Source organism: Micromonospora sp. H33 (genome assembly GCF_052068455.1).
Classification (GTDB): domain Bacteria; phylum Actinomycetota; class Actinomycetes; order Mycobacteriales; family Micromonosporaceae; genus Micromonospora.
Genome location: NZ_JBQHDE010000006.1, coordinates 225,519 through 283,189, shown reverse-complemented (window position 1 = coordinate 283,189; position 57,671 = coordinate 225,519). Strand labels below are relative to the sequence as shown.

Here is a 57,671-nt window from a genome sequence, read left to right as displayed (position 1 = left end):
GTGCTGCGCACCTTCACCGACCGGTCCCGGCGGGAGGGCGGCCTGCACTGGCTCGCCGCCGGGGTGATCGGCGGGCTGCTGCTGATGACCTACCAGGGCTACGTCATGTTCGCCGCCGTCGGGCTGGTGGTGCTGGTCGTGGGGTCGTTCTGGCGCAGCCGACACCGGTGGCGCTACCTCGGCCACCTCGTCGGCGTCGGGGCGACCGCGTTCGTGGTGGCGGCGTGGTACCTGATCCCGTACCTGCGGGGCACCCTGACCATCGGCGGCAGCCGGGTGAACGACTACTTCATCTCCCCGGCCATCGTCGAGGACCCGCTGGGCGTCTGGTACCTGAAGGCACCGCTGTCCGCGCCGCTGCACGTGCTCCAGATCTGCGGCCTGGTCGGGCTGGCCTGGTACTGGCGCAAGCGATGGTGGGCCCGGCCGCTGCTGCTCGTGCTGCTCGGGGCGTACGCCTACCGCTGGGCGTTCGTGCTGATCTTCATGCACAACGGCCACACGCTGTACCTGCACTACACCACCCGCCTGCTCGGGCTGGTGCTCGCCTCGGGCGGGATCCTCGCGCTGGTCGAGGCGGGCCGGGCGCTCGCGGCGCGGCTGCGGGTCGTCGGCTCGCTGCGCCGGGTGGCGCTGGTCGGCACGGCCGGGCTCCTGGTGCTGGCCGGGCTGTCCGGCGCGGGCACCTGGATGCCCTCGCCGCCGGGGCTGGACTCGGTGAAGCGACCGGAGGGCCCGCAGAACTACAACCTGGCCGTCTACACCCACGCCGAGCCGCTGCCGGACGGCTCCCGGCAGCGGTACCCGGCACCCGACGAGGTCACGGTGACCTGGTTCCCCGCCGAACCCATCCGGCGGGTGGTGCACGAGACGCTGGGCCCGGACGCGCTGCCGGTGACGCTCAGCTACGACGAGCGGATGTACGCGTACCAGCCGTGGCCCGGCTACATGGCCGTGGAGCGGCTGGCCTCGAACACCTGGACGCACTGGGACGACCGACGCGCGGAGGTGGTACGGCTGTCCGGGATCACCGATCCGGCCGAGTTCACGCGGGCCACCAAGGACACCCGGTTCGGGGAGATCGACGTCTTCGTGCTGCGGCGCCGGCCGGCCGGCTGGCACTTCGGGAGCATCGTGTTCAACCCGAAGCAGTTCGATCCGGCCGTGTGGCGCATCGACGACACCGTGCCGAACGGCGTGGTCGTGGCCGTCCGCAAGCCGGGAACCTGAGCGCGCGGCCGGGCGCGCCCGCCGCGCCCGGCCGGCTCCCGCCGGGCGGTGCCCTACCGGTCGACGCGCCCGCCGCGCCCGGCCGGCTCCCGCCGGGCGGTGCCCTACCGGTCGACGCGCCCGCCGCGCCCGGCCGGCTCCCGCCGGGCGGTGCCCTACCGGTCGACGCGCCCGCCGCGCCCGGCCGGCTCCCGCCGGGCGGTGCCCTACCGGTCGACGCGCCCGCCGCGCCCGGCCGGCTCCCGCCGGGCGGTGCCCTACCGGTCGACGCGCCCGCCGAGGAACAGCTCGTCGAAGCCGTGCCGGGTCACCGTCCAGTCCCACGTCGCCAGGGCGTGGTCGGCGGCCGCCGAGCCGACCTTCCGCCACGCCGCCTCGGTGGCGGTCGTGGCGAGGATCCGGGCGGCGGCCTCCTTCGGCGTCCGGACCACCCAGTCCTCCGGGAACAGGCCGCGCGCCCCCCGGTCGAAGAACGGCCAGTCCCGCACGACCGGGACCGCGCCACTGGCCGCGCCCTCCACCAGGGCACAGTGGAAGCTTTCCCGCACCGAGCTGCTGAGGATCACGCCGATCCCGCTCAGCACCGAGGGCACGTCGCCGGTGTGCCCCAGCTCCTCCACCGCACCGGCGGCGCGCAGCTCGGCCAGGGCCGGCGCCAGCTCCCCGTGGTAGCGCGCCGCCGCGGCGCTCACCGACGGGTCGATCGGCGAGCCGACCAGCAGCAGGCGGTAGCGCGGGTCGACGGCGCGCAGCTCGCGCAGCACCTCGACCGCCCAGCCCGGGTCCTTGGCGACCGCGCCGATGCCGACCAGGCCGAGGGTGAACCGCGCCGAGTCGGTCTTGGGTCGCCGGAACGGCCGCAGGTCCATGGCGTTGGTGAGCACGTGGGTACGCGGCGGGTTGGGCCCGGACAGCGCCGGGATCACCGAGCGGGCCAGCTCGCGCAAGTGCTCGGAGACGAAGACCAGGTCGTCGACCCGGGCGAAGTTCACCAGGTGCGGCCACAGGCTGTACAGCTCGAAGCTGTGCAGCCGGACGACGATCCGGGTGGTGCCCGGGTCGATCATCGTGAACAGCACCGCCGTCGACACGCTCCAGTCGACGAAGACCGTGTCCGCCCAGTCCAGGTGCGGGCGCAGCCACCGCTCGACCTCGTCGCCGTACGCGGTGCCGCCGGCCAGCAGCTGCTCGATCATGCGGCCGGTCTGGCTGTTCATCGGCCGGCGGTCGGGGTCGGCGGCGACGTCCAGGAAGCGCACCTCGACATCGGGCATCGCCGCGTACCGGTCACGGATCTCGCGGAGGAAGTTGTCGTTGGCGCAGGTGGCGAAGAGCAGCCGCAGCGGGCGATCGGTGGGCGGTGCCGCGGGCGGCGTCGACCGGCGCGCCGCGGTGAGCGCGGCGGCGGCCCGGCTGCCGTGCAGCGGGGCCAGGAAACCGGCAGCGTCCTCGGCCATCGGCGAGGTCAGCCGGTCGAAGTGCAGCACCCGGTGGAAGCCGAGCGGCATGGTGCGCGCGAGCTGGCGGGCGGCCGGCCCGGAACGGCCCTCGCCGTACCAGGCGTCGGCCACCTCGAAACCGGCCCGCCACGTCTCGGCGAACCGGCGCGGCACCAGCCCGGCGCCCAGCTCGGCCCGGGCCAGCGTGTCGAGCAGCCGGGCCTGCCGCACCCGGGAGGCGACCCGCCGCTGCACGGCCGTGGCCGAGGAGTGGGCGGCCGGCACCCGGCCCGCGTCGACCAGGCCCGCGTGCACGCGTTCCGCGGCCGCGACCCGCGCCTTCTCGGGCAGGCCGGGGCCCGCCAGCAGCCCCCGCCACAGCCGCTCCGCCGCGCGGTGCCGCAACACGCGGGGCGCGGTCATCCCGGTCAGGGTGCGGGTGACGGCGGTCCGGACGAGCCGGCGGGGGGACAGGCGGCGCGTGGTCATGGGAGCCCTCCGATCGTCGACCGCCGCGCGGGCAGGTCGCCGGCTACCGTACGCCGGCCGCTCCGGCACCGGTAGCCGCCGGCGGCCGGCCCGGTCAGCCCGCGCGCTCCGCGAGCACCTCGACGACGCGGTGGGCGGCCCGCCCGTCGCCGTACGGGGTGCCGCGAGGGGCCTCGGGCGCCGGCCGGGTGGCCACGTCCGCCCACCGCGGCCCCAGGTCGGCCGGGGTCGGGACGAGGACGTTCCAGCCGCTCTCCAGGGTCTCCACCCACTCGGTCTCCGGCCGCAGCGTGGTGCACGGGCGGCCGAGCAGGTACGCCTCCTTCTGGAGGCCGCCGGAGTCGGTCACCACGCCGACCGAGCCCAGGACGGCGGAGACCAGACCGGCGTACGGCAGCGGCTGGCCGACGTGCACCGCGCCCTGGGCGAGCTTGACGCCGTACTCCTCGGCGCGGGCGACCAGCCGCGGGTGGGCGAGCAGCGCGACCGGCACGCTCAGCCCGGCCAGCGCCTCCACCAGCGCGGTGAGCCGGCGCGGGTCGTCGGTGTTGTCCGGCCGGTGCAGGGTGGCGACCAGGTACGGCGCGCGCGGGTCGATCCCCTCCGGGAGGGTGGGCGCGAGGTGCTCGCCCCGCTGGATTGCGTCGCGGATGTTCAGGCAGACGTCGACCATGACGTCGCCGACCAGGACCGACCGGCGGGCGAGGCCCTCGGTGGCGAGGTGCCGCATGGCCTCCTCGGTGGGGGCCAGCAGCAGGTCGGCGGCGTGGTCGGTGAGGATGCGGTTGTGCTCCTCCGGCATCCGCCGGTTGAACGACCGGAGCCCGGCCTCCAGGTGCGCCACCTTGATGTGCTGCTTCACGGCCGACAGGGCGCCGGCGAGCGTCGAGTTGGTGTCGCCGTAGACCAGCACCCAGTCCGGGGCGGCCTCGGCGAAGACCGGGTCGAGCGCGGCCAGGATGTTGCCCGTCTGCACGCCGTGGCTGCCCGAGCCGATCCCGAGGTGCACGTCGGGGTCGGGAATGCCGAGCCCGGAGAAGAACACGTCGGAGAGGTTCGCGTCGTAGTGCTGGCCGGTGTGCACGATCACGTGTTCGTGGGCGGTCCCGGCGAACGCCGCGGCGATGGGGGCGAGCTTCACCAGCTGCGGGCGGGCGCCGACGACGCTGACAACCTTCACGAGGGTCTACTCCTGGCGTGCGGTGACATGGACTGTCCGGATAACTGCCGGTTGTAGCATGACTGACCGGTCAGTGACCGACTGCGGGGGGCCGCCCCGGGCACCCGGGGACCCCGGGCCACGATACGTCACGGGGCGGCGGCATCGACGGCTCCGACCCGCCGGGCCGCCCTCTGGCGCTCCTCCGCAGGTCAGGGCGGGCTCCCGCACTGCGGGCTGACGCGGCCCGGCTTGCCGTAGACTCGCCGACGTTCGCGAGCGACGTGCAGGCAGGGACGGAGATCAACGGGATGGGATCGGGCGACGCTTCCGGAGCGCGGAGCAGCCGAGGGCGCGTGGTCATGCTGGTCGACAACGGCGTCAACGGTGACTCCCGGGTCCAGAAGGCCGCCCGGTCGGCCGCCGACGCCGGGTGGGACGTCGTCCTGCTGGGCCGGTCCCCGGGTGGCCTGCCGCAGACCTGGCGGCTGGGCGGTGCCGAGGTGCGCCTGCTGGCCATGCCCGCCCCGCTCGCCCGCCGCCGGCACGAGTTCCGTCGCGCCTGGCTGCGCTGGCCGCTGGCGTACCCGCCGAGCGGGATCGCCGCGCACCGGCAGCAGAGCGTCAAGGCCTGGCGGGCGGACCTGGCGGTACGGGCGGCGAAGCTCGCGCTGGCCGACCCGGCGACGCCCCGGCTCGGCCTGCGCCGGCGGGCCCTGCGGGCCGAGCAGGTCGCCGCGCGGGTGGCCGGCAAGTGGGTGTCGGCGCGCTACTGGATGCTCACCCAGGCCCGCCGCCGGCGGCGCTTCCGCAATCCGTGGGACCGGGCGTACACGATGTTCTGGCAGGCCGTGAAGGGCGACGGCGCCTGGCGGCGGCTGGAGCCGGGCCTGTGGGACTACGAGCTGGCGTACGGACCGGTGGTCGACGAGCTGCGGCCCGATCTGATCCACGCCAACGACTTCCGGATGCTCGGCGTGGCCGCCCGCGCCAAGATCCGCGCTGCCGCGGCCGGACGGGACGTCAAGGTGGTGTGGGACGCCCACGAGTTCCTGCCCGGGCTCAAGCCGTGGCAGGACAACGCCCGCTGGCTGCCCGCCCACAAGGCGCACGAGCGGGAGTACGCGCCGTACGCCGACGCGGTGGTGACGGTCTCCGACGGTCTCGCCGAGCTGCTCCAGCGGGAGCACGGGCTGGCGCAGACGCCGGACGTCGTGCTCAACGCCCCGGCGGCCGGCTCGGAGGACCTCGACCCGGACGCCCCGGCGCCGGACCTGCGCGCCCTCTGCGGTGTCGGCCCGGACGTGCCGCTGCTCGTCTACAGCGGTGCCGCCGCCCGGCAGCGCGGCCTGGACATCATGGTCGACGCGCTCCCGCAGTTGCCCGGGGTCCACGTCGCGCTGGTGGTCAACAAGCCGGAGGGCCCGTACGTGTCGGGGGTGCTGGCCCGCGCCGCGAAGCTCGGCGTCGCCGACCGGGTGCACGCCCTGCCGTACGTGGCGCACTGGCAGGTGGTGCCCTTCCTGGCCGGGGCGGACGCCGGGGTCATCCCGATCCACCACTGGCCCAACCACGAGATCGCGCTGATCACCAAGTTCTTCGAGTACTCGCACGCCCGGCTGCCGATGATCGTCAGCGACGTGAAGACGATGGCGGGCACCGTCCGCTCCACCGGCCAGGGCGAGGTGTTCCGGGCCGAGGACGTGGCCGACTACGTCCGCGCGGTCACCGCGGTGCTGGCCGACCCGGAGCGCTACCGGGCCGCGTACGACCGGCCGGGTCTGCTCCAGAGCTGGACGTGGGAGGCGCAGGCCGAGGTGCTGGACTCGGTCTACCGCCGGCTGCTGCCGGGTCGCCCGCCCGCGCCGGGCCGTGCCGGCGAGCCCGCCCCGGGCGACCCGCGGCCCGCGCTCGGGGTCGGCACGTGACCGCGCCCGACGTCACGGTCGTCACCGCGGTCTACAACACGATGCCGTACCTCACCCGGTGCCTGACCTCCCTGGTGGAGCAGACGATCGGGCGGGACCGGCTGGAGGTCATCGCGGTCGACGACGGCTCCACCGACGGCAGCGGCCGGGAGCTGGACCGGTTCGCCCGGCTCTACCCGGGCACCGTGAAGGTGGTGCACCAGCCCAACTCCGGTGGCCCGGCCGGGCCGAGCAACCGCGCGCTGGAGCTGGCCACCGGCCGGTACGTCTTCTTCATCGGCTCCGACGACTACCTCGGCCCGGAGGCGCTGGAGCGGCTCGTCGCCGCCGCCGACCGGTGGGACTCCGACGTGGTGCTGGGGCGCCTGGTCGGCGTGAACAGCCGCTACATCCACCAGGCGATCTACGCCGAGACCGCCGCCGACGTCAACCTGTTCGACTCGCCCCTGCCCTGGTCCCTGTCGAACACCAAGCTGTTCCGCCGGGAGCTGATCGAGCGGTACGGGCTGCGCTACCCGGAGGACATGCCGGTCGGCAGCGACCAGCCGTTCACCATCGAGGCCTGCGTCCGGGCCCGCCGGATCTCGGTCCTGGCCGACTACGACTACTACTTCGCGGTCCGCCGGCTCAACGCGCGCAACATTACCTACAAGAGCCGCCACCTGGAGCGGCTGCGCTGCGCCGAGGACCTGGTCACGTTCGTGGCCAAGCTGATCGAGGCCGGCCCGGCGCGGGACGCGGTGCTGCTGCGCCACTTCACCTGGGAGATCGCCAAGCTGCTGGAGAACGACTTCCTGCGGCTGGAGCGCGACGTCCAGGACCGGGTGGTCGCGGGCGTCCGGGCCCTCGCCGAGGGGTACCTGACCGACCGCATCCGGGACCGCCTGCCGATCGAGGCGCGGGTCCGCCTGGCCGCCGCCCGGTACGGCGACACCGACCACCTGCTCGCGGTGATCCGGCAGGACGCCGAGCTGGGCATCCCGCCCGCGGTGGTCGACGGCGACCGCTGGTACGCGGGCTACCCGGGCTTCCGGGACCCGCAGCTGCGGATCCCCGACGCCTGGTACGAGATCACCGACGCCGCCGCCGACTGGATCGCCCGGCTGGACACCGTCTCGGCGGCCTTCGAGGGCACCCGGGCGCTGCTGGTCACGGCGCGCAGCCCGCGCCCCGACCTGCCGGAGCTGGCGTCGGCCGTCCGGCTCGGCGCCGGCGACGTGACCGGCGCGACCGTCTCGGTCGTCCCCGACGCCACGGGCACGACCGTCCGGGCGCGTATTCCGTTGGACCGGTTGCTGGACGGTGCCGGCCCCGGCGGTGAGCTGCGCACCGTCCAGGCACACGTGGACGCGTTCGGCACCACCGGCGTCGCCGCGCTGCGCGGGGCCCGGCGCCCGGTGCCGCAGCGGGCGGTGCTGCGTCGCGGTGCCCGGCTGCACGTCCTGACCACCACCACCAACCACAAGGGCCAGCTCGTCATCGCCGTAGCACCCGTCACGCCGCGCCGGTTGATGGCCCGCCTGCGGCGCAGGCTTCCACTAGGAGGAAAGTAGTAGTCATGAACATCTGCGTCGTCGCCCTCGGGAAGATCGGGCTGCCGCTGGCCGTGCAGTTCGCGTCGAAGGGGCACCGCGTCATCGGTGCCGACGTGTCCGAGCGGGTCGTGAGCCTCGTCAACGACGGTGCGGTGCCGTTCCCCGGCGAGGCGGACCTGGACGTCAAGCTCAAGGAGGTGGTCGCCGCCGGTCTGCTGTCGGCCACCACCGACACCGCCGCGGCGGTCGCCGAGTCCGAGGCCGTCGTGGTGGTCGTGCCGCTGTTCGTCGACGCGGAGGGCGTACCGGACTTCGGCTGGATGGACGACGCGACCCGGTCCATCGCGCGCGGCCTCAAGCCGGGCACCCTGGTCAGCTACGAGACCACCCTGCCGGTCGGCACCACCCGCAACCGGTGGGCGCCGATGCTGGAGGAGGGCTCCGGCCTGACCGCCGGCAAGGACTTCCACCTGGTCTTCAGCCCGGAGCGGGTGCTCACCGGCCGGGTCTTCGCCGACCTGCGCCGCTACCCGAAGCTGGTCGGCGGCGTCGACGAGGCCTCGGCCGCGCACGGCGTCGAGTTCTACCAGGCCGTGCTCGACTTCGACGAGCGCCCCGACCTGGCCAAGCCGAACGGCGTCTGGGACCTGGGCTCCGCCGAGGCCTCCGAGCTGGCCAAGCTCGCCGAGACCACGTACCGGGACGTCAACATCGGCCTGGCGAACCAGTTCGCCCGGTTCGCCGACAGCGTCGGTGTCGACGTCCTCAAGGTCATCGACGCCTGCAACACCCAGCCGTACAGCCACATCCACCAGCCGGGCATCGCCGTCGGCGGGCACTGCATCCCGATCTACCCGCGGATGTACCTGTGGAACGACCCGGCCGCCACGGTGGTCCGCTCCGCCCGCGAGGCGAACGCGGCGATGCCGCAGTACGCCGTGGACCTGCTGGCCGCCGCGTACGGCGACCTGACCGGCGTCGAGGTGCTGGTGCTCGGCGCCAGCTACCGGGGCGGCGTCAAGGAAACCGCGTTCTCCGGTGTCTTCCCGACCGTCGAGGCGCTGCGCGCCCGGGGCGCCAAGCCGTACGTGTCGGACCCGATGTACACCTCGGAGGAGCTGGCCGCACACGGCCTGCCGCCGTACGAGGGCCAGCCGGTCACCGCCGCGGTGATCCAGGCCGACCACGCCGAGTACCGCAACCTGGCCGCGAGCGACCTGCCGTCGGTCCGCGTACTGGTCGACGGCCGGCGCGTCACCGACCCGGCCCGCTGGGCGGACGTGCGCCGCGTGGTCATCGGCGGCTGACCCGTCCCTGCCGCACGGAAACGGGCCCCGACCGCACGGTCGGGGCCCGTTCGCGTACGCGTCGCTCAGCCCTCGGCGAGACCGGCCGGCGGGTTGTCCACGTCGCGGGAGACCACCTCGCCCTTGGCGTTGACCCAGCCCTTCGGGCGGGCCGGGTTCCCGGCCACCAGCTGGTACGGCTTGACGTCCTTGGTCACCACGGACCCGGCGGCGATCATGGCGTACTCGCCGACCTCGATGCCGCAGATCAGGGTGGCGTTGGCGCCGATGGAGGCGCCCCGGCGGACCAGCGTCGGGGTGATCGTCCAGTCCGGGTTCTGGGCGCGGGGCCGGAAGTCGTTGGTGAAGACCGCGCAGGGGCCGACGAAGACCTCGTCCTCGAGGGTCACGCCCTGGTACACCGAGACGTTGTTCTGGATCTTCACGAGGTCGCCGACCGTCACCCCGGCGTCGACGTACACGTTGCGGCCGATGACGCAGCCCGCGCCCACCCGGGCGGTGGACCGGATGTGGGCCAGGTGCCAGACCTTCGTGCCGTCACCGACCTGGGCGCCGGACTCGACGTCGGCGCTGGGGTGGACGAAGACCGGCGGCCGGTCGTTGGTGTCAGTCATGTCAACTCGCATCGCTCTCGGGGCGCCGCATCGCGCCACGTCGGGGATCGCCCGGCGCCGCCAGCCACGGCCTTCCGGGACGTCGTCGCCCGCTCCGCCCGGAACGTCACGATCCCGGCGGACGGACTCGGCGTAGCATAGTCGCCCGCGCAGCGACCCGGCCGCTCAGCCGACCAGCGCCGCCACCGCGTCGGCGACCGGGACGTCCGCCGGCAGCGCCGCCGCGGCGACCACCGCGGTGACCGGCAGCGGCCCGTACAGGTGCGGGAAGAGCTGGCCGCCACGGGACGGTTCCCAGCGCAGCCGTCCGACCAGCCGGTCCGGGTCGACGGTCAGCAGGGTGAGGCCGGTGGCGCCGGTGAAGTGCCGCCGGGCGGTCTCGACCACCTGGTCCGGCCCGGACAGGTGGACGAACCCGTCCTGGTGGTCCAGGGCGGTGCCGGTGAAGTGTCCGGCGGCGAGCGCGTCGTCCCATTCCGTGGTGGCCAGCAGCTTGTAGATCACACCGGCAGCCTAAGGCTGTCCGCGGACGGCCCTCCCGCTCGACGCCGCCGTCTGTCACCATTCGTGGTCGGCGACGGAGACGATTGGGGGCCCGGGTGCGCATCCTGCTGGTCGAGGACGACCGCCGGGTGGCTGCCGCGCTCTCCGCCGCGCTCACCCGGCGGGGGTACGAGGTGGAGCACGCCGCGACGGTCGCCGCCGCGCTCTCCGCCGCCCCCTGCGACCTGGTGCTGCTCGACCTCACCCTGCCCGACGGGGACGGCACCGACCTGTGCCGGGAGCTGCGCCGGCGCAGCAGCCAGCTCGGGATCATCGCGGTGACCGCCCGGGGCGAGGAGCGGGACCGGGTGCTCGGGCTGCGCCTCGGCGCCGACGACTACGTGGTCAAGCCGTTCTCGATGGTGGAGCTTCAGGCCCGGATCGAGGCGGTGCTGCGCCGCGCCGCGCACGCGGCCCCGGAGCGGAACCTGATCGAGGTGGGGCCGGTCCGCATCGACGTGGCGGCCCGGACGGTCCGCGTCGACGGCCGGGAGGTGGCGCTGACCCGCAAGGAGTTCGACGTGCTGCTCTCCCTGGCCCGGCAGCCCGGGGCGGCGGTGCCCCGCGACCGGATCCTGCTGGACGCCTGGGGCACCACGTGGGCCGACCGGCACACCGTCGAGGTGCACGTGGGTTCGCTGCGCGGCAAGCTGGGCGATCCGCGCCTGGTGGAGACCGTACGCGGGGTCGGCTACCGGCTGCGCGGCGAGTGAGGCGCGGTGCGACGCCGTCTGGTGATCAGCTACCTGCTGCTGATGGTGCTGGTCCTGATCGCCCTGGAGACGCCGCTGGCGGCGACCCTGGCGAGCCGGGAGACCGAGCGGGTCCGCGCGGACCGGCTCGCCGACGCCACCCGTTTCGCCTCGCTGGCCGGGCCGGCGCTGCGCGGCGGTATCCCCGGTCCGCTCGACAACGAGCTGGACAGCTACGACGAGCTGTACGGCATCGGCGCGGCCGTCGTGGACCGCGACCGCCGTACGATCGTGGCGTCGGCGAGCTGGCGCCCGGCGCCGGGCACCCGGGCGGCCCTCGACGTGGCGCTCTCCGGCCAGCAGGCCAGCGGGCCGGAGTCGGTGTGGCCGTGGACGGACGGCCCGATCGTCGTCGCGGTGCCGATCAACGACGGCGGTGAGGTGCTCGGCGCGGTGGTCACCACCACCTCCGCCGTTTCGGTCCGCCGGACGGTCACCACCTGGTGGCTGCTGCTCGCCGGCACCGGCCTGCTCGCGGTGCTGGCCTGCGTGCTCACCGCGTTCGGGCTGGCCGGGTGGGTCCTGCGCCCGGTCACCGAGCTGGATGCGGTCACCCACGAGATCGCCGAGGGGGACCGGAGCGCCCGGGTGCAGCACCGGCTCGGCCCGCAGGAGCTGCGCCGGCTGGCGGCGAGCTTCAACCACATGGCCGACGCGGTGTCGGACGTGATGGACCGGCAACGGGCGTTCGTCGCCCACGCGAGCCACCAGCTCCGAAACCCGCTGACCGCGCTGCGGCTGCGGGTGGAGGAGCTGGGGCCCGCCCTCACCGATCCGCAGGGGCGCGAGGAGCACCAGCTCGCGCTGGAGGAGACCGACCGGCTGGCCCTCGTCCTGGACGCGCTGCTCACCCTGGCCCGTGCCGAGCGCACCGAGAACCTGCGGGTCACCGTCGATGCGGCGGCGATTGCCGCCAGCCGGGTCGCGGCGTGGACGCCGCTCGCCCGCCGCCGGTCGGTCACGCTGCGCCTCGCGGCGGGTGACGCCCCGGCGTACGCCCGGACCGTGCCGACCGCCGTCGACCAGGCGCTCGACGCGCTCATCGACAACGCGGTGAAGTTCAGCGGCGCCGGGGGCGAGGTCACGGTGGAGGTCCGGCACCGCGACGGTGGGACGAGCCTGGAGGTACGCGACACCGGCCCGGGCATGACGGCGAGCCAGCTCGACCAGGCGACCGAGCGGTTCTGGCGGGCGCCGGAGGTGCAGAACGTCGACGGGGCCGGCCTCGGCCTGACCATCGTCGCGGTCCTCGTGGACGCCTCCGACGGACGGCTCACCATGCGCGCGAACCAGCCGCGCGGCCTGACCGCCGCCCTCTGGTTCCCCGCACCAGCCGACGCGCCCCCGCTCATCGACAGACGCTAGCCAGGACTTCCGACGGTCTCACGGATTCCGTCATGAGGGCCTCTCGAGCGCTGGTGGTACCGGCCGAGGCGGTGTGTGGAGTCAGGCTTCCCTACCCCTACGCTGACGGGCATGAGGGAATCCGGTGACGCCGTGCCTGGTCGGTGCTGGTGAACCGGCATACAGCGGCACCCGCCCCGTCGATCCCCGATGAGATCCGGGCGGACGTGGAGACGCTGTGGCGCTATCACGACATGCACCACGAACTGCGCCCATGCGACGTGGGGATCGGCCTGGGCAGCCATGACCTCGGCGTCGCCGTGATCGCGACGCGCCTGTTCCACGACGGGCTGTATCCGTGGATCGTGTTCACCGGTGCGAACGCGCCGACAACCGTCGAGCGGTTCCCGCGTGGTGAAGCGGTGCACTACCGCGAGTACGCGATTGAGCAGGGCGTGCCGGCGGAGTCGATTCTCGTGGAGCCGCGTGCGACGAACACCGCCCAGAATCTGGAGTACTCCCGCCGGCTCCTGGCTGAGCGGCGGATCCCGGTGCGGTCAGTGCTGATCATGTCGCGGCCGTACCAGCAACGCCGGGCCTACGCCACCTGCAAGCAGGTGTGGCCGGAGGTCGACGTGGTGTGCGCGTCGAATCCGCTGGACCTTGACGACTACGTGCGTAGCATCGGCGACCCGCGGCGGGTGGTGGACATGCTGGTCGGCGACACGCAACGGATCGAGGTGTACGCGGAGCGCGGATTCGCCATCCCCCAGGAGATGCCGGGCGAGGTACGGGCCGCCTTCGGGCGCCTGGTGGCGGCGGGTTACAGCGCCCGGCTCGTCTGAGCTGGTTGTCAGCTGCGATCGGTGCTACCGGTCTCGACCCCGGGGGCGAGCCGGGTCACCGCGTCAAATGCTGTCGCCCACGGGAAGTCTCTCTGGCGACTGTCGCCGGTGCCAGGTGGGTGAGGCTCCCATCCCTCGTCGGCGCCGAGAAGGACCCGCACGCGCTCGTTGCGAAGGTCCGCCACGGCACGCTGGAAGGGTGCGCGGGCCGCCAGGGCGGCGTTGACGAACGGAACGACCACGGTTGGCACCTGGCGGCCGATCAGCTCGGCGACGGTCGTCAGGGCATAGTTGTCGGCGATGCCGAGGGCGATCTTGTTGATGGAGTTGTAGGTCGCGGGGGCGATGATGAGCGCGTCAGCGGCGGGCAGCGAGCGACGGGTGCCGGGGGATGACCGGTAGGTGGACCGGACCGGTTGCTCGGTCAATCGCTCTATCGCTTGGGCGTCGATGAAGTCCAGTGCACTCGGAGTGGCGGTGACGGTCGTCGTCCACGATCCCTGCGTGGCCGCGGTGATCAGCTGTGCCACGTCTGCGGCGGGTCCGGCGCCGCAGACAACGATCTGCAGATGGCCCCTGGTCATATCATCCGGATCCCGGTGTGCCGTGCTGGGTGTAGTCAAGACTAGAGAGACGCTGTTCTGTCCCGGTCGTGCTGCCACCTTGAGCCGCGCAGAACGGGGATGCTGTCGAGCTGATCCGGGCGGAGGCTTGCCCCGATGATGCCGGGCGGTCGTTCCCGGTTGGGTGCGCAGGCGGCTACCTCGGTGGGCGTGATCGCGAGGTCGACGCTGAAGTCGTGGCCCGCGTGGGGTAGTTCCTCGTCGAGGAGTTGGGTCTGGTGGATCGTGGTGGCGATGACGGTTTCCGTGGTGACGAGTCCGGCCTCGGTGAGGAGTGCGATCTCCAAGTCGGAGTAGCCGGCTCCCTTGCCGACCCGTACGCCGTTTCGCCGGCTGACAGCGACGCTGCCACAGACGATCAGGTCTACCGGGAGCATGTCTTCGAGACCGACTGTGCGAGCGATCTCAGGCGCGCCGGTGCTGGTGGCGGCAGCCTCGTACGGGACCGTCAGAACGGCGGGGTCGAGCAGGTAGAAGGGCTTCGGTGTGGCGAGTCGTGGGACCGCCATGTAGAGCAGCTTGCCCTCTTCGAGGGCGCGTACTCGGACGGGCAGTTGGGCCCGGTCAGGGTTGCACTTGACGACCCGTGCCCGCTTCCAGACGTCCAACTCGGCGAGCCGGGCTGCGGCGTCGTCCTTGCCGGCGAAGTCGGGGATGTGACCGTGCACGCCGGGTGGTGCGGCGCCTTCGCGTTCGAGGAGGTCCCAGACCCGTCGCCGAACTGACTGCTTGGCGTGGTCGATGCTGGTCAAACTGCTGCTCCTACGGGGTCATGAGGGTGAGGAGTCGGTCGTTGACGTCCTGGACCGAAGGCTGGTCGCGCCAGGGGCACAACTGGCGGGCCGCGGCGAAGGCGAGGTTGAGGCCGCCCCCGGCGCGGGTTCGTTCGATGACATCGATGGTCTGGTGCAGGTAGGACGTGGCGGCATCGACGTCACGATGAAGGATGCTGGCGAGGGCGAGATTGCCGAGGACGACGGCGGTCGACTTGCGGCGTGCGGCGATGAGTTGTCGGGCCTTCTCCAACGCTGTGATGGCGTCGGCCGGCTTGCTCAGAGACAGCCAGCACGAGCCCGCGAGTCGGGCGTGATGGCTGTGACAGAAAAGAGCAGCGGCCGGATCTCGAGGATCTGCTGAGGCGAAGTGATCTTCGGCGGCGCCGAGGGCGTCGGAGCAGTCTTGGGCCTGGCCGAGCATCGCGTGCGCCTCGGCACGGTGCAGCTGGGCGAGGCCAGCGATCACGTGGCTGTCGTGGTGACTGACGGCGGCGGCGCGCGCGGTCAGCGCGATGCCCGCGGTCGGCCGCTTGGTCCCGTAGAGGGCGAGGTAGCTCTTGCGGAGCAGTGCGTTGGCCTCGGCGACGGCGTCGCGGGTTTCCTTCGCGGCGCTGATTGCCTGGTCGAAGTATGCGGCGCTGGCGGCGTGGTCGTGGCGCTGGGAGGCGTCCCACACGAGCTGACCCATCAGCGTGGCGGACTCGGCGACGGCTGCGGCCAGTTCGCGCTGTACTGAGCCGCTCCTGGCGTGCTGACGGAGGAAGGTCGCCTGACCGTGCAGCTGCCCCGCCTCGGCGAGCAGGAGCGTCGAAGGCGCCCGGTCGTAGCGCTCATCAAGGTGCTGCACACGCTCTCGTAGGTACGCGACGGTGACCAGGTCGACGCGGCTCGGGTGCCGCAGCACGTAGTCGAGACGCTCGTTGATCGGCGCCGGCGGCTGACCGACATCGGTCAAGAGGTCGGCCAGCTCCTCGACCGACAGTTTGAGGGCCGCAGCCAAGTGTGGTCGATGCCAGGGCTGTGGATCGGTTTCTGCCCGTTCCCAGCGGACGACGGTGGAGCGGTCGACGCCAAGGACTTCGGCTAGGCGCTCCTGGCTCAGGCCGATCGCCTTGCGGCGCTGCGCCAGCCGATACCGGCGCATCGCCTTGCGGCGCTGCGCCAGCCGATACCGGCGCTTGCCTGGCCTACGCCGTTCTCCACCGCTGGCCGTCACGGATCCATTCATTCAGCTCACGCCGCGTAGCGCAATGAGGCTGCGTCAGTTCTGCGTCATTGCCGCGCTGGGAACCGCCTGCCTTCGGCGGTTGGGTGGAGGGGCGGGCGACAAAGTTCGACCTACCGAGCGGGGGTGCGAGGTGAGCTCTGATAAGGGAGATCGAACTGAGGCAGTCGCCGAGCAGGCCGACCTTGAGCGTCGGCTGCTACCGCGGCACGTACTTCCGCTCACGTGTGGGTGACGCCCCGTCTGCGTACCGCCATGGGGCTGCGTGGGTGGGTGAGCGGCGGTCTGCTCCCAGCCGCCGTGGTGCGGCGGTGGGCTCGCCTTCCCCCGGCGAGTCCACCGCTCACCGTCTCGAACGGGGGTGCCGGCATGACGGTGTACGTCTCGCGTAACGCGATGGCCGACCAGTACCGGCGCCCCGAGCCCGGGTGCACGTCTTCGCAGTGGCTGGTGCGGCCTGCTGATCCGCCGTTGCTCACCCATGCGTGGCGTCGGCTGTTCGAACAGCAGGCCAAAGAGGGCGTACGCCGGTGACGGGGCAGCAGCGTCGCCTGTCGGCGCATCGGATCGTGCCGACCGCGGTGGAGCACCTGCCGATGCGGCCGCTGTGGCTGTGCCGCCGGTGCGGGCAGCCATGGCCCTGCGGGGCGGCGAAGCTAGCTCTCGTGGCTGAGTACCGGGACAGCCGGGTGAGCCTGTTCCTTTACCTGGCCGGCTGCCTGCACGACGCCATCGACGATCTGCACCGGCTCAATCCGAGCGTGACGGGCAGCGCCGCTGACATGTTCGACCGGTTCCTCGGCTGGCCCGCCCGCCACACCCACGCTACCGGGGACACCACAACCGCGGCTGTCAGGATCGAGGAGGCTTCGTCGTGAACGGCATCGGCCTCATCAACGCGACCGTGCCCACCCCACGGCCGCAGCCGTTTGAGATTTCGCTGGTCGAGCGCGGATAGACGCGGCGCGGCCACCGGGCGGAGCGGGTGGGCGCTACTCATCCGGGCGTACCACCCGCTCGAACAGAGTCCTCGCCGTGCTGCGCCGCATCCCGTACCTCTTGATTCGCCGATGTAGGGTCGCAGCCGGCAGCTCGAAGTAGGTCGCTGGTGGCGGTGCGCAGTTGGGTCACCACCGCGTCCCCGAACTCGTCGACTCCCAGGGCTCGGGCTCGCCCAGCCTTGTAAACGGCGTTGCGTACCGTGTGTCGGGTTCTCTCGGTCGGGCGCCCGGCGCGATGCTCACGGCGCAGCAACTCGACTGCATCGGCAAGTTGTCCGACGCTGGCGGGCAGGTCGGCGGGAATCGGCTCGTCGTACTGCAATGCCATCGCTGACCGGCGGGCCACTCCGCGGCTGTGTTCGATGACTCGTTCCACGTGCTCGGTCGCGCGTGCGAAGCGTTCCACATCCTGCCGGCGCAGCCAACGGGCAGGCGCCAGGCTGACCACCTCTTCGGCGCCGCTGAGCGCCTGGTGCATCCGATCGAGGTCGGGTCCCATGCCGCGTAGTGCGTCCAACGCTCGAACCGCACGCTGCTGATCGCCTGTTGCCAGCGCTGCGGAAGCCTCCCTCAGCTGACCGGCGAGGCATTGAAAGATCGGGGCTGCGTCGCGGTCGAGGATCCGCATCGGGTTCAGCGGCAGCAGCAACGCGACTACCACGAGGCCCACGACACCGCCGACCATCGCGTCGACAATCCGAGGCCATTCGAGGTCTTTCTGCGCCGGAGCCAGGGTCGCGAGCAGGACGGCCGTACCGCCGGCCTGTCCAACGGCGGCCCCGCTGCGCCCGAACAGCACGAGCGTGGCGAAGATGGCGCATCCGACGATGAATCCGGTCTGCCAGAATCCGGTGCCCAGAAAGGTCAGCAGGAAGTCGGTGGTGGCGATGCCCAGTCCGACTCCCAGCAGCAGTTCGACCGTGCGGTGGGCGCGCTGGCCGAGCGCGGCGACGATCGTGCCCACCGCGGCGGAAGGGGCGAAGATCGGCGCAGGGTTGCCCAGCACGTCGTGTCCGATCCACCAGGCCAGAGCTGCGGCGAGTCCCGCCTGCACCGAGATCACCAGGGCGGCTTCCAGCTGAGTCAGCCGCAATCGTCCCGCCCGGCCACCTCGACCCCGAGCCCGATCAGCAGTTGCCTTCACACGTTCGACAACACGGTCACGCCGTGACCGGCTGACGCCGGGTCGGCGGCGACCATCAGGACTCACCGAGCACTCGTACCATGCCGCAGCCCAGCAGGTCCGGCCAATCCCCAAGCCGATCTGGTACCTCTCCGGCCGTTAGGGCTCCGCCGTGCCGAGCCTACGTCTGGGGAGTGATCTGCCTCACGCGCTGTCACAACGATCGGTCACGCGGTGCCTTGAGGCCGAACCCCCAACACGGAGGAGACACCATGACTGGGAACACTGATGTGGTCGTGATCGGCGGCGGATACGCCGGCGTGATGGCGGCCAATCGCCTGACGCAGCGCGACGACGTGACAGTGACCCTGATCAACCCGCGCCCGAGCTTCGTCGAGCGGGTCCGGCTGCACCAGCTGGTGGGCGGGTCCGACGACGCGGTCGTCGACTACCGAAAGATCCTGGCCGAGGGCGTCCGGCTGGTGGTCGACACCGTGACCCGGATCGACGCGGCGGAGCGCAGCGTGACGTTGGCGACCGGCGGCACGGTCGGCTACGACTACCTGATCTACGCGGTGGGCAGTGGCGGCGCCGACCCGCGGGTGCCCGGAGCGGCCGAGTTCGCCTACCCGATCGCCAGCCTGGAGGAGGCGCAGCGGCTGCGGTCCGTCGTCGGCGATGCACCCGCAACGGCCTCGGTGACGGTTGTCGGAGCCGGTCCGACCGGCATCGAGACGGCCGCCGAGCTGGCGGAGCTGGGACGCACCGTGACCCTGGTCTGCGGCGGGGTGCTCGGTCCGTACCTGCACCCACGGGGTCGACGCTCGGTGGCCAAGGGGTTGTCCAAGCTCGGTGTGACCGTGCTCGACGGCCCCGGCGCGACGGTGACCACTGTGACACGCGATGCCGTGCAGCTCATTGACGGCCGCGAGGTGCCGAGCACGGTGACGATCTGGACCGCCGGATTCGGCGTTCCGGACCTGGCTGGCCGCAGCGGGCTGAGCACCGACGCCTTGGGGCGCCTGCTCACTGACGAGACGCTGACCAGCGTGGACGACGCGCGCATCGTCGCGACCGGGGATGCGGCGGCCCCTTCGGACCTGCCGTTGCGGATGAGCTGCCAGGCCGCGCTTCCTCTGGGCTCGCACGCCGCAGACACGGTGCTCAACCGGATAGCGGGTGAACAACCCGCGGATTTCAGCAAGGGGATCGCCGCCATGTGCGTCAGCCTGGGTCGCCGGGTCGGCGTCTTTCAGCTCGCCCACCGGAACGACACCGCGATGAGGCTTCACCTGAGCGGCCGACTTGGCGCGAAGCTCAAGGAAGCCGCTTGCAAGAGCTCCATCAAGCAGTTGGCGGACGAGGCGCGCAAACCCGGTTCGCACACCTGGCCGGTCAAGGACGGCAAGCGCCAGGAATTGCTGCGGGCCAAGCGAGGCGAGGCGCCGGCCCCCGATGCCTGCTTGAATGCCTTCGGCAACTAGGGCCGGCCGCGAAGGAGAAGGGTCGAGACATGAACGACCACGCCACCAACGCGGCGACCGAGGCTTTCCTCGCGCACCGCAACCTGCTCTTCACCGTCGCGTACGAGATGCTCGGATCGGCGGCCGACGCCGAAGACGTCCTCCAGGAAACCTGGCTGCGGTGGGTCGAGGTCGACTTGGGGCAGGTGCGCGACCAGCGCGCCTACCTGGTCCGGATCACGACCCGGCAGTCGCTCAACCGGCTACGCACGATGAAACGCCGCAAGGAGGCGTACGTCGGCCCGTGGCTGCCCGAGCCGCTGCTCACCGCGCCGGACGTGGCCGAGGACGTCGAGCTGGCCGAGAGTGTGTCGATGGCGCTGATGCTCGTCCTCGAGACGCTCTCGCCGACCGAGCGCGCCGTATTCGTGCTGCGCGAGGCCTTCGATGTCAGCTACGACGAGATCGCGGCCGCCGTCGACAAGAGCCCCGCGGCCGTCCGCCAGATCGCGCACCGCGCCCGCCAGCACGTCGAAGCCCGCCGCCCTCGCGGGGTGGTCTCACCGGCCGAGACCCGGGCAGCTCTGGAGTCGTTCCAGCGCGCGCTTGAAACCGGGGACCTGCAGGGACTCCTCGACGTGCTCGCCCCTGAGGTGGTCCTGGTGAGCGACGGCGGCGGCGTCAAGCAGGCCGCGCTGCGGCCGATCACGGGCGCTGAGAAGGTGGTCCGCATGTTCGTCGGTAATCTAGGCAAGGTCCAAGGCACGCTCACCGCTGAACCGACCGTGGTCAACGGCAACCCGGCACTCCTCGTACGCCTGAACGGCGAGATCGACGGCGTCATGGCGAGCCGTGTCGAGGGCGCCCGCATCACCGGCCTCTACTACGTCCGCAACCCGGAAAAGCTGACCCGCGTCGAATCCGAGACCCGGCTCACCCTGCGATGAATACCCGGCCGGAACAGCCCCTGGGAATCCTGACCCACGTCTAGGGTTTCGCGGCGCGGTACCAGGCGGCGGCTCCCGGGTGCAGGGGCAGGGGAGCGGTGGTGATGGCCGAGCGGGGGCTCATCCGGCCGGCCGCCGGGTGGGCCGCGGCCAGCTCCTCGCGCCGCTCCATGAGCAGCCGGGTCACCTCTCGGACCAGCCCCTCCGGCAGGTCCGCGCGGACGATCAGGAAGTTCGGGTTGGCCACGGTGGTGACTGGATCCACCCCGTACACCGAGCGCGGGACGTCCCGCGAGACGTAGACGCCGGGGTGGCGGGCGCGCAGCGGTTCGGTCCATCCACCGAGGTCGACGATCCGGACGTGCCGGTCCCGGGCCAGCTCCGCGACGGCCCGGACGGGCAGGCCGCCGGAGAAGAAGAACGCGTCGATGCGGCCCTCACGCAGCGCGGCGACCGAGTCGTCCAGGCCGAGCCGCTCCCGGCGTACGCCGTCACCGCCCAGCCGCGCGACGTCGAGCAGGCGGGACGCGGTGATCTCGGTCCCGGAGCCCGGCGCGCCCACCGACACCCGCCGGCCGCGCAGGTCGGCGAGCGTGCGGATCCCCCCGGCGGCGTTGGTGACGAGGTGCAGCAGGTCGTCGTACACCCGGGCGACCGCGGCCACCGACGGGTCCGCGCCCGGGGCGGCGGGCAGCACGTCGGCCTGGGTGAAGCCCAGCTCGGCCGAGCCGGCGCCGACGCGCCGGACGTTCTCCGCCGACGCCGGGGTCACCACCACACTGGCGTGGACGTTCGGCAGCTCCCGGTTCAGGATGGCGGCCAGCGACTGCCCGAAGGCGTGGTACACGGCGGTGGGGCTGCCGGTGGCGATGCGGATCTGCAGCGGCGGGCCGGCGTCCTCCCGGCAGCCGGCGGGCAGCACGGCCGCCAGCACCAGGGCCAGCAGCGCCGCGACGGCTCGGCGGGCGCGTGCGTTCACGGGCTGCACTGTGCGCCGTCCGGGCGGTCGACCGCAAGCGGGCCGGCCCGGTTCGCCCCGATGCCGCCCGTCAGTCCGCTTCGCGGGGGCTGCCCAGTTCGGCGGCCTCCAGGATGCGGTCCCGGTCCGGGCCGTGCGCGACGCTGACCAGGAAGCAGCCGGTCCCCGGGCGCAGCAGTGCCGGGACGTCCAGCAGGGCGGCGCCCCGGACCAGGACCGCGGCCAGCTCCCGGTCGGTGAGCCGGACCCCGAGGATGTGCCGGCGTACGTGCCGGCCGCCGGCCAGCAGCGCGGCCCGCCACGCCGCCGCGGCGAGGCGGGGTCGCCACACGCGCCGGGCGGCCGAGGCGCCGGGCACCGGGCCGCCGAGCAGTTCGCGACGCCCCTGCCGCCAGCCGGCCTCCAGCGAGGTCGCGTACGCGTGCCGCCGCGCCACCGGCACGGTCAGCCGATGCAGCTCGTAGCGGCGGCGCAGACCGCCCACGGCGCGTTCGTGCGTGACGGGGACGTCGAGCCGGTCGAGCAGCTGACGCATCCGAAGGGCGGCGTCCTCCCGGTTGAACTCCACGATCCCGGGCCGGTACACGGGGGCGGTACGTCGGGGTCCGACGACCGCCGGCGGGGTCACGCAGCGCAGAAGGCAGGCGGCCTCGAACGCGTCGGCCAGCGTCAGCCAGTCCAGTGGTGGCGGGATCGACGGCGGCCGGGGCCGGTCGAGCAGGATCGGTTCCACCTCGGGGCTCCTTCGCACGGTCGGGGTTCCCCTACCGTGGCCGCTGCCTCCCGCTGGCGGAACACATCCGGCCGAGCTTTGAGGAAATCTTGCGGGTAATCCGGCCTACAACTCGGTGACGACCACGTCGACCGGGCGCGGGCGGCCGGCCGGCGACGGCTGCTCCACCACCGTGTACTTGAGGTCCCGCAGTGCGGCGATCAGCCCGTCGGCGGTGCGCGGCCGGGCCCCCGCCATCAGCAGGTCCCGCACGAGGCGTCCCTTGGTCGCCTTGTTGAAGTGGCTGACCACCGACCGGACCGCCACCCCGTCGACGTCCCGCTCGTGCAGCACCCGGACCGTCACGGTCCGGTCCGCGACCGCGCCACGCGGGGCCCAGGTCGCCGCGTACGCGCCGGAGCGCAGGTCCAGCACCGGCCCGTCGCCGGCCGCCGCGGTCATCGCCGGCGCCAGCGCCCGCCGCCAGTACGCCGACAGCGCCCCGACGTCGGGCAGCTTCGCCCCGACCGGGCAGCGGTACGGGGGGATCCGGTCGGTGAGGCGGACCGCGCCCCACAGGCCGGAACTGATCAGGATCGTCCGGCGGGCGGCGCGCACCGCGGCCGGCGGCAGGGTGGCGAGGTCGAGGGCCTCGTACAGCACCCCGGTGTAGAGGCGCTCGGCCGGTGCGGTGGCCGCCTCCCGCAGCCGGGCGTTGCGGCGCAGCTCGCCGCGCTGGCCGGGGCTCAACCCGAGCGCGCCCAGGGCCGCCTCCGCGTCGCCGTCGACGGACACGGCGACCAGCGCCGCCAGCACCTCCTCGCGGGCCGGGGTCAGCTCCGGCAGCGACAGGCGGGTGAGGTCGAGCCGCCGGCCGGTGCCGGCGTCGGCCTTGCCCTCCGAGGGCGGCAGCAGGATGAGCATCGGGGGGAACTCCTCGCTCCCGGTGCCCGCGCACCGGAGGAGGCCAGGGTACGTCCCCGGCCTACCGCCAGGGCCGGACCGGTGTCTCCGGGTGGTACACGCGATACCCGCCGACGTCAGCCACGAGCGCGGCGTCGGCCCGGTCCCGGAGCAGCCGGCGCAACCGCCGCTCCAGCGCCGAGCCGGCCTCCACCACGTACCCCGGGCGGCCGGCCACCGCGACCCGGTCCCAGTACGCCGGGTACCGGTTCTGGCCCGGGGTGAACCGGTCGTCGAGCACCCCGCAGACGACCTCCTCGCCGGTGTTGAAGATCAGACGGTTGCACGTCCAGTAGTCCCCGTACACCTCCCGGGGACCGTTCGCGCGCAGCACGTCGGCCAGGTCGCGGGCCGCCCGCTCCTCGATCCGGGAGGCCCCGGTGCCGACGGTCGCGAACAGCACCGTGACCACCAGGGTGGTCGCGGCGAGAGCGGCCAGCGCCGCCGTGGCGACGGCGCCGGTCAGCCGGCCGCCCACACCGGCCGTTCCCCGCCACGCGCCCACCGCCGCCCGCCACAGCGGCCACAGCACCGCCGGCAGGGACAGTTGCAGCACCGCCAGGTAGCGGGCGTTGCCCAGCGGATCGGTGACGGAGTGCGGGCTGCGCGCGTACGACAGCAGGGTCAGCGCCGCACCGACGACCAGCGCGAGATGCACCACCGGGGCGACCCGCGCGGCCCGGCCGGCGGCCCGACGGTACGCGACGACCGCGACCACGGCGGCGACCACCAGCAGCACCGGGTAGAGCAGCCCGAACCACCCCTGCCAGCGGGCGCAGCCGTCCACCGGGCAGAGCCCCATGGCGAGCGGAACCCCCTCCAGCACGCCCCCTGAGATCCGCTGCGACCAGGGCGGCGCCGGTCCGGCCCGGGTGCTGATCTCGCGGAGCACCGACAGAGAGTCCTCGCCCGGCGGGGCGCCGAGGTTGTTCAGGATCATCGGGGCGATCCCGAGCGCGATTCCGGCGACCAGCAGCGCCCCCGCCCAGCCGAGCAGCTCGCGGCGCGTCGCCCAGAGCAGCGCGAGGGTGGCGGCACCGACGTACGGCAGGCTCAGCCAGTCGGACCAGACGGCGACGCCGGCCAGCAGGCCGAAGAGGCCCACGGCGAGCCGGCGGTGCCGGATGGTGTCCCGGGCCAGGCCCACGGCCACCAGCAGCATCACCAGAACCGCCACCTTGACCTCGGGGCGGCCGCCCACCACGGTCAGCTGGTCCCGCACCACCCGCTCGGAGCCGAGCGCCAGCAGCCCCACGACCAGCGTGGCGAACCAGGGCGACGCGATCCGCCGGGTCAGCCGGTGGATCAGCCAGAGGAACAGCGCGTACAGCACCAGCAGCGGCAGCCGCAGCACCGGCCAGCTCGGCCCGGCGACGGCGATCAGGGGTGCGGCCAGGTACGCCTCGAGCATTCCCATGTAGCGCTGCCCGTACAGGAAGACGGGGAGTTCCCGACCCCCGGCGATGTGCAGCGCGGCCAGCCCGAAGGTGGCCTCGTCGCTGTTCGACACCGGGATGGTGTGCAGCGTGAGGACCAGCCGGTACCCGACACCGGCCACTCCGAGCACCAGCGCGACGAGCGCCGGCCGGTCCAGCTGCGAGCGCCGACGCCCGCGGTGCACAGGTTGCGACACGACCAACGCCCCCGTCGTCGTCCCGACCGGAGTCTGTCACGCGGCACCGGCGGGTCGGGCCGGTTCGGCCCAGACGAGGTGTGGGGGCCCGGGCCGGCGCGGTCGCCTCGCATGGCCGACGTACGCCGGTTGTGGCAGGGTTGCAGCGTGCCACCCACTGCCGCAGGCCAGCTGGCCGTTCCCCAACTGCACCGGGCCGCGCGCATCGAGGACGCCGTCCACCACCTGGTCGAACGCCGCCTGCGGCGGACCGGCTGGCGGACCAACATCGTCGCCTACACGGGCTACGGCGCGCCCGGTTGGGTACGCGTGATGTGCCGGGTGCTGCTGGGACGGCCGGACACCCGGCAACGGGGCCGGCTGGAGAAGGTCCGGGGCTGGCGCAGCTTCACCACCCTGCCGGCCAAGTACGTCACCGTGACCATCGAGTCGGGTGGGCAGCGGCACGAGATCCGCACCGACCGCAGCGGCTTCGTCGACACCGTGGTCAAGGCGGACCTGCCCCCGGGCTGGGGATCGGTGCGGATCAGCGTGCCCGAGGCGGAGCCCGTCGAGGCGCCCGTGCGCATCCTCGACCCGCAGGTGCGCTTCGGCATCCTCTCCGACATCGACGACACGGTGATGGTCACCGCGCTGCCCCGGCCGCTGCTCGCCGCCTGGAACACGTTCGTCCTGGACGAGCACGCCCGCGCGGCGGTGCCCGGGATGGCGGTGCTCTACGAGCGGCTGGTGACCGCCCACCCCGGCGCCCCCGTCTTCTACCTGTCCACCGGGGCGTGGAACGTCGCGCCGACCCTCACCCGTTTCCTGTCCCGGCACCTCTACCCGGCCGGGCCGCTGCTGCTGACCGACTGGGGCCCGACCGCGGATCGGTGGTTCCGCAGCGGGCGGGAGCACAAGCGGGCCACCCTGGCCCGGCTGGCCCGCGAGTTCCCCGAGGTGAAGTGGCTGCTGGTCGGCGACGACGGTCAGCACGACCAGGAGATCTACCGGGAGTTCGCCGCCGCCCACCCGGAGAACGTGGCCGGGGTGGCGATCCGCCGGCTCTCGCCCACCCAGTCGGTCCTCGCCGGCAGCATGCCCCACCCGGCCGGCGACAGCTCGTCGGCCGGCCCCTTGGGGCAGAAGTGGCTCTCCGCACCGGACGGCGCCGGCCTGTGGAAGCTGCTGCGGGACGCGGGCCTGGTCTGACGTCCGTCGCGCCCGGCCCGCGTCCCGCAGGGATCCTCAGTTGCCGTTGGCGCCCGGCACCTCGATCACGGCCGTGCAGCCCGCCGCCGCCCGGCGCTGCTGGATGAGGTCGACGACCGCCTGCCGGTTGGCGATGCGGGCCGCCGACTGGGCGTCCGGCTTCTGCCGCTGGGCGGCGATGAAGGTCAGGTTGTTGCGCAGCGCGGTGTCCAGGCCCTGGCAGCTCTCGCCGCCGTTGCCGGCTTGGCCGTTCCCGTTGCCGGCTTGACCGTTGCCGTTCTGGCCGCCGTTGCCGGCCTGGCCCGCGCCCGGCACCTCCACCTCGCCGGTGCAGCCGGCCGCGGCCCGGCGCTGCTGGATGAGGTCGACGACCGCCTGCCGGTTGGCGATGCGGGCCGCCGACTGGGCGTCCGGGTTCTGCTGCTGCGCGGCGATGATGGAGAGGTTGTTGCGCAGGGCGTTGTCCAGACCCTGGCAGTTCTCGGCCGCCTGTCCGGTGCCGGTCGCCACCGCGAACGCCACCCCCGTGGTGACCACGACCGCGGCGAGACCCGCGATCTTGCGCTGCCGCGACGTCGTCTTCCCGCCCCTGCTCGTTGTGCCCGTCGTCCACGCCATCGAAGCTCCTCCGCGTTCCTCGTAACGGCATCGGTGAGCGGTACGGGCGGCGGATGCGGATCGTTCACGCCGCGGGCCCCGACGGCCACAAGATCAGCAGTGTGTGCCGGACGGTGTCACGGCGAGTGATGGATGTGACGGGACGTGACGACACCGGCCCGGTCGGGCGCCGGTCTTCCCCCTGGGCGGCCGTCCGATGGGGGCGCGTGCCCCGGTCGGGCTGGTAACACCTCGTTGGCCGGGCCGGCGGGGGAGGTAGTGGTTGCGCGCTGGCCGCCGCCAGTGCCGGTGGAAGCCGCTGCGGGGCGGGGGCCAGGTCTGATCCTGGCCCCCGCCCCGCTGAGCGTGATCATCTCCATGCCGTCGGCATCGCGCCTTCCGGCACCCGGTGACACCACGATGCCGGCGGCATGGAGTGGATCTCAGTTGTCGGTCAGGCAGCCTGCCGGGCTCGGGTCCTCGACCATGACGGGAGCCGCGGCACCGCCGGCCTTGCCGTTGCCGTTCGCGTTGGCGGCACCGCCAGCCTTGCCGTTGGCCTTGCCGTTGCCGTTGGCAGCGCCGTTGCCGTTGCCGTTGCCGTTGCCGTTGGCGTCTGCTCCGGCGTCGGCGTCGTTGCCCGCCCCGGCCTCGTCGCCAGCGGCGTCACCCGCGCCGGCCTCGTCGCCGGCTTCGGCGTCGTCACCCGCGCCCGCCTCGTCGCCGGCTTCGGCGTCGTTGCCCGCGCCCGCCTCGTCGCCGGCATCGGCCTCCTGGCGGGCCTGCTGGACCGCCTCCACGAGCGCCCGGATCTCCTGGATCAGGGCCCGTACCTCCGCCAGTTGGGCCGCGATCTGCTCGGCAACCGCGTCCTGCCCCGCGCCCGCCTCGGCGTCCTCGCCGGCACCGGCCTCCTGCTCCGCCCCGGCGTCGTCACCCGCCTCGCCGGCCTGGCCGGCGTCGCCCGCCTGGCCGGCGTCGCCTGCCTCGCCGTTGTCGCCCGCCTGTCCGGCGTCACCCGCTTCGCCGGCGTCACCGGCCTGCTCCGCCTCAGCTTCCGCGCCGGCGTCCTGGCCCGCGCCGGCGTCCGCGTCCTGTTCGGCCTCAGCTCCGGCGCCGGCGTCCTGGCCCTCGTCCTGGTCGGCCCCGGCTCCGGCGCCGGCGTCCTGGCCCGCGTCCTGGTCGGCCCCGGCTCCGGCGCGAGCCGCCTCGACGAGTCCCGCGATCTGCTGGATCAGGCCGCCGACCTGGCCCACGATCGCCGCTGCCTGCTCGGCGCCGCCTCCCGGCGCCGCCGCTGTCCCGGCCGCTCGCTGCTGGGCCCGTTGGCGCGCCTGGTCCACGATCCCGCCGATCGAGTCGACGATTCCGTCCACCTGCTGCACCCGGGCGGCGGTCGCCCGCGGGTCGTCGATCCGGCCCGCCCGTTCGGCGCGCATCTGCTCGGTGGCCGCCCACGCGTCGTTCACCCGCGCCGCCACCGCGACGTCCCACGGCACTTCCGGGCAGACCGCACCGGCGACCTCCACCTGGGCGGTGCAACCTGCGGCGGTGCGCCGCTGCTGGAGCAGGTCGACGACCGCCTGCCGGTTGGCGATCCGGGCCGCCGAGTTGGCGTCCGGGTTCTGGCGTTGGCCGGCGATGAACGTGAGGTTGTTGCGTAGGGCGGTGTCGAGGCCCTGGCAGTTCTCCGCCGCCTGGCCGACGCCGGTGGCCACGGCGAACGCGGCCCCTGTCGTCACCGCGATCGCGGCGATTCCGGCGATCTTCCGCTGCCGCGGTGTCACCGTCGTCCTGCTGCTGGTGCGTCTCGTCGACGCCATCGAAGCTCCCTCCGCCTCGTCCGTCAGGAAGTGGCCGGCATCCGATGTGCGGTACGGCAGGGCGGCAGGGGGAGTTCAGACAATCTACGCCCGACGGCCGAACTATCCACGCAGCGTGACGAAACAGGCCGGTCGGGGTACTCGGCGTGACCGTCGGACTCGCGCCAGCCGAAGATCAACTCGACTTCCCTGAAGTCGGGGCTATCCGGTGGACCGAACACCCCGACTTCACTGAGGTCGAGTGGATCACGTCACCCGAAGCCGCCGGCCGCGGTGCCGGCGCTCAGGCCGGGCGGAGCCAGAGGACGCCGAGCGGGGGCACCCGGAGCGCTACCGACGCCGGCATCCCGTGCCACGGCACGTCCTCGGCCCGGACCTGCCCGAGGTTGCCCACGCCGGACCCGCCGTAGTGCTGAGCGTCGGTGTTGAGCACCTCGGTCCACGTTCCTCCGGTGGGCAGACCGATCCGGTATCCCTCCAGGGGCAGCGCGGAGAAGTTCGCCACGCAGACCAGCGTCGCGCCGTCCGGGGCGATCCGGATGAACGAGACGGTGTTGTTGGCGACGTCGTCCCCGGCGATCCACCGGAACCCGGCGGGCTCGGTGTCCTGCGCCCACAGGGCGGGCGTCTCGCGGTAGATGCGGTTGAGGTCGCCGACCAGCCGCTGGACGCCGGCCCGGCCCGGGTCGTGCAGCAGGTACCAGTCGAGGCCGCGCTCCTCGCTCCACTCCCGGTCGTCGGCCAGCTCGCAGCCCATGAAGAGCAGCTGCTTGCCCGGGTGCGCCCACATGTACGCGAGCAGCGCCCGGACGTTCGCCAGCCGCTGCCACGTGTCGCCCGGCATCTTGCCGGCGAGTGAGCCCTTGCCGTGCACCACCTCGTCGTGGCTGATCGGCAGCACGTAGTTCTCGCTCCAGGCGTACGCGAGGGAGAACGTGAGCTGATGGTGGTGGTGCTGCCGGTAGATCGGATCCTTCGAGGTGTAGAGCAGGGTGTCGTGCATCCAGCCCATGTTCCACTTGAACCCGAAGCCGAGCCCGCCGCTGTCGGTGGACCGGGTGACGCCGGGCCACGCCGTGGACTCCTCGGCGATCATCACCACCCCGGGGTGGTGCCGGTAGACCGTCGCGTTCGTCTCCTGCATGAACGCGATGGCCTCCAGGTTCTCCCGGCCGCCGTACTGGTTCGGCACCCACTGACCCTCCTGGCGCGAGTAGTCCAGGTAGAGCATCGACGCGACCGCGTCGACGCGCAGCCCGTCCACGTGGAACTCGTCGCACCAGTACAGGGCGTTGGCCACCAGGAAGTTGCGCACCTCGCGGCGGCCGAAGTCGAAGACGTACGTGCCCCAGTCCGGGTGCTCGCCCCGGCGCGGGTCGGGGTGCTCGTACAGCGGGGTGCCGTCGAACCGGGCGAGGGCCCACTCGTCGCGCGGAAAGTGCGCCGGCACCCAGTCGAGGATCACGCCGATCCCCGCGCCGTGCAGGGTGTCGACGAGATGGCGGAACTCGTCCGGGTCGCCGAAGCGCGAGGTGGGCGCGTAGTAGCCGGTGACCTGGTAGCCCCACGAGCCGCCGAACGGGTGCTCCATCACCGGCAGGAACTCCACGTGCGTGAAGCCCAGCTCGGTGACGTACGCCGTCAGTTGCTCGGCCAGCTCCCGGTAGCCGAGGCCGGGCCGCCACGAGCCGAGGTGCACCTCGTAGATGCTCATCGGCTCCTGGTGCGGGGCCCGGCGGGCCCGCCGCTCCAGCCAGGCGCCGTCGTTCCACTCGTACGTCGAGTGATGCACCACCGACGCGGTGGCCGGCGGCACCTCCGCGTACGCCGCGAGGGGGTCGGCCTTGTCCCGCCAGTGCCCGTCGGGCCCCAGGACGCGGTACTTGTACCGGGCGCCGATCCCGGCCCCCGGCACGAAGACCTCCCAGACGCCGCTGGAGCCGAGCGAGCGCATCGGCCAGCCGTCGTCCGGGGCCCAGCCGGTGAAGTCCCCGACGACGCGGACGCCGCGCGCGTTGGGGGCCCAGACGCTGAACGCCACGCCCTCGTCGAACACCCGCGCGCCGAGCGCCTCCCAGAGCCGCTCGTGCCGGCCCTCGCCGATCAGGTGCAGGTCCAGCTCGCCCACCGTCGGCGGATAGCGGTACGGGTCGTCGTGCGGCTGCCCGTCGACCTCGACCCGGTAGTCGAGCACCTCGCCGGGGACGACCGCCTCGAAGATCCCGCCGTCGTGCACCCGCTTCATCGGGTGCCGCTCCCCGTCGACGAGGACGGCGACATCGCCGGCGCCGCGGCGGAGCGTGCGGATCGTGGTGCGCCCGTCGGCCGGGTGTGCCCCGAGCACCGCGTGCGGATCGTGGATGTGGCCGGCGATCAGCTGGTCCATCGGGCTTCGTCCTTCGAAGTGGGTGCGGTGCCGCCGGAGAGGTCGTCGGGCACGGCCTCGACGGTGAGGTCGGCCGGTGCGGCGGCCGACGGTGGGGGCGGCGCGGGCGGGACCGGACGCCGCACGGTGAGCACGTGCGCGGGTTGCAGGTACGGGTCGAGCCGGACGGCGTTGCGCTGACCCCATTCGTAGCTGGCGCCGGTCAGCTCGTCGTGCACCGTGAACCGTTCGTGCCAGTCGAAGCCCAGCGCCGGCATGTCCAGCGTGGTGTTGCCCCACTGCACGCTCTGGGAGTCGAAGGAGCAGACCACGATCACCGTGTTGCCGGTGTCCGCGTCGCGCTTGGACCAGCAGAGCAGTGCCGGGTTGTCGATGTCGTGGAACACCAGGTTGCGGAGCTGGTGCAGGGCGGGGTTGTCCGACCGGATCCGGTTGAGGGTGGTGATGAACGGGGCGAGGGAGCGACCCTGTGCCTGCGCGCCGGCCCAGTCCCGGGGGCGCAGCTCGTACTTTTCGTTGTCCAGGTACTCCTCGGCACCCGGGCGGGCGACGTGCTCGAACAGCTCGTAGCCCGCGTACATGCCCCAGGACGGGGAGAGCAGCGAGGCCAGCACCGCCCGGATCTTGAACATCGGCGGGCCGCCGTGCTGGAGCGTCTCGTGCAGGATGTCCGGGGTGTTCGGCCAGAAGTTGGGCCGCATGTAGTCGGCGGCCGCCACCAGTTCCTCGCAGTACGCGCGCATCTCCGCGGCCGAGGTCCGCCACGTGAAGTACGTGTACGACTGGGTGAAGCCGACCTTGCCGAGCCCGTGCATCATGGCCGGTCGGGTGAACGCCTCGGCGAGGAAGAGCACGTCCGGGTCGACCTTCTTCACCTCGGCGATCAGCCAGTGCCAGAAGTTCACCGGCTTGGTGTGCGGGTTGTCGACCCGGAAGATCTTCACGCCCTCGCCGACCCAGTGCAGCACCACCCGCAGGATCTCCGCGCGGATCCCCTCCGGGTCGTTGTCGAAGTTCAGCGGGTAGATGTCCTGGTACTTCTTCGGCGGGTTCTCGGCGTACGCGATCGTGCCGTCGGCGCGGGTGGTGAACCACTCCGGGTGCTCGGTGACCCACGGGTGGTCCGGCGCGCACTGCAACGCGAGGTCCATCGCCACCTCCAGGCCCGCCACGGCGGCGGCGGCGATGAAGTCCCGGAAGTCCTCCGGCGTACCCAGGTCGGGGTGGATGGCGTCGTGGCCGCCCTCGGCCGCGCCGATGGCCCACGGCGAACCCACGTCGTCCGGCCCGGCGACCAGCGTGTTGTTGCGGCCCTTGCGGTTGATCCGGCCGATCGGGTGGATCGGCGGCAGGTAGAGGATGTCGAAGCCCATCGCCGCGACACCGGGCAGGCGCTCGGTCGCGGTGGCGAACGTGCCGGAGCGGGCCGGCGCGTCGACGGTCGCCGGGATCGCGCCCTCGGAGCGGGGGAAGAACTCGTACCAGGCGGAGAAGAGCGCCCGCTTCCGGTCGACCCAGATGCGGTACACGTCGCCGGTGGTGACCAGCTCCCGGACCGGGTGCTCCCACAGCAGATCGGCCAGCTCGAGCGCGGGACCCACCCGGCGGGGCAGCGGCAGCACCGGGTCGGCGAGCGCGGCGACCGCGGCGGCCACCCGCTTCCGGTCGGCCGGGGGCACCAGCTCGGCGGCGGCGGTGAGCACGCGGACGCCCTCGGCCAGGTCGTTGGCCAGGTCCTCGGGCCCCTGACCGGCGGCGATCTTCTTGGTCACCGCGTTCTGCCACGTCAGGTACGGGTCGGAGAACGCCTCGACGGTGAACGTCCACTCGCCGACCGCGTCCGGCCGGATGGTGGCGTGCCACCGGTCCTGACCCGGCTCCCCGGGACGCATCCGGGTGAACGGCCGGGCCTGCCCGTCCGGGCCGAGCCAGACCACGTTGCAGCCCAGCGCGTCGTGCCCCTCGCGGTAGGCGCGGGCCGACACCGGGACCAACTCGCCGACGACCGCCTTGGCCGGGTAGCGACCGCACGAGACGACGGGGGAGACGTCTTCGATCGGGAACCGTCCAGTCACCCCGTCAACCTACTGCGCGAGATCGCTTCGCGCTCGGGTCAGCCGGGTGACCAACCTTTCGCTGGGGGCAGCGAGTCCTCCTGCTGACACGTATCGTTGGTATTACGTGGTACGAGGAGGCTTCATGAAGCTCAACAGCAAGGGCCAGGTCACGATCCCGGCCGCGTTGCGGGCCCGACACGGACTGCACGAGGGCGACGAGGTCGACGTCGTCGAGGAGGGCGGCGCCCTGCGGATCGTCCGGGTCAGCGGTGCTGAGAGCAGGGGACAGCGCCTGGTCCGCCACATGCGTGGCCGCGGCGGGGCGAAGCAGGCCGAGGGCATGTCCACCGACGAACTGATGGAGCTGCTGCGTGGTGAGTGACCGACTCCGCGCGGTCGCGAGCCGGCCCGAAGATTCCGCCACCACACTGGTGGACACCAACGTGCTGCTCGACATCTTCACCGACGATCCCCGGTGGGCCGCGTGGTCGGGCGACGCGCTGGCGGAGGCCCGGGACGCCGGGGTCCTGGTCGTCAATCCCATCGTCTACGCCGAGGTTTCGGTGCGTTTCGACACCATCGAGGCGCTCGACGAGGCGCTTCCGGCGGCCGACTTCCTCCGCGAGGAACTGCCGTATCCGGCCGGCTTCCTGGCCGGTAAGGCATACGCGACATACCGCTCTCAGGGGGGAGCCAAGCGCTCCCCGATCGCCGACTTCTACATCGGAGCCCATGCGGCGGTGTGCGGATACCGGCTACTCACCCGCGACGGCTCCCGGTACCGCACCTACTTCCCGAAGCTGGACCTGATCACACCGGAGAGCTGAGACAGGGTCAGCCGGCGGCGCCCACCGACCGGTACACCTCCAGGGTCCGCCGCGCGACGGTGTCCCAGGAGAAGTGCTCGACCGCGCGCAGCCGCCCCGCCCGCCCGAACTCGGCGGCCCGCGCGGGATCGGCCAACACCTCGTTGATCCGGGCCGCCAGGTCGGCGACGAAGCGCTCCGGGTTCAGCGGCCGGCCGGTCCCGTCGCCGGCCTGCTCGATCGGCACCAGCAGCCCGGTCTCGCCGTCGACGACGACCTCCGGGATGCCGCCGGTCGCCGTGGCCACCACCGCGGTCTCGCAGGCCATCGCCTCCAGGTTGACGATGCCCATCGGCTCGTAGACGGACGGGCACACGAAGACCGTGGCGTGGGTCAGCACCTGGATCACCTCGTGCTTGGGCAGCATCTCGGCCACCCACACCACGCCCGAACGGTTGGCCCGCAGCTCGGCGGCCAGGCTCTCCACCTCGGCGGCGATGTCCGGGGTGTCGGGCGCGCCGGCCAGCAGCACGAGCTGCGTGTCGGCGGGCAGCTCCCGCGCGGCCCGCAGCAGGTACGGCAGGCCCTTCTGCCGGGTGATCCGCCCGACGTACACGACGCTGGGGCGGGACGGGTCGATCCCGAGCCGGTCGACCACGTCGGTCTTGTGGTCCGGGGCGTACTGCGCGGTGTCGATCCCGTTGTGGACCACCTTCACCCGGTCCGGGTTCACCGCCGGGTACGCCGTCAGCACGTCCTGCCGCATCCCCGCGCTCACCGCGATCACCGCGTCGGCCGACTCCACCGCCGTCCGCTCGCACCACGAGGACAGCGCGTACCCGCCGCCGAGCTGCTCGGCCTTCCACGGGCGCAACGGCTCCAGGCTGTGCGCGGTGACCACGTGCGGCACACCGTGCAGCAGCTTCGCCGTGTGCCCGGCGAGGTTCGCGTACCAGGTGTGGCTGTGCACCACGCCGGTGCCGGCGCATCCGGCAGCCATCTCCAGATCCACGCCCATCGTCCGCAGCGCGGCGTTCGCGCCGGCCAGGCCGGCCGGTTCGGCGTACGCGGTGACCCCGGGCTCGGTGCGCGGCGCACCGAAGCAGTGGACCCGCACCTCGGCGAGTCGGCGCAGCTCGCGGGCCAGATACTCGACGTGCACCCCGGCCCCGCCGTACACCTCGGGCGGGTACTCACGGGTGAGCAGGTCGACGCGGAGCCGGGCGGAGTCGGTCATGCCCGGCACCATAGTGCAGAAACCCACGCCGCACCGGCTGCGGAACTGTGCCCGTACGAGTGGTGAAGTCGCGGCCGGATCGCTAGCGTCGGGACATGGCTGCCAAGGTGCTCGCGATCGTCCTGGCGGGTGGGGAGGGCAAGCGCCTGATGCCGCTCACCACCGACCGGGCCAAGCCGGCCGTCCCGTTCGGCGGGATGTACCGCATGGTCGACTTCGTCCTCTCCAACCTGGCCAACGCCGGCTATCTCAAGATCGTCGTGCTGACTCAGTACAAGTCCCACTCGCTGGACCGGCACGTCACCACGACCTGGCGGATGTCGACCATGCTGGGCAACTACGTCACCCCCGTGCCCGCCCAGCAGCGCCGCGGCCCGTGGTGGTTCGCGGGCTCCGCGGACGCGATCTACCAGAGCTTCAACCTGATCAACGACGAGCAGCCCGACTACGTGATCGTCTTCGGCGCCGACCACATCTACCGGATGGACCCCCGGCAGATGGTGGAGGACCACATCGCCTCCGGCGCCGGAGTGACCGTGGCCGGGATCCGGCAGCCGCTGTCCATGGCCGACCAGTTCGGGGTGATCGAGGTCGGCGCGGACGGCCGGCGGATCCGGGCGTTCCGCGAGAAGCCCACCGACGCGGTCGGCCTGCCCGACGCCCCGGACCAGATCTACGCCTCGATGGGCAACTACGTCTTTACCACGAAGGCGCTCTGCGAGGCGGTGGAGCGCGACGCGGAGGACAAGACCAGCAAGCACGACATGGGCGGCAGCATCATCCCGATGCTGGTCGAGCGGGGCGAGGCCAACGTCTACGACTTCAAGGACAACGAGGTGCCGGGCAGCACCGACCGGGACCGCGGCTACTGGCGCGACGTGGGGACGCTGGACTCCTTCTACGACGCCCACATGGACCTGATCAACGTGCACCCGGTGTTCAACCTCTACAACTTCGACTGGCCGATCTACAGCGCCCAGCCGCCGTACCCGCCGGCCAAGTTCGTCCACCAGTGGGGCGAGCGGGTCGGCCGGGCGGTCGCGTCGATGGTCTCGCCGGGAGCGGTGATCTCCGGCTCGCTCGTGGAGAACTCGGTGATTTCGCCCAAGGCCAAGGTGCACTCCTGGGCGCACGTCGACGGCGCGGTGCTCATGGAGGGCGTCGAGATCGGCCGGCACGCGGTGATCCGCCGGGCCATCCTGGACAAGAACGTGTACGTGCCGGAGGGCGTCGAGATCGGCGTGGACCTGGAGAAGGACCGGCAGCGCTACACCGTCTCCGACAACGGCATCGTCGTCATCGGCAAGGGCCAGAAGGTGGAACCGTGAGCGCGCATCCCCGCGCGGGCCAGCCCGCCCAGCCGTCCGACCTGGTCGACGTGCCGATGCTGGTCACCGCGTACTACGCGGAGCACCCCGACCCGGAGGACCCGGCGCAGCAGGTCTCCTTCGGCACCTCCGGGCACCGGGGCTCGTCGCTGCGCAACGCCTTCAACTCCGACCACATCCTCGCGGTCACCCAGGCGCTCTGCGACTACCGCCGGGAGCGCGGCCTGGACGGCCCGCTCTTCCTCGGCCGCGACACGCACGCGCTCTCCGCCCCGGCCGCGGTCGACGCGCTGGAGGTGCTCGCCGCCAACGAGGTGACCGTCCTCGTGGACAGCCGGGACGGCTACACGCCGACCCCGGCCGTCTCGCACGCGATCCTCAGCCACAACCGGGGGCGGACCAGCGGCCTCGCCGACGGCATCGTCATCACCCCGTCGCACAACCCGCCGGACGACGGCGGATTCAAGTACAACCCGACCCACGGCGGGCCGGCCGACACCGACGTCACGAAGTGGATCCAGGACCGCGCGAACGCGATCCTCGCCGCCGGGCTCAAGGAGGTGCGCCGCATCCCGTACGCGCGGGCGCGCGCCGCCGACACCACCGGCTCGTACGATTTCCTCGCCCGCTACGTCGATGACCTGCCGGCGGCGCTCGACCTCGACGCGGTCCGCGCCGCCGGAGTCCACATCGGCGCCGACCCGCTCGGCGGCGCCAGCGTCGCCTACTGGGGCGAGATCGCCGAGCGGCACCGCCTCGACCTCACCGTGGTCAACCCGACGGTCGACCCGACGTGGCGCTTCATGACCCTCGACGGTGACGGCAAGATCCGGATGGACTGCTCGTCGCCGAACGCGATGGCGTCCCTGATCGCCGCCCGCGCCGACTACCAGGTCTCCACCGGCAACGACGCCGACGCCGACCGGCACGGCATCGTCACCCCCGACGGCGGCCTGATGAACCCCAACCACTACCTGGCGGTGGCGATCGCCCACCTGTTCCGCACCCGGGAGCAGTGGGGCCCGGCCGCCGCGGTCGGCAAGACCCTGGTGTCCTCGTCCATGATCGACCGGGTGGCCGCCGACCTGGGGCGCCCGTTGCTGGAGGTGCCGGTCGGCTTCAAGTGGTTCGTGCCCGGCCTGCTCGACGGCGCGGTCGGCTTCGGCGGCGAGGAGAGCGCCGGGGCGTCCTTCCTCCGGCGGGACGGCGGCACGTGGACCACCGACAAGGACGGCATCCTGCTCTGCCTCCTCGCGTCCGAGATCATCGCCACCACCGGCCGGACGCCCAGCGAGCACTGGGCGGAACTGGCCGGGCGTTTCGGCGCGCCCGCGTACGCCCGGATCGACGCCCCGGCCACCCGCGAGCAGAAGGCCGTGCTCGGCAAGCTGTCGCCCGAGCAGGTGACGGCGACCGAGTTGGCCGGTGAGCCGATCACCGCCACGCTCACCACCGCCCGTGGCAACGGCGCCCCGATCGGCGGCCTCAAGGTCACGACGGAGAGCGGCTGGTTCGCCGCCCGCCCCTCCGGCACCGAGGACGTCTACAAGATCTACGCCGAGTCCTTCCAGGGCCCGGACCACCTGGCCCGAATCCAACAGGAGGCGAAGGACCTGGTGTCCGCCGTGCTCGCCAAGGCCTAACACCCCCCGGGGCTCTCCCGCCCACCCCCACCCCGTCGTCGCCGATCTTGCACTTTCGGCCCTTGAATTGCGGGGGTATGGGCGCTTTGCCCTGGGCAGAAAGCGCAAGATCGCGGGAGTCGGGGGTTGGGGTCGGGGTGGGGTTAGCGGGGTGGGGGGAGTTCGCGGCGGTTGAGTTGCTCGCGGAGGCCCTCGGGGAGCAGTTCGCGGAGTTGCTCGGGCAGCAGCGGCAGGTCCAGCAGGCTCAGCTTGAGCTGGTTGCGCTCCTGGTAGCGGCGTGGATCGAGGCGGACCACCAGGCCGGCGTCCCGGCGGTAGGTCACCTCCACCGCGCCCTCGGTCGCGGCGTCGCGGATCACCAGGCCGTCCATCTCGACGGCCACCGGCGCGGAGTCCGGGGCGAGTTCCAGCCGGATCCGCTCGTCGGGGGAGAGCACCACCGCGCGCGAGATCCCGGCCATCGGCGCGGAGGGCGTCACCACCACCGCGTCGCTCGCCGGGGAGACCAGCGGGCCGCCCGCGGCGTAGCTGTACGCGGTCGACCCGGTGGGTGTGCTCACCACCAGCGCGTCGCAGCGGTAGTAGCCGTACCGCTGCCCGTCCACCCCGAGGGTGGCGGTGACGAAACCCGAGCCCGGCTGCCGGACCAGCGCGACGTCGTTGAACGCCACGACGTCGTCGCCGCAGACGTCACAGACCAGGCAGCTGTGCCGCTCCACGGTGAAGTCCTTGGCGGCCAGGCGGTCCAGCGCGGCCGGCAGGTCGGGCGGCTCCACCTCCACCAGGAAGCCGAGCCGGCCCAGGTGCACGCCGAGCACCGGCTTCGGGTCGCGGACCGCCGAGCGCAGGGCGCCGAGCATCGTGCCGTCCCCGCCGATGCTGATCAGCGCGTCGCAGGCGACGGCCACCTCGTCGGCGGGGAGCGGTTCCACCGTGGCGGGCACCCGGTGCCGGTCCTCCACCCGGACCGCCAGGCTCTTCCCGTGCCGGCTCGCCCAGCCGGCGATGATGGTCACCACCTCGGACACGTCCCGGGTCGGGTGCAGCACCAGCCCGAGCCGGATCCGATCCATACCTCCAGCTCACCACAACCCGGGCCACCTGGGCGGGCTTAGGGCCCAGGTCGAGGTCACCGCCGGCGGCCGGACTTCGAGGCAGGCCCCGTACGACAGGTGCGCCGGCGGTCCGGGCGGACCGCCGGCGCACCCGGGGAAGGACCGTCAGCGGCGCGCCGCCCCCGTCAGGTGGGCCAGCGCCCGCTTGACCAGGTCGTCACGGGCCGCCGGAGCCAGCCCTTCCAGGCCGAAGCCGAGGTAGACGGTGTCGGCGGTGACCACCGCCGACCCCTCCTCGAACGCCTGCTGGCTGCGCGCCCAGTCGGTGGCGTTGCCCGCCGAGCCCGGCGGCGGGCCGGCCACCGTCCAGCCGCCCAGGTCGGTCTCGAACGAGGTCTCGCTGACCGTCGCGCCGTTCACGACCACGCGAGCGTCGTCGAGGAAGACGCCCAGGCCCTGGGTGCCCCAGTCCGACGCGTACGAGATCGACACCTCGACCTTCTTGCCGGCGTATGCGGACAGGTCGGCCACGAACTCCTGCCAGCCGTTCGACGCGCCGGTCGCGGCGTTCCAGCTGCCGGTCGTGCCGCTCGGCGAGCAGTCCTCACCCTGGTACCGGGCGAGCCACGGGTGCAGCTGCTCCACCCAGCCGGACGCGCAGCTCTCGCCGGTGCCGGTGCCCGTCTTCCCGTTGGCGTCCGGCAGCGTCGTCCAGGCGTCGCTGCCCACCTCGTGCGCCTCGACGATCAGGTAGTCCCAGTTCGGCTCGATGTCGTACGAGGTGAAGAAGCGCAGCTCGCCGCTGCTGGCACCGGTCAGGTCGATGGTGCGGGTGAGCCGCTTGTACGACTCGTCGGCCTGCCCGCTCCACAGGTACCAGTCGCCGGTGCGCGGGTCGAACGGCGCGGCGCCCGGCCGCTCCCAGCCCACCGGCGCCGAGCTGGCGAACTGCGGGAACTGGTCCCGCGGCAGGAAGCTCGACGTGGTCAGGAACGACGCCGTGTGGTCCTGGTTCGCCGCCGACCCGGGCGCGTTCAGCGTCCCGGCGTAGCCGGCGAAGGCGCCGTCCTCGCCGGTCACCGCGTACGGGCCGTCGGCGCCGGTGCCTCCGTCGCTGACGTACGTGTACGCCCCCAACCAGTACTGCTGGAAGTCGTTCAGCAGCGGCAGGCAGGTGGCGCCGTCCGGGTCGGTGCACTCCGCCGGCCCGTTCGGCTGGTACGCGTACGCGCCGTTGGCGGCCTGGGCGAACAGGGCGTACTTGCCGCTGAGTAGGAGCTTGCCGCCCTCGTTCAGGTAGTCCCGGACGGCCAGCTCGGTCTCCAGCGCCGACCGGGCCGCCGTCCCCGGCACCTGGCCGGGCGCCCGGGGGATCACGTCGTCACCGGTCTCCCACAGCACCGCCCGGTAGTGCGACAGCACGCCCAGCGGGTGCGGTGCCTTCCGGCCCATCGCGTCGAAGTCGTACACGTCACTGGTGCGGCCCGCCGCGGTCAGCGCCGCGGTCATCTCGTCGGCGTACTTCGCGGTGGTGACGCCCTGGGCCGGGCTGAGCCCGGTCACGTCCTCCGTCGCGAGCACCAGGACCTCGCCGCCGATGTCGTCGTGCACCCGGTACGTGAAGCGCTCGCTGGTGACCTTTCCGGCTCCCGGCTTGCTGCCGCTGAACCAGACCTCCACCTCGTCGCCCGGCCGGGTGCCGGTCACCCTGCCGCGCAGCTCGGCGTAGTAGTCGTCGTGGGTGTTCCCGTACCGCTCGCCGCCCTGCCACTCGCGGACGCTGACCGTCTTCGGCCGGCTGCCGTTGACCGTGTAGTGCATCCGCACGTTCTTCAGCGCGCGCCGGGTGATCGAGGCGACCTGCTGGTTCCGCCCGTACGAGGTGTCGAAGCTGTCCACCACGAAGTCCGCGGTGCTGCGGCCCACCACCGACACCGGGTCGTCCGGGTCGTGCGTGGACCTCGCCACCGCGAGCGCGAACGGCAGGTTCTTCGCCACCTCGGCGGCGATCAGGTCCTCGTCGTCCGGGAAGATGAAGCCGCTGACGCAGTCCTCCGGCAGCCACTCGTCGTCCGGGTCGGAGGCGGCGGCCGCCTGGCACGTCGACATCTCCGGGGTGAAGCCGAGCGTGCCGTAGCGGACCGTGGCGTGGGTGTCGGTGTCGCCGTTCGTGGTGTACAGCTCCGCCGAGATGTCCGGGTCGTATCCGGGCACCGCCGGGTTGGCGTCGTCACCGACCATCGCCTCGTAGATCACGTCGTCCGGGGTGGGCGTGCTGACCTGCCAGCCCACGCCGTAGAGCAGCAGTTGGGCCGCGGAGTGGTAGTTGACGAAGAACTCGAAGCCGACCCGCCGGAACAGCCCGTCCAGCGCCTTGGTCTCCGGCTCCGAGTTCGGGCCAGGGCCGCGGTAGGTGTCGCTGTTCGGGTCGGGGGAGGAGCCTTCGTTGTCGTACCCCCACTTGTAGCTGAAGTTGCGGTTGAGGTCGACGCCGTCGGCGGTGGTGATCCGCCCGTCGCCGTCGTTGTCCCGCAGGTTCTTGCGCCACAGCCGGTTGCCGGGCGTGAAGGTGTGGTCGTAGCCGTCCGGGTTCGCCACCGGGAGGAACCACAGCTCCGTGGTGTCCACGAGCCGGGTGATCTCCGGGTCGGTGCCGTACCGGTCGAGTACGTGGTGCATCAGGCGCCGGGTCATCTCCGGCGTGATCCACTCGCGGGCGTGCTGGGTGCTCGCGTAGAGCACCGCCGGCCGCCTGCCGTCGCGGACCTTCTTCGCGTCCTTGGTGACCTTGATCGCGAGGATCGGCTTGCCCTGCACCGACCGGCCGATGGTCTCCACCTTGGTCAGTCGCGGGTACCGCGCGGCGGTGGCGGTGATCTCGTCCCGGATGCCGCCGGGCTCGCTGTAGGAGCGGAACGCCGACCAGCCCGCGGCGGCCTGCTCACGCAGCGCCTGCGAGGCGTCCTTGCCGCGTACCTTCTTGACCTCCAGCTTCACGCCCTGGCCGGCCAGCCGCGCGGCCTGCCGCTTGCTGAGGACCGTCTCGATCCGGGTCTGCCCGGAACGGTCGGTCTCGGCGTGGTCGTGGCCGAGGTCGACTCCGGCGTGACGCAGCTTCTCCAACTGCTCGGGGTTCACCGTGCCGACGTACACCTCCAGACCGTCGCGGCCGGTCGGATCGGACGGTGGCCGCGCAGTTGCCGGTGCGGTCAGCGCGAGTGCGCCGACCAGAGTGAACACGCCGGCGATCGCCAGCCGTGTGCGCCTCATTGCGCCTCCTGGTGTGGAAGGACCTGTAGCGCGAGCCTTCATCAGTGGTTCACGTCTGTCAATCAATCGTCCGGTTGTCCAGTGCGGATGGTGGCATGGCACTCCAGCCGGTGGCTCTCCCCTGCGCCGCCCTCGCAGGCAGTCGAGTAACGACGTCGCAGGCTTCGCGGTGGGCCATCGACGAGAAACACCTTTCAGGGCAGTACTGGCCACGAAAATTCACTGACGCACTACGATTAGGCGCGGAAAAGAGCATTCGGGTTCGTCTAATGACACTTGGAGGACTGAGTGTTTTTCGCCATGTACTGCGGCCCGGGCCAGCCCGATTGGCGCCGGCACGTGGAGGAACATGCCCGTTGGCTCGGCCTGGTGTCGGCGTATGTCACGTGTGGACCGTTTACGTTCGCGCAGCTTTCCAAGGTCGGGGAACCGCCTGCGATCAGTCGGGTCGGCGATGCGATCCGGCTTCGCACGCTGGGACCAACGGCGATCAACACCATGGCGATCGGGGCCAGCGAGCCGGCTGGGAACGACATTCGGATCGATCACCGGCTGGGAACTGACACGCTGCAGGTCTACGTACCGCCCGCTACGCCGGAACAGGTGGTCTTCGGGGCTGCGAACGGCGGCTTCTGCCTCAGCAACGACCTACGCATCCTCGGCCGTATCGGGTGCAGTCGCCTCGATCGCCGCGCGGTGCATGCGCTCCTGCAGTATGGCGCTATCCCGGCTCCGCTCACGCTCTTGTCCGGCGTCGAGCGTTCGGCACCCGGACATGTCACCAGCATTGATGTCAGCAGCGGCGTGGCAACCGCCGCCGCCGATCCCCTTCAGCCACGTGAGGCTGTCCGCGGCACACGCTTCGACCGATGTCTCGACGGCATCCTCGACACGGCACCCAAGGGTTCGGTACTGACCTTCAGCGGCGGAGTGGATTCGGGGCTTCTCGCGGCCCGACTGTCCGCCCTAGGGCGTACCGATGTCTTGTTGCTCAACTTTTCCTTTGGCGACGCCGACCCGGAGGCGAAGCATGCTGCCGCCATGGCCAGACATTTCCGCCTGAACTTCGAGCAGACGACCTACGAGCCGACAGAGATGAACGAGTTTCTGGCCGACGTCGGCCGCGACTACACGTACCCGTTCGGGGACTACGCCACAACATCCACCAACTTGATGGTGCGGGCCGGCATCAAGATGGCACCCGACGCCCCGCAGTTCATCGAGGGAACCGGCGCGGACGGTGCTTTCGGCGTCGGTCAACTGGCAACGTGGCAAAGGCTCTACCGGCTGCCTCGGCCGCTACTGCTTGGCGCGGCAGAACTCTACTCCCGGGCCGGACTTTGGCGGCGGCCAAGCCGGTTCGAACATCGCATGAGGGTTCTTCGGCGAGCCGCCCAAATGCCGCTTCTCGAAGCCGCGGTGGTGGCGACCAACGCACTCGACGGCGTCCTCTATCGCTTGCCCCCGGCGGACCGCGCGTATCTGTCACGGCTGATACGCACGTACATGATCGACTGCGCACCCTCGACCGACATCCGTGATCAGTATCATTGGGTGGACCTTCTCCACGTCTGCGCCGGTGAGTATGCGGCCAAGACCTTCGATCCATTGCGGCTGCGCGGAATACGTGCAGCCTTCCCATTCCTTGAGCCAGATCTGCTCGCCGAAGCGTTCGCCATGCCGCGCGAGGTCAAGTACACCTTCCGAGATGCCAAACTAGCGCTGAAGAGCAGGCTCGCCGCGTCCGTACCGGCTGAGCTGGTGTACCGCCCCAAGTCCGGTTTCGTTCCACCGCTGGACCGGTGGCTGACCGAGGAGCCGCTGCGCGGAGTTGTACAGCGAGTCTCGACAGAACCGGGGGCATTGGCCGACTACCTCGAGATCACCCGTCTACGGCGGGTCGTCGAACGCGCTACAGAGGGTCAGCCGTTGACCCAGGGCGTGAAGAACTTCGTCTGGATGGTGACTTTCTTGCGGCTCTGGTTGGATCAGCAGCCGTGGTTTGCCGGTTAGCGCGCCGACCACAGGTCCCGGTTCAGGCCTGGGACTGAGTCGAAAATGAACCTCGGCCGGTACGTGGCGCACCCGGATCGGGGTAGCAGATCGGTTCTCAGGGCGGCGGGACTACCCTGCCCGCGACCGAGGCACCGTCCGGCGAGGACCTTTCACCAACCGGGCGGCATCGACAGAGACCGGCGCGCCAGTTCGGCCGTTCATATTCAGACACCTCATAGTGGTATATATAGTCCTTTTGTGCCGTAACCGAACATACGGGTATGAGGTGTAACGAATGACGCAGACGGCTATCCGACCGGAGGCGAGCCCTCGAGCCGGGTTCCGGGGGGACGTGGAAGGGCTGCGGGCTGTTGCGGTGCTTCTGGTCCTCGCCGGACACGCCAGTCAGAACCTTGTGCCGGGTGGCTTCGTCGGCGTTGACGTCTTCTTCGTCATCTCCGGATTCCTGATCACCGGCCTGCTTGTGACCGAGCTGAACCGGACGGGAGGCGTCTCGCTCGCCGGCTTCTACGCCCGGCGCGCCAAGCGCCTGCTACCGGCTGCCGGGGTCGTCCTCGTGGCGGCCCTGTTGCTCACCTTCGCCTTCCTGCCCCGAACCCGCTGGTCCGACACCGGATGGGACGTGGTGTTCAGCGGGTTGTACGGAATGAACTGGCGGCTTGCCGAACAGTCCGTGGACTACCTCGCAGCCAACCGGGCGCCCAGCATGGTCCAGCATTTCTGGTCCCTCGCCGTGGAGGAACAGTTCTACCTGGTCTGGCCGCTGCTGCTGGTGGGCGCGGCCCGGCTCGGTCGACGCCGCGCCCACCGGGCCGGTTTCCTGCTGGTCGCCCTCGCGCTGGTCGCGGTGCCGTCCTTCGCCTGGTCGGTCCTGCTGACCGCGAACGACCCGGCCCGCGCTTACTTCGTCACCACCACCCGCATGTGGGAGCTGGCCCTGGGCGGCGTCGTGGCACTGCTCGCCAGCCAGCTGCATCGCCTGCCCCGCCTGGCAGCGGCCGGTCTCGCCTGGTCCGGCCTCGCCGCGATCGTGGCCTCCGCACTGGTGCTACGCGGGGAATCGGCGTTTCCCGGTTACGCGGCGCTGGGCCCCACCCTCGGCACGGCGGCGGTCATCGCCGGCGGCGTGGCAGCGGGCAGGTTCGGGCCGGGCGTGCTGCTGGGAGTGCGGCCGGCGCGTGCGGTCGGAGCGGTGTCGTACTCGCTTTACCTCTGGCACTGGCCCCTGCTCGTCGTCGCCGAGGCCAGGTTCGGCGAGCTGACCACCGTCACTGGCCTCGCCGTCGTCGCCCTCTCCGCCGTGCCGGCAGTGCTCACCTACCGCTATGTCGAGAACCCGATCCGGATGTCTACGACGCTCACCTGGCAGCCGGCCCGGTCGCTTCAACTCGGAGCGCTCTGCACCGGGGTGTCCGTGCTGGCGGGGCTGGTCTTTCAGCTGACCGTGTGGCCGCCACCGCAGCGGCCGGCCCCACCCGCCCTCGCGGCACCGACGGTCGGCGCGACCGGAGCCGCTGGGTCACCGGCGTCGCCCACCGTGCTCGGCGCCGCTGCCCTGGGCGACTCCCCGACCCGGAGCGGGGCCGGCGAACCGGTCGACCGGGTCGGCTCGTTCGTCCCGGACCCGCTGGTTGCTCGGCAGGACGGTCCGGACGCCTGGCAGGACGGCTGTCATGTGGACCAGCGCAGCAGCGAGGTCAAATCATGCCTCTACGGTGACCGGGATTCGTCCTTCACCATTGCCCTCGCCGGGGACTCTCACGCCGCACAGTGGCTACCGGCCCTGCAGCAGGTGGCCGGGTCCAAGAAGTGGCGGCTGAAGACCTACACGAAGTCCTCCTGCCCGTTCATCAACGGCGTGGTCGCCCTGGACAACCGGCCGTACCCGAGCTGTACGGAGTGGAACGACAAGGTCCGCACCGCGTTGACCGGCAGCGAGCGACCCGATCTGCTGGTGGTGAGCACATCCTTCTATCTCATGGTCCAGAACGGCAGGCCGGTGTCCGGCCAGGCGCAGGCCGCCTTCGCCGACGCGCTGCGGCGCACCTGGACGGACATGACCGCCGCCGGCGTCCGGGTGGTGGTGCTGCGCGACACGCCATACCATGACACCGACATCGCCGAATGTGTCTCGGCGCATCCGCGAAAGCTGACCCGGTGTGCCTCTCCCCGGGACAAGGTCCTGGCGGGCGGGGGAGGCCCGGCCCACGAGGCTGCCGCACGGCAGGCCGACAAGGTGCAACTGGTGGACCTCAACGACGCAATCTGTCCGCGCGACCGCTGTGCACCGGTCATCGGTGGTGTGCTCGTCTACCGGGACAACAACCACCTGACTGCCACCTACGCCGCCACCCTGGCGCCGCGGCTGGCCACGGCACTCGACCGGTTGCTCGGCTGACCCCCTGCCGGCGGCCCGGCGCCGGACGCACGCACCTATCGACGGGCCACTTGTGCCGTGGTCGACGGTGTTCCCGATTCGCCGGCACGGGTCTGGGCCTCCCGCGCGATCCGGCCGCGGTACCAGCGGGATGCCGCCAGCGCGACGAGGGCAACCCCTATGAGTGACTCCGCGATGCTGGTCGCGGCGGCTGCGCCGACGGGATCGAGCGTCACCGCCTGGACGAGTAGTCCGGCGCCGACGAGTAGTGCAATGGACAGGGCGACCCGGTTGGCGGCCGGGTAGGCGCCGTCACCGATGCGATTCAGCGCGAAGGCCCGATTGACCGTGGCGAACGGCAGGGCGAGGGCCAACAGCTGCAACCAGACCGCCGATTCGGGGATCGGCAGGCCGAGCAGGCCGGTGGCGATCCAGGGAGCACAGGCGACGACACCTGCGGCGATCACCGCCGCAGTGGTCACGGAGATCACCTCGGCCTCCCGGCTGACCGCACCGGTCGGCCCCAGATTGTGCCGGCGCCGGGTGCGGACGGCCATCGGCACCCGCAGCCCGCTGAAGACGACGGCGACCAGCGCCTGATAGATGCTGATCAAGGCACCGTAGCAGCCGACGACGAGCGGGCTGGCGACAAGGGACAGGGCGATCGTGCCGGCCCGCCCGGTGAACGCCTCCGCGATGCTGAAGGTGAACAGTTGCCGGTTCAACCGAAAGGCCCGTCGCGCCGAGCCGAGCGACAGGCCGGTCCACATCGGGCGGGCACGGGACGGACCTCGGCAGACAAGCACCTCCGTGGCGAGCAGGTAAGCTCCCGCTCCGGCGGCCAGCGCGGTCGTCAGCGGGGCACCGGCGATCAGCAGCACCAGGGCGAAGAGCCGGGTGGCGGCGAGTGCGGCCGAGGCGGCGATGAATCTCATCTCCCGGACGAGGTCGCTGAAGCGCAGCTCGGCGAGGCTGTTCAAAATCATCACGCCGCCCGCGGTGATCAGCGCTGCCGTCCCGTATCCACGGCCGGCATACAGCCCGGCGAGCAGCACGGTGGCCACGGCCATGGCCGGCACCGCGAGCAGCAGGCGTTGACTGCGGACAGCCAGGCGTTCCTCGTCGGTTCCCGACACGTACAGCAGCGACGAACCGCCCATGATCAGAATCGCGACCCAGGTGAGTGCGGCGGTCGTGACGCTGTAGGCGGCGATCTCGCCGGTCTGGCCCTGGCGTGCGCCGTACGCGAGGATCCCGGCGTTGAGCAGGCCACTCACCAGACTCGACACCGACGCCACGATCGTGTTCGACCGGACCCCCGCCACGCGGGTCCGGCCCGGTCGGGGGAGTCCGGAGGACGGAGGATCCGCTCGCTCCCGCGTCAACCGGTCGTTCACTCGTAATCCTTTCCGGCAACGGGGCGAGGCCGACAGTCGTAGGCTGGTCGATCGCCGGTGATCCCGCCGGACCGGCGTCCCGGACGGTCCCGGGTCATTGCCCGTCGACCGTCAGCCTGATCCGGTCGAGGATGTTCAGGCCCGCCGCGCTGACGCGCCAAGCCCGGTAGGCCTCACCCGCCGCACGGCGCGCCCGAAGCCGCTCTGCGGCTGGCGACTTCGCCAGCCGATCGAGCTGAGCAGCCAAGGCGTCCGGGGTGAGGTCGGTCAGCACACTCCCGCCACCAGCGCGCAGCACCGGGTTCCACGGCGTCTGATCGGAACAGATGACCGGACACGACGCGGACAGGCTTTCGGCGATGACGTGTCCGAAGTTTTCTCCCCGCGTCGGGAAGACGAATGCGTCGTACCGGGCGAAGGTGGTGCGTACCTGCTCTGGCGCCAGTTCCCCCCGGTACGTGACGGTCACGGCCTCGGGAAGTTGTCGGGCGAGTTCCTGGCATGCGGACCAGTACTCGATGTCCTCGAGCGGACCGTAGATGTCGAACACCACTGGCCGGGTCATCCGCGCGAGCGCGGCGATCACCATCGACAGGTTCTTGATCGGATTGATTCGGCCGATGAAGACAAACCGGACCGGTTCGCCCGTTTCCATCGGCGGTATCGGTTCCGGTGGAAGCGCGACCTCGTTTTGCCGGATTTCGATCCGGGCCCAGTCGAAGGTCCTCCGAATGAGCATCGCCTCCTGTGGGTTGGTGGCGTGCCAGAGCACCCGGGACCGCCTGAGAAAGGGCCGCCACGCCCGCAGGAACAACCGCTTCTTACCCGCCTTGACATCGAGTGCGCTCTGCGCGAGTTCGCCGCGTGGCGCAATGAGGATCTGCCTGACGCGGATGAGGCCAATCCGCGCTGCAAGAATCGGCAGTATCGAGGAGGTCGCCCACAGGCTGTTGACGTACAAGAGGTCGAAACGGGTGGACCGGAGTTCTCGCACGAGCGCCAACCAATGTCGCGGGCGCCGCGGATCAAGGTAGCAGATCCGCGTCCGGCCCCGCCGGACCCAGCGGCCGGAAAGGCCGGGGTACGCCTCCGTCGAGCCGAGGTCCCGATCCCTGGTCACCATGGTCACCTCGACCGCTGGCGAGACGACGTCGAGCAACTGGGCGATGGACCGGATGGGCCCCCCGGCGCGGAATCCAGGCTCAAAGAAATCACACGTCAGCAGCACTCGAAACAGCCCGGAACCCGCCGCGGGCTCGACCGTTTCTCCGAGGCGAGCGGTCGATCGCCCTTCATGGAGCGTCACGGCGCATCTCCCGTATCGCGAATACCGCTCAAGGCTGAATCTTGGCTGTCGGTCGACAAGTGTCAGACGATTCAGCCACGCTTGGCTAACGACAGGAAGTGTGCGTTGGTGACGCCAGAAAGGCCCGGAGTGGAATCGCGGAAGGCGATGGCCCGGAGTGGCTACTCGTATAGGCTCGGCTGCTATGGGACCATTGAACGGCGTGCCCTCGACGGTGGGCGCAACTCGACACGGGCGCCCGCGCCACGCAGCTGGTCCGGCCGCCGGTCGGCCGACCGGAAAAAATCCTCACCGCTTCGCCCGGCGCGGGTTCCTCGGGCTGGCGTGGCTGGGGTTGGGCGCAGCGTGTGTCGCCCTGGGCCCGGTCACATCGGACAGTTGGGGGCGCGACCAAATGCTGGCGCTGAGCGTGCTGGCGACCGTTTTCGGCGGCTGGGTGTTCTGGTATCACGGCGGTACCCGAATCACGGCGGTGGGGATATACAACCTCGCCTTCGCCGTCTTCGTCGGCTTCAGCGGCCTGTACCACGTCATGACGGCAGCGACGAATGATCCCGGCGTCCCCCTGTCCACCGTCGTGACGCTCTGTTACTTCGGGCACGTGACGACATGGTTGCTCTTCTGGAGTGGAGACTCATCGTCCCCGTCCCCGTCCCCGCCGCTACCCGCCGCCTCCGCCGACGCCAGGACGGCAGGGTGGGCGGTGAAGTACGGCTGTTGCCTGCTGGTCCTCGCAGTTGCCACGTCGATCGCAGTGCCGCAGCCGTTTCCGTTGATCGACTCGGCCGGATTCGTCGGTGTCCTGCTCCTCGGAGCGGGTCTGCTGCGCGGGCCGCTGGGGCGGTGGACGGTGCTCTGCGGAACGCTTGTCGCGGTCGCCTTCGCGATCTACTTCATATACCTCTTCAGTGGCTTCGGACGGATCGTCATCGGCACCCTCGCGCTCGCATTGCTCGTCGTCCTGTCCCATCGGGATCGACGGCGGCTCACGAAGGCCGTCACTTTCCTCGGGGCGGCGCCGGTCCTGCTGTTCCTCGCCGGACTCCGGGCCGTCGACCCGGGCAGCCCGGGCTTTGCGGCGGACCCCGACGGATTCAAGTCCGCGGTCAGCCCGCTGCACACGTTCGCCCAGCTTGTGAGCCTGAACGCGAACGGGTTGCTGCCCCACGGCTGGGGGGCGACCTTCTTCAACGCGTCCGTCGCCCTGATCCCACGCGCGCTGTGGGCTGACAAGCCGGTTGGCTTCGGCGCTGATCTGGTGCCTCTCCTGACGCCGGAACTGGTCGGCACGGGACACTCCTCGGCAGCGCTGTGGCATGGGGAATGGTTGTTCAACTTCGGTCTGCCCGGTCTGGCGCTGATGATTCCGGTGACCGGCCTTGCCGTGCGTGGCATCGATCGGATCCTGGCCTGGGCCTCGTCCCGGGCCCTGGCCACGCCCCAAGCGATGGGCGCCTATGTCGCGGCGCTCCTGGCTGCCGTCGGTCTGTTCGACCTCGTCTGGGTCGGTAGTTTCACCTACATGGCGCGGACCGGCGCCCGCCTGGTGGTGTTGGCCGTGCTGATCCTGGCGGTGGGTTGGGTCTTCCTGTGGGCCGTACGGGGGGCCGGGACCGGGCCGGCATTCGATGACCGAACTCGGCGTTTGACTGCCGGGCTCGGCTCCGCGGCCCCCGGTTCCGGCGACCGGAGGTCCTGATCGCCGGTGCCCGGAAGAACGCGACGACCCGTGGCCATCCACCGGGAGCGCTGCGATCGCCGCTGCCGCCGGCCGCTCGCGCCGGTATGCGTATGTCGGCCGGGATGGCCGTGCCTGAGTTACGGAACGACGCCTGCCGCGTACCCGGCAGGCGTCGTTCGTGTGTAGCTGCGTCAGTGGCGGGTCGATGTCGGTGCTTCCCGGGGCCAGCCCTGTCTCCGACACGGAAGCGGGCTTGCTTACGCGGTCAGAGCACCCCGCCCGTTGATTCCGTCGCGGAGGCGCCCCATGTGGACGTGGCGTGCAGCTGGGCGATCATCTCCGGCCAGGCCGGGGGCCGGTAACCGGTCAGCGAGAAGAAGGCCGCTGCCGAGAGTGACCGGTCACAGACGACCGCGTCGTGCGGCACGATGCGTCCCGTCCAGCCGTACGTCCGGGCGATCAGGTGCAGGAGCTCGTACTTGGAAATGGGCGTGGCGGCGATGTGGTACAGCCCGACCAGATCCTCCCGCGGTAGCACGACCGACCGCAGGAGCCGGGCGAACTCGGTGGTGGTGACGCCGCTGTAGATCGCCTTGGTGTACCCGGTGACGACGCCGGTCTGGGCCAGGAACCAGTCGACGAGCGACCTGTTGCTGTTCAACTCGTGCCCGACTATCGATGTGCGGAGCGTCAGCGCGGGCGGAACCGTGGTTTCGCCCAGCAGCTTCGACCGTCCGTACAGATCCGGTGGGTCGGGGATGTCCGTTTCCACGTAACCCCCCCGGTCACCCGAGAAGACGCAGTCGGTGCTGACGTGGATGAGCCGGATGTCCCGGCCCGCGCACTCCCGCGTCAGCAGGTGGGGGAACAGTGAATTGATGGTGATGGTGCGGACCGCGTCCTGTACCTCGGATCGTTGCTTGATCACACCGACACAGTTGACGACTACGTCCGGGCGGACCTCTTGCAGCAGCAGGCCAACCCGGTCCAGTTCCAGGACGTCCAGACCCGACGTGATCCGCGCGGCGACGTCCGGTGGAAACGCATCCGCCGCCGCCGCATCGCGCGCCGCGCCGTACGCCTCCACGCCGACGGCGCCATTCAGTTCCCGCATCAGTGTGTGGCCGAGCATCCCGGTGGCACCCAGGACCAGCACCCTTCGGCTCATCGTCCCTCCCGCTTCGGCTGCAGACTTCCGCCCCAGGCGGTGCCGGGGGTGTTGTCGGCCAGGTTCGAACTCAGCTTCCTCGATCCCGACATTACCGCACAACAAAGGATCAAAGTTGCAAAGGAAGCAAGACCGCCATAGATTCGATAGGCGATCAATTCCCGCGCTCGGTGGGTCGCCACCCCGCCCACGCCGGCTCGTTGGTCCAACGATCGACACTGCCGGACGGGGTGAGCCGGCCCGACGAAGGGTGTGTACATACATGACACGGGTGATGACGGTGGTCGGGACCCGGCCGGAGATCATCCGGCTGTCCCGGATCATGGCCCGGCTCGACGAGACGGTGGAGCACGTCCTCGTGCACACCGGTCAGAACTGGGACAGCTCCCTTTCCGACGTCTTCTTCAAGGAGATGCGGCTGCGCGAGCCGGACCGGTTCCTGCGTGTGGACACGTCCTCGCTGGGCCGGGTGCTGGGCGGCGTGCTGGTCGGCATGGAGGCGGCCATCGCGGAGCTGCGGCCGGACGCGCTGCTGGTACTCGGCGACACCAACAGCAGCATCGCCGCGGTGATGGCCCGCCGGATGCGGGTGCCCGTCTACCACATGGAGGCCGGCAACCGCTGTTTCGATCTGAACGTGCCGGAGGAGACCAACCGGCGCCTGGTGGACCACGTCGCCGACTTCAACCTCGTCTACAGCGAGCATGCCCGGCGGAACCTGCTCGCCGAAGGGCTGCATCCGCGCCGGATCCTGCACACCGGTTCGCCCATGCGGGAGGTGCTCGATCATTACCGTTCGGACATCGAGGGGTCGTCGATCCTGCGCCAGCTGGGGCTCGAACCCGGTGGGTACTTCGTGGTCAGCGCGCACCGGGAGGAGAACGTCGACCAGCCGGAACGGCTGCGCCGGTTGCTCGACTGTCTCCGTGCCGTCCGACAGACCTGGGGGCTGCCGGTGCTGGTCTCCACCCACCCGCGTACCCGCAAGCGGTTGGAGGCCCTGATCGACGATGCGCTCGGCCTCGACGGCATCGCCTTCCACGAGCCGTTTGGGCTCTTCGATTACGTACGCCTGCAGACGCAGGCCCGGTGCACGCTCTCCGACAGCGGCACCGTCAGCGAGGAAGCGGCCATTCTCGGCTTCGCCGCGGTGACGCTGCGGGACTCAATGGAGCGGCCGGAGGCGCTCGACGCCGGCGGCATCATCATGACCGGCGTCGAACCCGCCGGCGTGGTCGAGGCCGTCCGGGTGGCGATCGACCAGGTTGCCGTCGGCGGTGTCCCCTGTCCCGCGGACTACCGGGTGGCCGACACGTCCCGTCTGGTGGTCAACTTCATCCTGTCCACCGTGCGCCGGCACCACGAATGGGCGGGCATCCGGCGGTGAACCGGGCGTCAGGGGCCGGCGACCAGGAACTGGTCGCCGGCCCCTGAACTGGTGCCGTGCGCGTGGTCAGCGGGGCGCCGGCACCCCCGGCGCCCCGTCGATCACCCGACCGGCGGGCTGGACGCAGAGCAGGGCGAGCTGCGCGATCACCTTCTCCGCGTCGTCGTACGGGTCGAGTCCACTGACCTCCATCGGGTCGAGCGCGGGCACCGACACGTGCGAGATGAGCGGGTGCAGCGGCCGCGTATCGGTTTCGCCGCTGCCCAGCAGGTCCTCGTGCAGCTTCTCACCGGGGCGCAGCCCCGTGTAGACGATCGGCACCGAGCTGGCGGCCTGCTCGGCCATCTGCCGGGCCAGGTCGGCGATGCGCACCGGCTCGCCCATGTCGAGCACCAGGGCCTCGCCGTCGCGCCCGATCTCCGCGGCCTGCAGCACCAGCTGCACCGCTTCCTGCACGGTCATCAGGTAGCGCGTCACCTCCGGGTGAGTGACGGTCAGCGGGCGGCCCGCCTCGATCTGCCGCTGAAACGCGGTCACCACCGAACCGCGGCTGCTCAGCACGTTGCCGAACCGGACGCTGAGGAAGGTGCCGGGAAACCGCGAGGCGGCGTGTGCGGTCAGCCGCTCGGTGATCCGCTTGGAGTAGCCGAGGACACTGATCGGGTCGGCTGCCTTGTCGGTGGAGATGTTGACGAACTTGGCCACGTCGCGGCAGGCGTCCAGCACCGACAGCGTGCCCCAGACGTTCGTCTTCACCGCCTCACCTGGGTGCCGCTGCAGCAGGGTGAGGTGCTTGAGCGCGGCGGCGTGGAAGATGATGTCCGGACGGCGTTCCTGGATGATCCGCCGGATGCGCTCGTCGTCGCGCAGGTCGGCGAGGATCAGCTCCGGGCCGTCCAGCAGGGCCCGCCCGGCCAGCGACATCTGGAGGCTGTGCAGGGCGGACTCGTCGCGGTCCAGCATCATCAGCTCGCCCGGGTCGGCCTTCATGACCTGCCGGCACAGCTCCGAGCCGATCGAGCCGCCAGCGCCGGTGACCAGGATCCGGCGACCGGTAAGGCTGTTGGTGTTCAGCGGCAGGTCGGCGACGACCTGCCGGCGTCCGAGCAGATCGCTGATCTGCACGTCGCGGACGGCGGTGACGGTGATCCGGTGGTCGACCAGGTCCCGCACCGGTGGCAACACCTTGAACGCCGCACCCGTCTGGAGGGTGGCCTCGCGGATCTGCCGGATCAGCGCGGCGTCGGCGTTGGCGACGGAGAAGATCACTGTCGTGGCGCCGGTACGACGGACCGCCGCGGCGACGTCGTGCCGCCCACCGAGGACCCGTACCCCACCGATGCGCAGATCGCGCTTGTCCGGGTCGTCGTCGAGCGCGCCGACCGGCAGGTACCGGCCGCGCGGGTCGCTCAGCATGGCTCGCAGCAGTCCCTGACCGGCGTCGCCCAAGCCGAACAGCAGCACCGGCGTCGCGGACCGCACGTCCGGGCGCATGGCGAGGTCACGACGGTGCCGGTAGGTGAACCGGGCGGCGAGCATCAACAGCAGCGCGAGCGCGCCGCCGACCAGGGGTGTGCTCGCCGGTACCGGCCGGTCGGTGGACGGGAGCAAGCCGATCAGGATGATGCCCGCCGTCGTGACTGCCGTACCGGCCACCCCCTGCACCTCCTGGAGGCTGCCTAGCGGGTGCCGGCCGGAGTGGAGCCGGCGCACCGCGGCGACCGCCACGTGCAGCAGGGCGGCGAGCGCGCCGATGGCCGCGGCCCGGCTGAGCAGGCCGGGCTGGACCTCGAACTCGTACCGGGTCCAGGCGGCCCCGACGAAGCCGCCGACCCAGGCGGCGGTGTCGGTGGCGAGGAAACCGAGGGTACGCCGGCCCGCCCTGGCCCGGCGTGGCCTCTGCTCGGTACGTGCGGTGCTCCCGGTGTCCTGCGGCATGTGTTGGCTCCCGTCTGGCGACCGCTTCCGCCTGACGGCAGAAGGAGGTTCTGTTCCCTTTATCCTTGTTACATGCCGAATCGGTATTTTCGGGCGGTTTTGGGAATGCGGTCTCGCTCTGATGCCAGCAGCGGCGGACGGGTCCGCTCGGCGGGCCGGCACCGCGACAAACCCCGGCCCTGCTCGGCCTGCGTTCGCATGGGCCCCGCGGCCGATCGACGAGTTCCTGGCCGAGCGGTACGGAGCGTCGCGGGCGGTCCGGCGGGCCGTCGGACGGGCGGGCGGGCGCGGGGAGGCCCGTGTGGCCGTAAGCGCGTCGACAGCTACGGCACGCCGGCGGCGAGCCGGGTCCACCCGGTGGCGACGATCTGGCTCTGCCGCTCGTCCAAGGCCCTACCGCTGGGCAGGGCCAGCCCGCCGACGAAGAGCGCGGGCCGAGCAGGCTCTCGGCCTCGACGTCGGCCGGTTGCCGGTGCATCGGCTGGCCACACCGGCCGGGTCTCGATTTCCCGACCAGCCAGGTGGGCGGCGAGGTCGCCGCCCACCTGCCGGTCGTACCGAGGCCAGGAGACGACGAGTCATCGGGCACGCGGCATCCGCCGCCCACGGCGGCGGCGGTCTGCGGCCCTCCGTAGGAGGTCAGCCAGGGCGCCGGCGTTGATGTCTTCGCTCAGGTGGGACAGGTAGTACTCGCGACCCGCGAGGCCCATCTGGCGGAGTTGTTCGCGCGGCAGTGCGGCCGCGCGTCGGATGGCCCGAGCCAGCAGCTGCGGGTCGGCCGGTGGTGAACTGAAGCCGGCGCCGGCTTCGTGGACGACACGCGCGGCGTCGCCGGGCGCGCACGTCAGCACCGGCTGCGCGCACGCGAGGATGGACTGCACCTTGCTGGGCAGCGTCACCCGGAACAGGTCCCGGTCGGCGAGGGAGACCAGTTGCAGGTCGCCGGCGGCCATGACCGCCGGCATGCGCTCCGGTTCGACCGGATCGAGAAAGTGGACGGACGTGAGTCCCAGGTCCCTCGCGAGCGTCCGCAGCCCAGGCTTCTCGATGCCGTCCCCGACGAACACCAGGTGAACGTCCGGCAGATCACGCAGCTCGCCCATGGCGAGGACAGCGGTCGACAAGTCCTGGGCGGCACCGTGGTTGCCGGCGTACATCAGGACGAACTCGTCGGTCAGGCCCAGCCGTGCCCGCAAGCTCGGGTCCGGCTCGGCCGGCTGCATGATCTTTTCGTTGGCCCAGTTGTAGATGACCGAGACCTTGTCCGCGGGCACCCCCCGCGCCACCAGCGCCTCCCGCATCCCGGGTGATGTTGCCGTCACGTGGTCCGCCCAGCGGTACGTCTGATCGGTGAACCAGTTCAGCGCGGGCTCCGCGAGGCGCCGGGTGAGCCCGCCGGAGAGGAAGCCCGTGGCGAACACCGAGTCCGGCCAGAGATCCATGACCATCAGGACATAGGGCACCCCCCAGCGAAGCCGGGCGAGCATGCCGGCGGCCGCCGTTGTGGCCGGCGTGCTATAGACGCAGACGACGTCGGCCGACCGGAGCAAGGACGATCCGAGGATCGAGGAGGACGCTGCGAAGCTCGAGAAGTTGGCGATCCGGCCGAGTGCCGAATGATCGTGGCTCGGATAGAGCGGGGTCCGTCGGACCCGTATGCCGTCCATGATCTCCGTCGATCGCCGTACCGGCGAGTAGCCCTTGTGCACCTTCCCCGTCGGGTAATTGGGAATCCCGGTCAGGACCTCGAGCTGCAGATCCTGTCGCCTGAGGGAACGCGCGACCCAACCCGGTGTGGTGGTGGGCTCCGGGTCGAACCACTGCGTCACGAACGTGACCCGCGTCTCCGGTTCGGCCGGACGGCTTGACCGGGCCGTGCGCCAACCGTCGCCCGGCTCCATGCCTGCGGTCACCCTCGACCCGCCGAGGAGATCATCGGAACGTCCAGATGCTGCCGCACCTCGGGGAGCGTCATCAGCAGCGACATGATCTCCGGTACCCCGAGCCGCGTGGTGTTGTCGGAGGTGTAGTCCGCCCGGTGATCGTGGCTGGGGTCGCCCTGGTCGAAGTAGAGCGCGTAGTTGAGGTCGCGGCTGTCGATTGGTACGCGCAGGAAGTCGCCGAAGTCCTGTGCCCGGGCTAGCTCCTCGTGACTGGCCAGCGTCTCGTACATCTTCTCGCCGTGCCGCAGGCCGAGGATGTCGAACTTGACAGGAGCCTCGAACAGATTGCACAGAGCTGTCGCAAGATCACCGATCGTGCACGCGTCCGCCTTGCGGATGAACACGTCCCCGGGCTGGCCGTGCTCGAAGGCGTGCTCCACCAACTGCACCGAGTCGGCCAGTGACATGAGGAAGCGGGTCATCGTCGGTTCGGTG

The 57,671-nt window shown here is 71.6% G+C and carries 45 protein-coding genes (2 of these 45 cut by a window edge); 20 read left to right on the top strand and 25 right to left on the bottom strand.

Going from position 1 to position 57,671, the window contains the following annotated elements; genetic code table 11:
• Positions 1-1,230 carry the 3' portion of an arabinofuranosyltransferase gene (locus tag ACTMS0_RS17015; protein ID WP_441156171.1) on the top strand. Its footprint begins 930 nt before the window's first position, so only the last 1,230 of its 2,160 coding nucleotides appear in the window; its start codon lies off the left edge, out of view; its stop codon occupies positions 1,228-1,230.
• Between the two features lie 257 nt (positions 1,231-1,487).
• Here the strand turns inward: ACTMS0_RS17015 and ACTMS0_RS17010 are convergent, their stop codons facing one another.
• Positions 1,488-3,158: a glycosyltransferase gene (locus tag ACTMS0_RS17010; RefSeq protein ID WP_441156170.1), complete on the bottom strand. Its 1,671-nt coding sequence runs from the start codon at positions 3,156-3,158 to the stop codon at positions 1,488-1,490.
• A gap of 94 nt (positions 3,159-3,252) precedes the next feature.
• Positions 3,253-4,338 carry a non-hydrolyzing UDP-N-acetylglucosamine 2-epimerase gene (gene wecB, locus ACTMS0_RS17005; protein WP_441156169.1) on the bottom strand — a complete coding sequence of 362 codons (1,086 nt, stop codon included), beginning with the start codon at positions 4,336-4,338 and terminating at the stop codon, positions 3,253-3,255.
• A gap of 341 nt (positions 4,339-4,679) precedes the next feature.
• Here wecB (ACTMS0_RS17005) and ACTMS0_RS17000 point away from each other — a divergent pair, with 341 nt between their 5' ends.
• Genes ACTMS0_RS17000 through ACTMS0_RS16990 form a run of 3 tightly spaced genes read left to right on the top strand, consistent with a single transcriptional unit; the run spans position 4,680 to position 9,087 of the window.
• Positions 4,680-6,245: a glycosyltransferase family 4 protein gene (locus ACTMS0_RS17000; RefSeq protein WP_441156168.1), complete on the top strand. Its 1,566-nt coding sequence runs from the start codon at positions 4,680-4,682 to the stop codon at positions 6,243-6,245.
• A complete protein-coding gene (locus tag ACTMS0_RS16995) occupies positions 6,242-7,798 on the top strand; it encodes a glycosyltransferase family 2 protein (RefSeq protein ID WP_441156167.1) in 1,557 nt (518 codons plus the stop codon). Before ACTMS0_RS17000 ends, ACTMS0_RS16995 begins: the two co-directional genes overlap by 4 nt.
• A 5-nt stretch (positions 7,799-7,803) precedes the next feature.
• A complete protein-coding gene (locus ACTMS0_RS16990; RefSeq protein ID WP_441156166.1) occupies positions 7,804-9,087 on the top strand; it encodes a nucleotide sugar dehydrogenase in 1,284 nt (427 codons plus the stop codon).
• 65 nt (positions 9,088-9,152) lie between these two features.
• Here the strand turns inward: ACTMS0_RS16990 and ACTMS0_RS16985 are convergent, their stop codons facing one another.
• Together ACTMS0_RS16985 and ACTMS0_RS16980 are read right to left on the bottom strand one after the other, a co-directional pair.
• The gene (locus ACTMS0_RS16985; protein ID WP_441156165.1) at positions 9,153-9,701 is read right to left on the bottom strand and encodes an acyltransferase; all 549 of its coding nucleotides are present in this window, start codon (positions 9,699-9,701) and stop codon (positions 9,153-9,155) included.
• A 165-nt stretch (positions 9,702-9,866) separates the two neighbouring features.
• Positions 9,867-10,205: a DUF952 domain-containing protein gene (locus ACTMS0_RS16980; protein WP_441156164.1), complete on the bottom strand. Its 339-nt coding sequence runs from the start codon at positions 10,203-10,205 to the stop codon at positions 9,867-9,869.
• A 95-nt stretch (positions 10,206-10,300) separates the two neighbouring features.
• Between ACTMS0_RS16980 and ACTMS0_RS16975 the strand changes: the two genes are divergently transcribed.
• The 3 genes from ACTMS0_RS16975 (at position 10,301) to ACTMS0_RS16965 (ending at position 13,185) form a co-directional block, all read left to right on the top strand.
• A complete protein-coding gene (locus ACTMS0_RS16975; protein WP_441156163.1) occupies positions 10,301-10,957 on the top strand; it encodes a response regulator transcription factor in 657 nt (218 codons plus the stop codon).
• A 6-nt stretch (positions 10,958-10,963) separates the two neighbouring features.
• Positions 10,964-12,361, top strand: coding sequence for an ATP-binding protein (locus ACTMS0_RS16970; RefSeq protein WP_441156162.1), 1,398 nt, complete (start codon positions 10,964-10,966; stop codon positions 12,359-12,361).
• A gap of 143 nt (positions 12,362-12,504) precedes the next feature.
• Complete coding sequence (locus ACTMS0_RS16965; protein ID WP_441156161.1) at positions 12,505-13,185, top strand: YdcF family protein; 681 nt, start codon at positions 12,505-12,507, stop codon at positions 13,183-13,185.
• A gap of 8 nt (positions 13,186-13,193) precedes the next feature.
• On the opposite strand, the gene ACTMS0_RS16960 is transcribed toward ACTMS0_RS16965, so the two are convergent.
• Genes ACTMS0_RS16960 through ACTMS0_RS16950 form a run of 3 tightly spaced genes read right to left on the bottom strand, consistent with a single transcriptional unit; the run spans position 13,194 to position 15,800 of the window.
• The gene (locus ACTMS0_RS16960) at positions 13,194-13,769 is read right to left on the bottom strand and encodes a flavoprotein (RefSeq protein ID WP_441156160.1); all 576 of its coding nucleotides are present in this window, start codon (positions 13,767-13,769) and stop codon (positions 13,194-13,196) included.
• Positions 13,770-13,810: 41 nt separating this feature from the next.
• The gene (locus ACTMS0_RS16955; RefSeq protein ID WP_441156159.1) at positions 13,811-14,560 is read right to left on the bottom strand and encodes a 5-formyltetrahydrofolate cyclo-ligase; all 750 of its coding nucleotides are present in this window, start codon (positions 14,558-14,560) and stop codon (positions 13,811-13,813) included.
• Positions 14,561-14,570: 10 nt separating this feature from the next.
• Entirely contained in the window at positions 14,571-15,800 is a 1,230-nt protein-coding gene (locus tag ACTMS0_RS16950) for a helix-turn-helix transcriptional regulator (protein ID WP_441156158.1), read from the bottom strand.
• Between the two features lie 378 nt (positions 15,801-16,178).
• Between ACTMS0_RS16950 and amcA the strand changes: the two genes are divergently transcribed.
• Together amcA and ACTMS0_RS16940 are read left to right on the top strand one after the other, a co-directional pair.
• Entirely contained in the window at positions 16,179-16,343 is a 165-nt protein-coding gene (amcA, locus tag ACTMS0_RS16945) for a multiple cyclophane-containing RiPP AmcA (protein WP_441156157.1), read from the top strand.
• Positions 16,340-16,687 carry a hypothetical protein gene (locus ACTMS0_RS16940; RefSeq protein WP_441156156.1) on the top strand — a complete coding sequence of 116 codons (348 nt, stop codon included), beginning with the start codon at positions 16,340-16,342 and terminating at the stop codon, positions 16,685-16,687. Before amcA ends, ACTMS0_RS16940 begins: the two co-directional genes overlap by 4 nt.
• Positions 16,688-16,805: 118 nt before the next feature.
• Here the strand turns inward: ACTMS0_RS16940 and ACTMS0_RS16935 are convergent, their stop codons facing one another.
• Positions 16,806-17,903: an FUSC family protein gene (locus ACTMS0_RS16935; RefSeq protein ID WP_441156155.1), complete on the bottom strand. Its 1,098-nt coding sequence runs from the start codon at positions 17,901-17,903 to the stop codon at positions 16,806-16,808.
• Positions 17,904-18,205: 302 nt separating this feature from the next.
• Here ACTMS0_RS16935 and ACTMS0_RS16930 point away from each other — a divergent pair, with 302 nt between their 5' ends.
• Both ACTMS0_RS16930 and ACTMS0_RS16925 read left to right on the top strand, forming a co-directional pair.
• On the top strand, positions 18,206-19,417 hold the full coding sequence (locus ACTMS0_RS16930; RefSeq protein WP_441156154.1) for an NAD(P)/FAD-dependent oxidoreductase: 1,212 nt from the start codon (positions 18,206-18,208) through the stop codon (positions 19,415-19,417).
• A 29-nt stretch (positions 19,418-19,446) separates the two neighbouring features.
• Positions 19,447-20,343, top strand: coding sequence for an RNA polymerase sigma-70 factor (locus tag ACTMS0_RS16925; protein ID WP_441156153.1), 897 nt, complete (start codon positions 19,447-19,449; stop codon positions 20,341-20,343).
• Positions 20,344-20,383: 40 nt separating this feature from the next.
• On the opposite strand, the gene ACTMS0_RS16920 is transcribed toward ACTMS0_RS16925, so the two are convergent.
• The 4 genes from ACTMS0_RS16920 to ACTMS0_RS16905 form a co-directional block, all read right to left on the bottom strand.
• Positions 20,384-21,322: a TAXI family TRAP transporter solute-binding subunit gene (locus tag ACTMS0_RS16920; protein WP_441156152.1), complete on the bottom strand. Its 939-nt coding sequence runs from the start codon at positions 21,320-21,322 to the stop codon at positions 20,384-20,386.
• Positions 21,323-21,392: 70 nt separating this feature from the next.
• Entirely contained in the window at positions 21,393-22,055 is a 663-nt protein-coding gene (locus ACTMS0_RS16915; protein WP_441156151.1) for a hypothetical protein, read from the bottom strand.
• Between the two features lie 105 nt (positions 22,056-22,160).
• Positions 22,161-22,958, bottom strand: a complete 798-nt coding sequence (gene yaaA, locus ACTMS0_RS16910) for a peroxide stress protein YaaA (protein ID WP_441156150.1) — start codon at positions 22,956-22,958, stop codon at positions 22,161-22,163.
• Between the two features lie 61 nt (positions 22,959-23,019).
• On the bottom strand, positions 23,020-24,630 hold the full coding sequence (locus tag ACTMS0_RS16905; RefSeq protein WP_441156149.1) for a hypothetical protein: 1,611 nt from the start codon (positions 24,628-24,630) through the stop codon (positions 23,020-23,022).
• 111 nt (positions 24,631-24,741) lie between these two features.
• On the opposite strand from ACTMS0_RS16905, the gene ACTMS0_RS16900 reads away from it, so the two are divergent.
• A complete protein-coding gene (locus tag ACTMS0_RS16900) occupies positions 24,742-25,821 on the top strand; it encodes an App1 family protein (RefSeq protein WP_441156148.1) in 1,080 nt (359 codons plus the stop codon).
• A gap of 36 nt (positions 25,822-25,857) precedes the next feature.
• Here the strand turns inward: ACTMS0_RS16900 and ACTMS0_RS16895 are convergent, their stop codons facing one another.
• The 4 genes from ACTMS0_RS16895 to ACTMS0_RS16880 form a co-directional block, all read right to left on the bottom strand.
• Positions 25,858-26,439, bottom strand: a complete 582-nt coding sequence (locus tag ACTMS0_RS16895) for a hypothetical protein (protein WP_441156147.1) — start codon at positions 26,437-26,439, stop codon at positions 25,858-25,860.
• A 422-nt stretch (positions 26,440-26,861) separates the two neighbouring features.
• Positions 26,862-28,241, bottom strand: a complete 1,380-nt coding sequence (locus ACTMS0_RS16890; protein ID WP_441156146.1) for a hypothetical protein — start codon at positions 28,239-28,241, stop codon at positions 26,862-26,864.
• Positions 28,242-28,524: 283 nt separating this feature from the next.
• Positions 28,525-30,627, bottom strand: coding sequence for a 1,4-alpha-glucan branching protein GlgB (gene glgB / locus ACTMS0_RS16885; protein ID WP_441156145.1), 2,103 nt, complete (start codon positions 30,625-30,627; stop codon positions 28,525-28,527).
• Positions 30,615-32,702, bottom strand: coding sequence for a maltotransferase domain-containing protein (locus ACTMS0_RS16880; RefSeq protein ID WP_441156144.1), 2,088 nt, complete (start codon positions 32,700-32,702; stop codon positions 30,615-30,617). Before ACTMS0_RS16880 ends, glgB begins: the two co-directional genes overlap by 13 nt.
• A gap of 124 nt (positions 32,703-32,826) precedes the next feature.
• On the opposite strand from ACTMS0_RS16880, the gene ACTMS0_RS16875 reads away from it, so the two are divergent.
• Together ACTMS0_RS16875 and ACTMS0_RS16870 are read left to right on the top strand one after the other, a co-directional pair.
• Positions 32,827-33,066, top strand: coding sequence for an AbrB/MazE/SpoVT family DNA-binding domain-containing protein (locus ACTMS0_RS16875; RefSeq protein WP_441156143.1), 240 nt, complete (start codon positions 32,827-32,829; stop codon positions 33,064-33,066).
• On the top strand, positions 33,059-33,511 hold the full coding sequence (locus ACTMS0_RS16870; protein ID WP_441156142.1) for a type II toxin-antitoxin system VapC family toxin: 453 nt from the start codon (positions 33,059-33,061) through the stop codon (positions 33,509-33,511). The genes ACTMS0_RS16875 and ACTMS0_RS16870 overlap by 8 nt, the downstream gene beginning before the upstream one ends.
• Positions 33,512-33,518: 7 nt before the next feature.
• Here the strand turns inward: ACTMS0_RS16870 and glgA are convergent, their stop codons facing one another.
• Positions 33,519-34,727: a glycogen synthase gene (glgA, locus tag ACTMS0_RS16865; RefSeq protein WP_441156141.1), complete on the bottom strand. Its 1,209-nt coding sequence runs from the start codon at positions 34,725-34,727 to the stop codon at positions 33,519-33,521.
• Between the two features lie 95 nt (positions 34,728-34,822).
• Between glgA and glgC the strand changes: the two genes are divergently transcribed.
• Both glgC and pgm read left to right on the top strand, forming a co-directional pair.
• Entirely contained in the window at positions 34,823-36,055 is a 1,233-nt protein-coding gene (gene glgC / locus ACTMS0_RS16860) for a glucose-1-phosphate adenylyltransferase (protein WP_441156140.1), read from the top strand.
• Positions 36,052-37,698, top strand: a complete 1,647-nt coding sequence (gene pgm / locus ACTMS0_RS16855; protein ID WP_441156139.1) for a phosphoglucomutase (alpha-D-glucose-1,6-bisphosphate-dependent) — start codon at positions 36,052-36,054, stop codon at positions 37,696-37,698. The genes glgC and pgm overlap by 4 nt, the downstream gene beginning before the upstream one ends.
• A 143-nt stretch (positions 37,699-37,841) precedes the next feature.
• Here pgm and ACTMS0_RS16850 read toward each other — a convergent pair whose 3' ends face one another.
• Together ACTMS0_RS16850 and ACTMS0_RS16845 are read right to left on the bottom strand one after the other, a co-directional pair.
• Positions 37,842-38,771 (bottom strand): NAD(+)/NADH kinase, encoded by a 930-nt coding sequence (locus tag ACTMS0_RS16850; RefSeq protein WP_441156138.1) that lies wholly within the window; start codon positions 38,769-38,771, stop codon positions 37,842-37,844.
• Between the two features lie 147 nt (positions 38,772-38,918).
• Positions 38,919-42,023, bottom strand: a complete 3,105-nt coding sequence (locus ACTMS0_RS16845; RefSeq protein ID WP_441156137.1) for a M14 family zinc carboxypeptidase — start codon at positions 42,021-42,023, stop codon at positions 38,919-38,921.
• 288 nt (positions 42,024-42,311) lie between these two features.
• Here ACTMS0_RS16845 and ACTMS0_RS16840 point away from each other — a divergent pair, with 288 nt between their 5' ends.
• Together ACTMS0_RS16840 and ACTMS0_RS16835 are read left to right on the top strand one after the other, a co-directional pair.
• The gene (locus ACTMS0_RS16840) at positions 42,312-44,036 is read left to right on the top strand and encodes an asparagine synthase-related protein (protein ID WP_441156136.1); all 1,725 of its coding nucleotides are present in this window, start codon (positions 42,312-42,314) and stop codon (positions 44,034-44,036) included.
• 277 nt (positions 44,037-44,313) lie between these two features.
• Positions 44,314-46,437, top strand: coding sequence for an acyltransferase family protein (locus ACTMS0_RS16835; protein WP_441156135.1), 2,124 nt, complete (start codon positions 44,314-44,316; stop codon positions 46,435-46,437).
• Between the two features lie 35 nt (positions 46,438-46,472).
• Here ACTMS0_RS16835 and ACTMS0_RS16830 read toward each other — a convergent pair whose 3' ends face one another.
• Both ACTMS0_RS16830 and ACTMS0_RS16825 read right to left on the bottom strand, forming a co-directional pair.
• Positions 46,473-47,705, bottom strand: coding sequence for a hypothetical protein (locus ACTMS0_RS16830; RefSeq protein ID WP_441156134.1), 1,233 nt, complete (start codon positions 47,703-47,705; stop codon positions 46,473-46,475).
• A gap of 202 nt (positions 47,706-47,907) precedes the next feature.
• A complete protein-coding gene (locus ACTMS0_RS16825; protein WP_441156133.1) occupies positions 47,908-49,119 on the bottom strand; it encodes a glycosyltransferase family 4 protein in 1,212 nt (403 codons plus the stop codon).
• Between the two features lie 394 nt (positions 49,120-49,513).
• On the opposite strand from ACTMS0_RS16825, the gene ACTMS0_RS16820 reads away from it, so the two are divergent.
• Positions 49,514-50,818, top strand: coding sequence for a hypothetical protein (locus tag ACTMS0_RS16820; protein WP_441156132.1), 1,305 nt, complete (start codon positions 49,514-49,516; stop codon positions 50,816-50,818).
• A gap of 247 nt (positions 50,819-51,065) precedes the next feature.
• On the opposite strand, the gene ACTMS0_RS16815 is transcribed toward ACTMS0_RS16820, so the two are convergent.
• Complete coding sequence (locus tag ACTMS0_RS16815) at positions 51,066-51,968, bottom strand: dTDP-4-dehydrorhamnose reductase family protein (RefSeq protein WP_441156131.1); 903 nt, start codon at positions 51,966-51,968, stop codon at positions 51,066-51,068.
• 262 nt (positions 51,969-52,230) lie between these two features.
• Between ACTMS0_RS16815 and wecB (ACTMS0_RS16810) the strand changes: the two genes are divergently transcribed.
• Positions 52,231-53,355: a non-hydrolyzing UDP-N-acetylglucosamine 2-epimerase gene (wecB, locus tag ACTMS0_RS16810; RefSeq protein WP_441156130.1), complete on the top strand. Its 1,125-nt coding sequence runs from the start codon at positions 52,231-52,233 to the stop codon at positions 53,353-53,355.
• A gap of 66 nt (positions 53,356-53,421) precedes the next feature.
• Here wecB (ACTMS0_RS16810) and ACTMS0_RS16805 read toward each other — a convergent pair whose 3' ends face one another.
• The 3 genes from ACTMS0_RS16805 to ACTMS0_RS16795 all read right to left on the bottom strand — a co-directional run.
• A complete protein-coding gene (locus ACTMS0_RS16805; RefSeq protein ID WP_441156129.1) occupies positions 53,422-55,293 on the bottom strand; it encodes a polysaccharide biosynthesis protein in 1,872 nt (623 codons plus the stop codon).
• 578 nt (positions 55,294-55,871) lie between these two features.
• Positions 55,872-57,194 carry a glycosyltransferase family 4 protein gene (locus tag ACTMS0_RS16800; protein WP_441156128.1) on the bottom strand — a complete coding sequence of 441 codons (1,323 nt, stop codon included), beginning with the start codon at positions 57,192-57,194 and terminating at the stop codon, positions 55,872-55,874.
• Positions 57,195-57,202: 8 nt separating this feature from the next.
• A protein-coding gene (locus tag ACTMS0_RS16795) for an SDR family NAD(P)-dependent oxidoreductase (RefSeq protein ID WP_441156127.1) crosses the window boundary here: on the bottom strand, positions 57,203-57,671 show its end. It continues 563 nt past the right edge of the window; only the last 469 of its 1,032 coding nucleotides appear in the window; its start codon lies beyond the right edge, outside the window; it ends in the stop codon at positions 57,203-57,205.

Excerpts from the sequence above, each read along its gene's own strand:
- ACTMS0_RS17010 (WP_441156170.1), bottom strand. The coding sequence starts at position 3,158 with ATGACCACGCGCCGCCTGTCCCCCCGCCGGCTCGTCCGGACCGCCGTC.
- ACTMS0_RS17000 (WP_441156168.1), top strand. The coding sequence starts at position 4,680 with ATGCTGGTCGACAACGGCGTCAACGGTGACTCCCGGGTCCAGAAGGCC.
- ACTMS0_RS16990 (WP_441156166.1), top strand. The coding sequence starts at position 7,804 with ATGAACATCTGCGTCGTCGCCCTCGGGAAGATCGGGCTGCCGCTGGCC.
- ACTMS0_RS16985 (WP_441156165.1), bottom strand. The coding sequence starts at position 9,701 with ATGACTGACACCAACGACCGGCCGCCGGTCTTCGTCCACCCCAGCGCC.
- ACTMS0_RS16960 (WP_441156160.1), bottom strand. The coding sequence starts at position 13,769 with ATGACCAGGGGCCATCTGCAGATCGTTGTCTGCGGCGCCGGACCCGCC.
- amcA (WP_441156157.1), top strand. The coding sequence starts at position 16,179 with ATGACGGTGTACGTCTCGCGTAACGCGATGGCCGACCAGTACCGGCGC.
- ACTMS0_RS16930 (WP_441156154.1), top strand. The coding sequence starts at position 18,206 with ATGACTGGGAACACTGATGTGGTCGTGATCGGCGGCGGATACGCCGGC.
- ACTMS0_RS16925 (WP_441156153.1), top strand. The coding sequence starts at position 19,447 with ATGAACGACCACGCCACCAACGCGGCGACCGAGGCTTTCCTCGCGCAC.
- yaaA (WP_441156150.1), bottom strand. The coding sequence starts at position 22,958 with ATGCTCATCCTGCTGCCGCCCTCGGAGGGCAAGGCCGACGCCGGCACC.
- ACTMS0_RS16900 (WP_441156148.1), top strand. The coding sequence starts at position 24,742 with ATGGCCGACGTACGCCGGTTGTGGCAGGGTTGCAGCGTGCCACCCACT.
- ACTMS0_RS16895 (WP_441156147.1), bottom strand. The coding sequence starts at position 26,439 with ATGGCGTGGACGACGGGCACAACGAGCAGGGGCGGGAAGACGACGTCG.
- ACTMS0_RS16890 (WP_441156146.1), bottom strand. The coding sequence starts at position 28,241 with ATGGCGTCGACGAGACGCACCAGCAGCAGGACGACGGTGACACCGCGG.
- glgB (WP_441156145.1), bottom strand. The coding sequence starts at position 30,627 with ATGGACCAGCTGATCGCCGGCCACATCCACGATCCGCACGCGGTGCTC.
- ACTMS0_RS16875 (WP_441156143.1), top strand. The coding sequence starts at position 32,827 with ATGAAGCTCAACAGCAAGGGCCAGGTCACGATCCCGGCCGCGTTGCGG.
- glgA (WP_441156141.1), bottom strand. The coding sequence starts at position 34,727 with ATGACCGACTCCGCCCGGCTCCGCGTCGACCTGCTCACCCGTGAGTAC.
- glgC (WP_441156140.1), top strand. The coding sequence starts at position 34,823 with ATGGCTGCCAAGGTGCTCGCGATCGTCCTGGCGGGTGGGGAGGGCAAG.
- ACTMS0_RS16850 (WP_441156138.1), bottom strand. The coding sequence starts at position 38,771 with ATGGATCGGATCCGGCTCGGGCTGGTGCTGCACCCGACCCGGGACGTG.
- ACTMS0_RS16845 (WP_441156137.1), bottom strand. The coding sequence starts at position 42,023 with ATGAGGCGCACACGGCTGGCGATCGCCGGCGTGTTCACTCTGGTCGGC.
- ACTMS0_RS16835 (WP_441156135.1), top strand. The coding sequence starts at position 44,314 with ATGACGCAGACGGCTATCCGACCGGAGGCGAGCCCTCGAGCCGGGTTC.
- ACTMS0_RS16820 (WP_441156132.1), top strand. The coding sequence starts at position 49,514 with ATGCTGGCGCTGAGCGTGCTGGCGACCGTTTTCGGCGGCTGGGTGTTC.
- ACTMS0_RS16815 (WP_441156131.1), bottom strand. The coding sequence starts at position 51,968 with ATGAGCCGAAGGGTGCTGGTCCTGGGTGCCACCGGGATGCTCGGCCAC.
- wecB (WP_441156130.1), top strand. The coding sequence starts at position 52,231 with ATGACACGGGTGATGACGGTGGTCGGGACCCGGCCGGAGATCATCCGG.
- ACTMS0_RS16805 (WP_441156129.1), bottom strand. The coding sequence starts at position 55,293 with ATGCCGCAGGACACCGGGAGCACCGCACGTACCGAGCAGAGGCCACGC.
- ACTMS0_RS16800 (WP_441156128.1), bottom strand. The coding sequence starts at position 57,194 with ATGGAGCCGGGCGACGGTTGGCGCACGGCCCGGTCAAGCCGTCCGGCC.